General features: G+C 36.5%; 51 protein-coding genes and 6 pseudogenes (2 of these 57 cut by a window edge). 51 read left to right on the top strand and 6 right to left on the bottom strand.

What is annotated here, in order from left to right; genetic code table 11:
• From M3600_RS10250 to M3600_RS10365, 24 genes and pseudogenes are all read left to right on the top strand, one after another.
• A pseudogene (locus tag M3600_RS10250) lies at positions 1 to 12 on the top strand (class III lanthionine synthetase LanKC N-terminal domain-containing protein) (it extends 543 nt beyond the left edge of the window).
• Between the two features lie 166 nt (positions 13 to 178).
• A pseudogene (locus tag M3600_RS10255) lies at positions 179 to 745 on the top strand (protein kinase domain-containing protein); the annotation flags it as partial.
• A 79-nt stretch (positions 746 to 824) separates the two neighbouring features.
• Positions 825 to 1,256: a DUF5391 family protein gene (locus tag M3600_RS10260; protein ID WP_251645758.1), complete on the top strand. Its 432-nt coding sequence runs from the start codon at positions 825 to 827 to the stop codon at positions 1,254 to 1,256.
• 552 nt (positions 1,257 to 1,808) lie between these two features.
• A complete protein-coding gene (locus tag M3600_RS10265) occupies positions 1,809 to 3,275 on the top strand; it encodes a DHA2 family efflux MFS transporter permease subunit (RefSeq protein ID WP_251645768.1) in 1,467 nt (488 codons plus the stop codon).
• Positions 3,276 to 3,488: 213 nt separating this feature from the next.
• Positions 3,489 to 5,528 carry a penicillin-binding protein PBP4(5) gene (gene pbp4 / locus M3600_RS10270; RefSeq protein ID WP_251645771.1) on the top strand — a complete coding sequence of 680 codons (2,040 nt, stop codon included), beginning with the start codon at positions 3,489 to 3,491 and terminating at the stop codon, positions 5,526 to 5,528.
• 87 nt (positions 5,529 to 5,615) lie between these two features.
• A complete protein-coding gene (locus tag M3600_RS10275; RefSeq protein ID WP_237942804.1) occupies positions 5,616 to 6,008 on the top strand; it encodes a BlaI/MecI/CopY family transcriptional regulator in 393 nt (130 codons plus the stop codon).
• The gene (locus M3600_RS10280) at positions 6,008 to 7,804 is read left to right on the top strand and encodes a BlaR1 family beta-lactam sensor/signal transducer (RefSeq protein WP_251645772.1); all 1,797 of its coding nucleotides are present in this window, start codon (positions 6,008 to 6,010) and stop codon (positions 7,802 to 7,804) included. The genes M3600_RS10275 and M3600_RS10280 overlap by 1 nt, the downstream gene beginning before the upstream one ends.
• A gap of 106 nt (positions 7,805 to 7,910) precedes the next feature.
• Complete coding sequence (locus M3600_RS10285) at positions 7,911 to 9,953, top strand: peptidoglycan D,D-transpeptidase FtsI family protein (protein WP_251645774.1); 2,043 nt, start codon at positions 7,911 to 7,913, stop codon at positions 9,951 to 9,953.
• 463 nt (positions 9,954 to 10,416) lie between these two features.
• Complete coding sequence (locus M3600_RS10290; protein ID WP_251645776.1) at positions 10,417 to 10,764, top strand: T7SS effector LXG polymorphic toxin; 348 nt, start codon at positions 10,417 to 10,419, stop codon at positions 10,762 to 10,764.
• Positions 10,724 to 12,718, top strand: coding sequence for a pre-toxin TG domain-containing protein (locus M3600_RS10295; protein WP_251645778.1), 1,995 nt, complete (start codon positions 10,724 to 10,726; stop codon positions 12,716 to 12,718). Before M3600_RS10290 ends, M3600_RS10295 begins: the two co-directional genes overlap by 41 nt.
• A 12-nt stretch (positions 12,719 to 12,730) precedes the next feature.
• A complete protein-coding gene (locus tag M3600_RS10300; RefSeq protein ID WP_251645780.1) occupies positions 12,731 to 13,105 on the top strand; it encodes an immunity 22 family protein in 375 nt (124 codons plus the stop codon).
• A 158-nt stretch (positions 13,106 to 13,263) separates the two neighbouring features.
• Positions 13,264 to 13,417 (top strand): annotated as a pseudogene (locus M3600_RS10305) (recombinase family protein); the annotation flags it as partial.
• A gap of 61 nt (positions 13,418 to 13,478) precedes the next feature.
• Entirely contained in the window at positions 13,479 to 13,961 is a 483-nt protein-coding gene (locus tag M3600_RS10310; RefSeq protein WP_251645783.1) for a hypothetical protein, read from the top strand.
• 144 nt (positions 13,962 to 14,105) lie between these two features.
• Positions 14,106 to 14,336, top strand: a complete 231-nt coding sequence (locus M3600_RS10315; protein ID WP_251645785.1) for a hypothetical protein — start codon at positions 14,106 to 14,108, stop codon at positions 14,334 to 14,336.
• A gap of 9 nt (positions 14,337 to 14,345) precedes the next feature.
• Positions 14,346 to 14,894: a hypothetical protein gene (locus M3600_RS10320; RefSeq protein ID WP_251645786.1), complete on the top strand. Its 549-nt coding sequence runs from the start codon at positions 14,346 to 14,348 to the stop codon at positions 14,892 to 14,894.
• Positions 14,891 to 15,106: a hypothetical protein gene (locus tag M3600_RS10325; protein WP_251645788.1), complete on the top strand. Its 216-nt coding sequence runs from the start codon at positions 14,891 to 14,893 to the stop codon at positions 15,104 to 15,106. The genes M3600_RS10320 and M3600_RS10325 overlap by 4 nt, the downstream gene beginning before the upstream one ends.
• A gap of 588 nt (positions 15,107 to 15,694) precedes the next feature.
• Positions 15,695 to 15,847: pseudogene (locus tag M3600_RS10330) on the top strand (recombinase family protein); the annotation flags it as partial.
• 220 nt (positions 15,848 to 16,067) lie between these two features.
• On the top strand, positions 16,068 to 16,496 hold the full coding sequence (locus tag M3600_RS10335) for an SMI1/KNR4 family protein (RefSeq protein ID WP_251645790.1): 429 nt from the start codon (positions 16,068 to 16,070) through the stop codon (positions 16,494 to 16,496).
• 504 nt (positions 16,497 to 17,000) lie between these two features.
• The gene (locus M3600_RS10340; RefSeq protein WP_251645792.1) at positions 17,001 to 17,609 is read left to right on the top strand and encodes an immunity protein Imm33 domain-containing protein; all 609 of its coding nucleotides are present in this window, start codon (positions 17,001 to 17,003) and stop codon (positions 17,607 to 17,609) included.
• 140 nt (positions 17,610 to 17,749) lie between these two features.
• A complete protein-coding gene (locus tag M3600_RS10345; protein ID WP_251645794.1) occupies positions 17,750 to 18,133 on the top strand; it encodes an immunity 22 family protein in 384 nt (127 codons plus the stop codon).
• Between the two features lie 345 nt (positions 18,134 to 18,478).
• Positions 18,479 to 19,006: a restriction endonuclease gene (locus M3600_RS10350; RefSeq protein WP_233315177.1), complete on the top strand. Its 528-nt coding sequence runs from the start codon at positions 18,479 to 18,481 to the stop codon at positions 19,004 to 19,006.
• A 35-nt stretch (positions 19,007 to 19,041) separates the two neighbouring features.
• Positions 19,042 to 19,224: a hypothetical protein gene (locus M3600_RS10355; protein ID WP_251645795.1), complete on the top strand. Its 183-nt coding sequence runs from the start codon at positions 19,042 to 19,044 to the stop codon at positions 19,222 to 19,224.
• Positions 19,225 to 19,432: 208 nt separating this feature from the next.
• Positions 19,433 to 20,494, top strand: a complete 1,062-nt coding sequence (locus M3600_RS10360) for an NAD(P)/FAD-dependent oxidoreductase (protein WP_233315179.1) — start codon at positions 19,433 to 19,435, stop codon at positions 20,492 to 20,494.
• A 153-nt stretch (positions 20,495 to 20,647) separates the two neighbouring features.
• Complete coding sequence (locus M3600_RS10365) at positions 20,648 to 20,842, top strand: hypothetical protein (protein WP_251645797.1); 195 nt, start codon at positions 20,648 to 20,650, stop codon at positions 20,840 to 20,842.
• Between the two features lie 90 nt (positions 20,843 to 20,932).
• Here M3600_RS10365 and M3600_RS10370 read toward each other — a convergent pair whose 3' ends face one another.
• Positions 20,933 to 21,172 carry a DUF378 domain-containing protein gene (locus M3600_RS10370; RefSeq protein ID WP_233315181.1) on the bottom strand — a complete coding sequence of 80 codons (240 nt, stop codon included), beginning with the start codon at positions 21,170 to 21,172 and terminating at the stop codon, positions 20,933 to 20,935.
• 180 nt (positions 21,173 to 21,352) lie between these two features.
• Between M3600_RS10370 and M3600_RS10375 the strand changes: the two genes are divergently transcribed.
• The 6 genes from M3600_RS10375 to M3600_RS10400 all read left to right on the top strand — a co-directional run bounded on the left by M3600_RS10375 (position 21,353) and on the right by M3600_RS10400 (position 26,852).
• Entirely contained in the window at positions 21,353 to 21,643 is a 291-nt protein-coding gene (locus tag M3600_RS10375; protein ID WP_251645799.1) for a hypothetical protein, read from the top strand.
• A gap of 174 nt (positions 21,644 to 21,817) precedes the next feature.
• The gene (locus M3600_RS10380; protein WP_251645801.1) at positions 21,818 to 22,423 is read left to right on the top strand and encodes a hypothetical protein; all 606 of its coding nucleotides are present in this window, start codon (positions 21,818 to 21,820) and stop codon (positions 22,421 to 22,423) included.
• Positions 22,424 to 22,672: 249 nt separating this feature from the next.
• A complete protein-coding gene (locus tag M3600_RS10385; protein ID WP_251645803.1) occupies positions 22,673 to 22,939 on the top strand; it encodes a hypothetical protein in 267 nt (88 codons plus the stop codon).
• A 302-nt stretch (positions 22,940 to 23,241) separates the two neighbouring features.
• Positions 23,242 to 24,645: a glycoside hydrolase family 1 protein gene (locus tag M3600_RS10390; protein WP_251645805.1), complete on the top strand. Its 1,404-nt coding sequence runs from the start codon at positions 23,242 to 23,244 to the stop codon at positions 24,643 to 24,645.
• Positions 24,646 to 24,668: 23 nt separating this feature from the next.
• On the top strand, positions 24,669 to 25,994 hold the full coding sequence (locus M3600_RS10395; protein WP_237942782.1) for a PTS sugar transporter subunit IIC: 1,326 nt from the start codon (positions 24,669 to 24,671) through the stop codon (positions 25,992 to 25,994).
• A 135-nt stretch (positions 25,995 to 26,129) separates the two neighbouring features.
• A complete protein-coding gene (locus tag M3600_RS10400) occupies positions 26,130 to 26,852 on the top strand; it encodes a GntR family transcriptional regulator (protein ID WP_237942780.1) in 723 nt (240 codons plus the stop codon).
• 2,189 nt (positions 26,853 to 29,041) lie between these two features.
• Here M3600_RS10400 and M3600_RS29520 read toward each other — a convergent pair.
• Positions 29,042 to 29,218, bottom strand: a complete 177-nt coding sequence (locus M3600_RS29520; protein ID WP_481858874.1) for a hypothetical protein — start codon at positions 29,216 to 29,218, stop codon at positions 29,042 to 29,044.
• Positions 29,219 to 32,507: 3,289 nt separating this feature from the next.
• On the opposite strand from M3600_RS29520, the gene M3600_RS10405 reads away from it, so the two are divergent.
• The 3 genes from M3600_RS10405 (at position 32,508) to M3600_RS10415 (ending at position 33,993) form a co-directional block, all read left to right on the top strand.
• Positions 32,508 to 32,789, top strand: coding sequence for a hypothetical protein (locus M3600_RS10405; RefSeq protein ID WP_237942778.1), 282 nt, complete (start codon positions 32,508 to 32,510; stop codon positions 32,787 to 32,789).
• A 99-nt stretch (positions 32,790 to 32,888) separates the two neighbouring features.
• Positions 32,889 to 33,329, top strand: coding sequence for an Imm6 family immunity protein (locus tag M3600_RS10410; RefSeq protein ID WP_237942776.1), 441 nt, complete (start codon positions 32,889 to 32,891; stop codon positions 33,327 to 33,329).
• Between the two features lie 199 nt (positions 33,330 to 33,528).
• A complete protein-coding gene (locus M3600_RS10415) occupies positions 33,529 to 33,993 on the top strand; it encodes an Imm6 family immunity protein (protein WP_237942774.1) in 465 nt (154 codons plus the stop codon).
• A gap of 594 nt (positions 33,994 to 34,587) precedes the next feature.
• Here the strand turns inward: M3600_RS10415 and M3600_RS10420 are convergent.
• Positions 34,588 to 36,072 carry an aldehyde dehydrogenase family protein gene (locus tag M3600_RS10420; protein WP_237942768.1) on the bottom strand — a complete coding sequence of 495 codons (1,485 nt, stop codon included), beginning with the start codon at positions 36,070 to 36,072 and terminating at the stop codon, positions 34,588 to 34,590.
• Between the two features lie 185 nt (positions 36,073 to 36,257).
• On the bottom strand, positions 36,258 to 37,133 hold the full coding sequence (locus M3600_RS10425; RefSeq protein WP_237942766.1) for a LysR family transcriptional regulator: 876 nt from the start codon (positions 37,131 to 37,133) through the stop codon (positions 36,258 to 36,260).
• A 124-nt stretch (positions 37,134 to 37,257) separates the two neighbouring features.
• On the opposite strand from M3600_RS10425, the gene M3600_RS10430 reads away from it, so the two are divergent.
• The 12 genes and pseudogenes from M3600_RS10430 (at position 37,258) to M3600_RS10480 (ending at position 49,905) form a co-directional block, all read left to right on the top strand.
• Positions 37,258 to 38,169, top strand: a complete 912-nt coding sequence (locus M3600_RS10430; RefSeq protein ID WP_237942764.1) for an ACP S-malonyltransferase — start codon at positions 37,258 to 37,260, stop codon at positions 38,167 to 38,169.
• Positions 38,148 to 39,800, top strand: coding sequence for a malonate decarboxylase subunit alpha (gene mdcA, locus M3600_RS10435; RefSeq protein WP_251645807.1), 1,653 nt, complete (start codon positions 38,148 to 38,150; stop codon positions 39,798 to 39,800). The genes M3600_RS10430 and mdcA overlap by 22 nt, the downstream gene beginning before the upstream one ends.
• 1 nt (position 39,801) lies before the next feature.
• A complete protein-coding gene (locus M3600_RS10440; protein ID WP_251645809.1) occupies positions 39,802 to 40,626 on the top strand; it encodes a triphosphoribosyl-dephospho-CoA synthase in 825 nt (274 codons plus the stop codon).
• An 18-nt stretch (positions 40,627 to 40,644) separates the two neighbouring features.
• Positions 40,645 to 40,944, top strand: a complete 300-nt coding sequence (locus M3600_RS10445) for a malonate decarboxylase subunit delta (RefSeq protein ID WP_251645811.1) — start codon at positions 40,645 to 40,647, stop codon at positions 40,942 to 40,944.
• The gene (gene mdcD / locus M3600_RS10450; protein ID WP_251645813.1) at positions 40,934 to 42,607 is read left to right on the top strand and encodes a biotin-independent malonate decarboxylase subunit beta; all 1,674 of its coding nucleotides are present in this window, start codon (positions 40,934 to 40,936) and stop codon (positions 42,605 to 42,607) included. Before M3600_RS10445 ends, mdcD begins: the two co-directional genes overlap by 11 nt.
• Positions 42,601 to 43,215 (top strand): malonate decarboxylase holo-ACP synthase, encoded by a 615-nt coding sequence (locus M3600_RS10455; protein WP_237942754.1) that lies wholly within the window; start codon positions 42,601 to 42,603, stop codon positions 43,213 to 43,215. The genes mdcD and M3600_RS10455 overlap by 7 nt, the downstream gene beginning before the upstream one ends.
• A 352-nt stretch (positions 43,216 to 43,567) precedes the next feature.
• Positions 43,568 to 43,747: pseudogene (gene cdiI / locus M3600_RS29355) on the top strand (ribonuclease toxin immunity protein CdiI); the annotation flags it as partial.
• Positions 43,748 to 44,076: 329 nt separating this feature from the next.
• The gene (locus M3600_RS10460; protein WP_233315254.1) at positions 44,077 to 45,471 is read left to right on the top strand and encodes a M20/M25/M40 family metallo-hydrolase; all 1,395 of its coding nucleotides are present in this window, start codon (positions 44,077 to 44,079) and stop codon (positions 45,469 to 45,471) included.
• Positions 45,443 to 46,687, top strand: a complete 1,245-nt coding sequence (locus M3600_RS10465; protein WP_251645815.1) for an MFS transporter — start codon at positions 45,443 to 45,445, stop codon at positions 46,685 to 46,687. Before M3600_RS10460 ends, M3600_RS10465 begins: the two co-directional genes overlap by 29 nt.
• Entirely contained in the window at positions 46,656 to 47,303 is a 648-nt protein-coding gene (locus tag M3600_RS10470; RefSeq protein WP_251645816.1) for a GntR family transcriptional regulator, read from the top strand. The genes M3600_RS10465 and M3600_RS10470 overlap by 32 nt, the downstream gene beginning before the upstream one ends.
• 13 nt (positions 47,304 to 47,316) lie before the next feature.
• Entirely contained in the window at positions 47,317 to 48,441 is a 1,125-nt protein-coding gene (gene menC / locus M3600_RS10475) for an o-succinylbenzoate synthase (protein ID WP_251645818.1), read from the top strand.
• 541 nt (positions 48,442 to 48,982) lie between these two features.
• Positions 48,983 to 49,905 (top strand): annotated as a pseudogene (locus M3600_RS10480) (glycoside hydrolase family 1 protein).
• Between the two features lie 89 nt (positions 49,906 to 49,994).
• Here the strand turns inward: M3600_RS10480 and M3600_RS10485 are convergent.
• Positions 49,995 to 50,945 carry a site-specific integrase gene (locus tag M3600_RS10485; protein ID WP_251645820.1) on the bottom strand — a complete coding sequence of 317 codons (951 nt, stop codon included), beginning with the start codon at positions 50,943 to 50,945 and terminating at the stop codon, positions 49,995 to 49,997.
• A 387-nt stretch (positions 50,946 to 51,332) separates the two neighbouring features.
• Here M3600_RS10485 and M3600_RS10490 point away from each other — a divergent pair, with 387 nt between their 5' ends.
• The 6 genes from M3600_RS10490 to phoU all read left to right on the top strand — a co-directional run bounded on the left by M3600_RS10490 (position 51,333) and on the right by phoU (position 56,336).
• On the top strand, positions 51,333 to 52,223 hold the full coding sequence (locus tag M3600_RS10490; RefSeq protein WP_233315259.1) for a phosphate ABC transporter substrate-binding protein: 891 nt from the start codon (positions 51,333 to 51,335) through the stop codon (positions 52,221 to 52,223).
• A 68-nt stretch (positions 52,224 to 52,291) separates the two neighbouring features.
• Positions 52,292 to 53,215, top strand: a complete 924-nt coding sequence (gene pstC, locus M3600_RS10495) for a phosphate ABC transporter permease subunit PstC (RefSeq protein WP_233315260.1) — start codon at positions 52,292 to 52,294, stop codon at positions 53,213 to 53,215.
• On the top strand, positions 53,215 to 54,102 hold the full coding sequence (pstA, locus tag M3600_RS10500) for a phosphate ABC transporter permease PstA (protein ID WP_233315261.1): 888 nt from the start codon (positions 53,215 to 53,217) through the stop codon (positions 54,100 to 54,102). The genes pstC and pstA overlap by 1 nt, the downstream gene beginning before the upstream one ends.
• 16 nt (positions 54,103 to 54,118) lie before the next feature.
• A complete protein-coding gene (gene pstB, locus M3600_RS10505; protein WP_233315262.1) occupies positions 54,119 to 54,877 on the top strand; it encodes a phosphate ABC transporter ATP-binding protein PstB in 759 nt (252 codons plus the stop codon).
• A 12-nt stretch (positions 54,878 to 54,889) separates the two neighbouring features.
• A complete protein-coding gene (gene pstB / locus M3600_RS10510) occupies positions 54,890 to 55,663 on the top strand; it encodes a phosphate ABC transporter ATP-binding protein PstB (RefSeq protein WP_237942737.1) in 774 nt (257 codons plus the stop codon).
• Between the two features lie 13 nt (positions 55,664 to 55,676).
• On the top strand, positions 55,677 to 56,336 hold the full coding sequence (gene phoU, locus M3600_RS10515) for a phosphate signaling complex protein PhoU (protein ID WP_251645822.1): 660 nt from the start codon (positions 55,677 to 55,679) through the stop codon (positions 56,334 to 56,336).
• A 201-nt stretch (positions 56,337 to 56,537) separates the two neighbouring features.
• Here phoU and bglA read toward each other — a convergent pair whose 3' ends face one another.
• Positions 56,538 to 57,671 carry the 3' portion of a 6-phospho-beta-glucosidase BglA gene (gene bglA / locus M3600_RS10520; RefSeq protein WP_233315265.1) on the bottom strand. 306 nt of this gene lie beyond the right edge of the window, so 1,134 of the gene's 1,440 nt are visible here — the last part of the coding sequence; its start codon lies beyond the right edge, outside the window; its stop codon occupies positions 56,538 to 56,540.

Here is a 57,671-nt window from a genome sequence, read left to right on the forward strand (position 1 = left end):
TCTGGAAAATAATTCCTGATGTTCGTGGTGTTGCTTATGTAGTTCCTGATTTTATAGAAGAACCTAAAATAATACAAGAAATGGATAGAGAACAAGAACAAATAATTTCTGAAAACTCCAGGTTAAGTGAATTTAACATTAAATCTTCTCTACATTTTAGTAATGGGGAGGGGTTTATCTAGCTGTTTGGAAAACTAATAAAACTAAGGTGATTTTAAAGGAAGGTAGACCTGAAGCAGGGATAGATGGACAAAATAGGGACGCAGTAACTCGTTTAAATCATGAAGCTAATATCCTTAAACGATTAATAAAAGTAGAATCAGTAGTGAATTTTATTGATTATTTTCAAGAATGGGAACACACATTTCTTGTTGAGGAATATATAAAAGGTGTTACATTAGATACTTGGTTAGCAACATACTATCCATTTTTAAAGAATCAAGATCCAAAAGAGTACACAGACACATTAATACCAATATTAGAAAAGTTAAAGATGGCTCTTAAGCAAATCCATTCTTGCAATATTGGTATGGGTGATTTGCAACCTGCTAATATTTTAATAACGGAAACCAATAATGTGAAAATTATTGATTTTGAATCTGCTAGTGAACTAACAGATAATAAGCATTCAGGATTAATGACACCGGGTTTTACAGGTTCTTTTAATTCAACAAGAGAACAAGCAGATTGGTTTGCTCTTTCACGAATAGTTAGACATGCATTTTTGCCAATTATAAGCTTTTAGGAAGAATCTATGTAATGGTATTTACATAGATTCTTCCTAACTAGACAAAAACTATAAATTTAAAAAAATGAGGGGAAAAATGGATAAAAAACGTCAAATAAAAGTTATGGTTATTACTTTAGTGTCATGGCTGCTATTTTGTAGTTTGATAGTCGTAGTATCTCTCTCTCCTCTATCTGAACTAGGAGAAGGTGCTAATCATTTTAATTCAGTTGGTATGTGGACATCTTTTGGGATAAGCACACTTGGTTATTTAATCCCACTAGCTTTTTTCCTTTTAGGAGTAAAATACTTTAAAACTATTATGACAATATTTTGTTCTATGGGTTTATTGTCAGGTCTTACCATGATAGGAACCATAATTGTACTTTGTAGTTTTGTTAGCAATATTTCCTATGATTCAACAATAATTGGAAGTCTAATTAGTTCTGGTTTATTGTGTGTAGTCAATTTGGTATGGTTCATAGTAGTTTTTTTCCCTGGGTCTAAAAACGCAATTAAGGGAAGTTAAGGACATTTATAAAAAAGGTGTGACTAATGTTTATATATCCTAATAACATTAAGAAAAATGGATTATCTCAATATTATTAGGATAGAAGTGGTGAAAATTTATTTTATACTTTTATTAGTAATTAAACATTCTATAGTTAAAACTAAGAAGAAGCTTGTAATAGGACGACATTATGAACAAAATCACATTGAGAATCTAAGCTGAGCATTTTTAAAATCCCAGATAAGCTGGATTTATGTTCCTTTTTATAATTAAAAAAAATAAATGAAATAGTGCCGAAGTTGACGGCTTTTAACATAGTAGCTTCTATCACTCAAGATAGAGGCTTTTTACTATATCCTCAAATGAAGAAAGGTTTTAATACTTAAGAAAACAGGTAAACAAAATGGAAACATAGTGAATTTTAGCGGATTAATAAAAAACTTACTTTTTTTTAATCCAATTTTAATTCTACTAGTATAGTATTTCTCTTTATGAGCATATTAGAATTTGACTATCTAGTCGTTCTCTGTTGACTTATAAAGGAAAACTAAATAAAAGGAGAAAAGACAATTGAATACTATTGCTAAAGCTGCAACGAAACCTTCTAGTACAACACCAATATTTGCTGTTCTGCTGGCAGGGGCTTTTGTTGCGTTTTTAAATCAGACGGTTATAAATGTAGCGTTGCCTGATATTATGTCTCATTTTAAAATTGATGCAGTGCAAGCGAACTGGTTAAGTACGATATTTTTGTTAACGAATGGTATCGTTATTCCGGTTACTGCCTTTTTGATGGAGAGATTTACGACAAGGCAATTATTTTTATTTTCAATAGGAGTATTTGCTGTTGGTACATTAATCTGTGCAATGGCTGGCACGTTCCCAATCATGCTTGTTGGACGGGTAGTACAAGCAATCGGTGCGGGTATTTTATTCCCATTAATTACGAATGTGATTTTCACTATTTTCCCACTAAATAGACGCGGATTTGCCATGGGTATCTTCGGTGTGGCAATGAACTTCGCTCCTGCAATTGGTCCTACATGGGCTGGCTGGATTATTGAATCCTACAATTGGCGCGTTATCTTTTACATTATTGCTCCAATTGCTCTCATCGACTTTATTCTTGCGATCTTCTTCGTGAAAAACGTCACACAAACAAGCAGACCAAAGTTAGATTCCTTAGGAGTTATTCTTTCAACAATTGGATTTGGCGGAATTTTATACGCTTTTTCAACAGCTGGATCAAAGGGTTGGTCTTCAACAGAAGTAGTAACAATGTTTATCATTGGCGGCATCAGCCTTATCCTGTTCGTATGGCGTCAGCTTGTTGTTAAGCATCCAATCTTAGAGTTCAGGATTTTCAAGTACAAGCTGTTCACATTAACAACAATCATCAACGTTGCTGTTACAATGTCCATGTTCTCTGGAATGATTTTAATGCCGATTTACATGCAAAACATCCACGGTTTCAGCGCATTAGAAGCTGGCTTCATGCTGTTGCCTGGGGGAATTGTAATGGGAATCATGTCTCCTATCACAGGTAAACTGTTTGATAAATATGGCGCAAAATGGCTTGCTATTATCGGATTGGCAATTACAATGGTGACAACATTTGCGTTAACAAGATTAGAAGTAGACACAAGTTATTCCTATATTCTATGGGTTTATACAATTAGAATGTTCGGTATGTCTCTCATCATGATGCCAATCTTTACTGCAGGACTTAATGATTTAGGTCTAAGCTTGAATAAATATGGAACTGCTATGGTTAATACATTCCGAATGGTTGCTGGCGCAATTGGCATGGCCTTCTTCGTATCAATCATGACAGATCAAGGCACAAACCATGCTAAAGACTGGATGAAGCTGCATAACATACTGCCGACAGATAAGCTTGGCATGGCTCAAGCAGCGAAGGAAGGAACAGTCATGGGAATCAATGATGCCTTTATGATTGCAACTTACTTGACAATAGTTGCATTTTTGTTGGCTTTCTTTATTAAAGGATCTAAGCCTGGAGAGAAGAAAGCTTAATATAATACGTTAGAGCGTTGAGAATTCTCAACGCTCTTTAATTTTTTCGGAAAGTAGTACATGCCCATTGCATGCTACTTCCATCTATAAAATTACCTAAGTTGATTTGCCTTTGGAATAATCTATGCTATAATTTCATAAATACTACAAATGTAGTTTTGTATTAATTACTACATTTGTAGTATTATAAAAAAAGAAAAGAAGTGATTGAGCTTGAATAGTAGAGTCGAAAACAATCGTAAGAGATTTAAACCTTATTTACTATCGTTTTTAATCATTTTATTGAGTATCGGGGGGATTTATTTAGTTCTAACATTACTGAACAAAAATGATTATGCTTCATTCGAAGGAGCAGCAAAAAGTTATATTCAAATTTTAGAAAAAAAGGAGTATAAGAAGTTAAACAATGTACTCGATGAACAATCATATAAATCGTTAGATTATACATTGGCAGAAGTAACAGATAAATATAATCGTATATTCAATGGTTTAAATATAACGGATATACATGCTTCACAGATTTCATTAGAAAAGGTGAAAACCAATCTTTATGAATTGTCTTATCAATTAAGCTTCACAACTCCTTTAGGAAGTTTAGAGAATTTGAAATATAAAACAGAAATAATTAAGTCGGATGATAATTATGTAGTGAAGTGGGAACCTTCGTTAATTTTCCCTGGCATGGAAGGCAAAGATAAAATAGCATATCAATACTTTAAAGCAGAACGAGGAGAGATTCAAGATCATCTAGGGAATGGCTTGGCAATCAATGAAAACTTTAAGTCGATGGGAATTGTTCCGAAGGATTTAGGCGAAGGACAGGAAAAAGAGGATAATCTTCAAAATATAAGCGAACAATTTGATCTATCGCTAGAAGAAATAAATAAAAAACTAGATCAAAGCTGGGTCAAAGATTATTTATTTGTTCCGATGAAAACAATGGAAGCAAGTAAAGCGAAACCAGTGACAGGAGTGTCCTATCAAACTATTAAACTGCGGTATTATCCTTTGAAAGAAGCGGCCGCGAATTTAATTGGTTATATCGGAAAAGTAACGAAAGAAGATATCGATAAAAATCCCCGTTTAGCTGATGGAGATTTGATTGGAAAAGCAGGGTTGGAAATGGCCTTTGACAAGCAATTGCGTGGCAAGGACGGTGGAGAGATATCAATTGTTGCTGCAAATGGCGAAAAGAAGCAAGTCATTCAACAAGTAGAAAAAGCAGATGGAGAAGATATTCAGCTGACAATTGATTCTTACATACAATCAGAAGCATTTAAACAATTTGCTGGCAAAGCAGGCTCAACTGTTGTCATGAACCCGAAAGCAGGCGGGCTATATGCTTTAGTAAGTTCTCCGTCCTATGATCCTAATAAAATGGTTCAAGGCATTTCTCAACAGGACTATGATTTCTATGCGAAGGACGAGGATAAACCATTTATTTCCCGATTTGCGGTTGGCTATGCACCTGGCTCAACATTCAAAACAATAACCGCCAGTATTGGCCTTGATGCTAATGTCACTTATCCAGATAAGCTCCGACAAATAAATGGATTGAGCTGGCAAAAGGATGGAAGCTGGGGAGGCTATTCCGTTACCCGCGTTTCCGATGTGCAAAATGTAGATATGCACAAGGCGTTAATTTATTCTGATAATATTTATTTTGCGCAAGAGGGACTGGAAATGGGAGAAGACGTGTTTAGAAATGGGTTAAGTAAGTTTATTTTCGGCGAAGAGTTAGAATTGCCAATAGCCATGAATCCAGCACAGATTTCTAGTGAAAAAACATTTAAATCGGATATCCTTCTGGCAGATACGGCTTATGGTCAAGGAGAATTATTGATTAATCCTATTCAACAGGCTGTCATGTACACTGTTTTTCAGAATGAAGGGAAAATAGTTTATCCGACATTACTCGCAGATAATGGCAGTACCAAAACAAAAGAAGCTATTTTAAGTTCAACAGCGGCAGAAATGGTAAGAAGCTTAAAAGAAGTGGTAAGCAATCCAAATGGTACCGCACATTTGCTTTATAACCCACAATATCAGCTAGCTGCAAAAACCGGAACAGCAGAATTAAAATCGAAACAAGGCGAAAAAGGCAATGAAAACAGCTTTTTGCTCGCCTTTGATACAGAGCAAGATAATTTTCTGATGCTTTCCCTTGTAGAGAATTATACAAAAGGAAGCTCAGCCACCCAACTGAATAAATCATTAATCGAAAAGCTGTATGCCTATTTTGGGATGCAGTAAGGGGAAGTTAAATTAGAACGATGCTTTAAGCAACGAAGCCTTCATGCTATAATAAATACTACAGATGTAAAAGTAGGAGGTTTCGTTGTGAGTAAAAGTCCCCAAATATCAGAAGCAGAATATGAAGTGATGAATATAGTTTGGAAATATGAGCCAATCTCGACACCAGAGGTAGTGGAGAAGTTGTCCGCTAAAGATTTTGACTGGAAGCCGAACACAATCCATACGATGCTGGCTCGGCTTGTAAAGAAAAAGGCATTGCAGGCCAAAAAAAGCGGAAGAGTTTTTCTTTATACTTCACTCGTTGAAAAGCACGAATATATTGAGCAAAAAAGCGATAACTTTCTTAATCAGTTCTTCGGAGGTACCTTAAATTCGATGGTATTAAATTTTATCGAAAATGATAAATTGTCCAATGAAGACATTTCAGAATTAAAGCAAATCTTAGCAATGAGGGAGAAAAATGGAGGCGATAAATAATGGATGTCGTCATACAACAGCTATTGCTTAGTACGATTGCGGTATCCCTTCTTATTTGCACTATTCTCTTGCTAAAAAAATTATTAACCAAACATCTCTCAGTAAAAGCGCATTATCGTATTTGGCTATTTCTGTTTGTGCCGCTCCTAGCATCCGTCTTGCCATGGAAATTTTTCGGGTTAAGTGAAGGACTGCAATCACTTCAGAGCTTGCTGACGTTTTCGGACAAAACAATGTCTCATGGTGAAGCAATAAGTGGCGCAACCGCTTCTCAAGAAGCTGATACGGAAATAATGCGTGATTTTTCTATTTCAGTTAACAATACAACTCCAGCAATCGTCCATGACAGTTTATTTGCTGTCTGGATGATCGGCATGATAGTTTGCCTTGGATTCTTTTTTTATTCAAACTATCAAATTAGCAGGTTGAAAAAATCTGCTGTTACGATTAACAATACTAGAGTCAATGAGCTGTTGGAAGAGTGCAAACAGGCCGTAGGGATTAAAAGAAAAATAATCCTCAAAGAGACTGGTCTTATTACAACGCCAATTACGTTTGGAGTCATGCAGCCGTATATTCTTGTGCCAACAAACATGCAGGAAGCTTTCACCATCAAGGAAATGAAATATGTATTTCTGCATGAGCTGACACATCATCGCAACAAAGATATGCTGGTTAATTATCTAATGTGGATTTTACAAATCGTATATTGGTTTAATCCACTAGTATGGTATGCCCAAAAAAGGCTGCGAATGGACCGCGAATTAGCTTGTGATGATTCTGTTCTAAATCTATTGGATGAGGCGGGCTATCTAGAATACGGCCATACGATCATTCACTTTGCAGGTAACAAACAAGGGAAGTCTTTTGAATTGTTTGCTTCAGGTATCGGCGGAACAAAAAAACAAATCAAACAAAGAATCCTGCATATTGCCAGCTTTTCGAAAGAATCCAGCTTGTTAAAATGGAAAAGTAAAGCAGTTTATCTGTTTTTAAGTGTATTAGTGCTCTGCATAACGCCACTGACAACAGTATTGGCTACTTCAAATGATGTGTTTCATTTTAACGGAAAAAATACTACGTATGAAGATTTAAGTAGTTATTTCAAAGGCTATAAAGGCAGCTTTGTTTTATACGATGCAGCTAGTGAACAGTATCAAATATACAACCAAGAAAGAAGCAAAAAGAGAGTTTCACCTGATAGTACCTACAAGATTTATTCAGGGCTATTCGCTTTAGAAGCTAACGTTATATCTAATCTGGAGTCTGAACAGAAGTGGAATGGACAACAGAATCCGTATAAAGAATGGGATAAAGATCATAACTTATCCTCTGCCATGCGAAATTCAGTCAATTGGTATTTTCAAAACCTGGATAAAGAGGTAGGCAGACAGCAGCTGCATGCTTATTTTGATAAGCTGAATTATGGGAATAAGGATATGTCAGGTGATTTGGAAAACTATTGGATGGAATCTACCCTGAAAATATCACCAATTGAACAAGTGCAGTTATTACATGGACTATCAGAAAATAAGCTTGGCTTTAAAGCAGAAAATGTTCAAACAATTAAAGATACGTTGTTACTTGATGACGATCATAACAGCCAATTATATGGAAAAACAGGAACAGGCACGATAAACGAACAAGATGTTAATGGCTGGTTTGTTGGTTTCATAGAAAAAGGCAAGCATAGCTATTATTTTGCAGTCAATATCCAAAACAATAGAAAAGAAGCTAGCGGAAGCGAAGCGATGAAAATTGCCAAGCAAATCTTAAAGGATAAAAAACTATTCTAAAAAGTAACCCAAAAAGATTTTCTAGTCTTTTTGGGTCTATTCTTCATTAAATACTACATTTGTAGTATTTAATTGCTGAATTCCAATACGGAAAGGTAAGATTACTTTGAAGCAAAAAACTAAAAAAAGTAGAAAAGCAAATCATCAATTACGGCTAAGACTTACTGGTCTTTTTTTCGCCGTGTTTATATTGTTTTCCGTACTTATCGTGCGCCTTGGCATCATTCAAATTGTGAGTGGTGAGGAATATGCCGCTCAAGTGAAAGCAACGGAAGTTACGTCTGTTAGCTCCTCCGTACCACGCGGAAAAATATATGATACAAATCATAAACTAGTAGTATATAATATTCCGGAAAAGGCAATCACCTTTACACCGCCGCTAAATCCTCAACCGGAAGAGCTGCTTGAACGGTCCAAAAAAATAGCCGGATTTCTTGTAATGAATAATAAAGACATAAAAAAAGTAACATCACGTGACTTAAAAGATATATGGCTTCTAGAACATGACAATGGCGAAGAGCTGCTTACAGAGCCAGAAAAGAAATTATATGAAGAAGAGAAAGTAAAAGACAAGGATTTATACAAAATAAAATTAGAGCGTATTAAAGAAGAGGAGCTGCAAACGATTGATAAAAATTTAGCAGCCATATACCGTAAGCTGTCGACAGCGCCAGCATTCTCAAAAACTGTGCTAAAAAACGAAAAGGTAACAAATGAAGAATATGCAATAGCAGCTGAAACACTTGAAAAACTGCCGGGAATTGATGTAACAACAGATTGGAAGAGAGCGCACAACTTCGGAAACACCTTTATTAATATGCTTGGTGAGGTAACGAGTACAGATGAAGGTCTTCCCGCAGATAAACTAGACTACTATACAGCTAAAGGGTATCAACGGAATGATCGGGTCGGCAAAAGCTATATCGAAGAGCTTTACGATAGTGTGCTGCAAGGCCAAAAAAAAATCGTAAATACGATTACGAACAGAAACGGAGAAATCATAGACTCAGAGATTGTGTCTAAAGGAAAAAGCGGCAATGATCTCGTGCTGACGATAGATATGGAATTTCAGGCACAAGTGGAAAAAATTATGCAAGAAGAGTTAATCGCATCCATTCAAAAGCCGCATACCAATCTTCTCGACACAGCTTTCGTTGTGGCAATGGAGCCGAAAACTGGCCGGATTCTGGCAATGTCAGGACAAGTGTATGACCGAAAGACAAAGAAATTTACAGATTACACACCAGGAACCTTTACATATGCCTTTGAACAAGGGTCTGTCGTTAAAGGAGCAACAGTTTTAACCGGTTATCAGACAGGAGTTAGAGACATAGGCGAAACAGTGCTAGATGAAGTGATGAGATTTAAAGGCTCAGGGACCTTTTCTTCCTACCAATCCATGGGGGTACTCAATGATTTAAAAGCCCTTGAACGATCATCCAACGTATATATGTGGAAGACCGCGATTGAAATGATGGACGGCAAGTATATCCCTAATGGCACATTAAATATCAATCCAGACAAAATAGAACAAATTCGCTACTATTTTAACCAATTCGGCTTAGGCATTCCGACAGAAATTGGCTTTCCGAATGAAACAGCAGGAATTAAAGGCAAAAATATCAGCACCTATTTTCAAATCGCTATAGGCCAATTAGACACCTATACACCAATGCAAATTGCCCAATATATTACCACGATAGCCAACGGCGGTTACCGCATGAAACCACAGCTTGTCAAAGAAATCCGTGAAGCCGATAATACAGACAACGGGCTTGGAAAAGTAGTGGATGAAATAGAACCTGTGGTACTGAATAAAATAGATATGAATGATGAAATGTTAGAAAGGGTTCAACAAGGATTCAGGCAGGTAACTCATGGTTCACAAGGAACAGCCAGAAGCTATTTTGCCAATGAAGCCTATGATGCCGCAGGGAAAACAGGAACTTCTGAATCCTATAAAAAAGGTGTGAAGACGTGGAATCTCTCATTCGCAGGGTATGCACCTTACGATAATCCGCAGATTTCGATAGCGGTTATTGTACCTAATGCTTATCTTGATGGCTATGCCCAGCCGCATAGTGCAGCTAATGTGATTAGTCAGAGAGTTTTTCGAGCTTATTTTGAGGGACATTCAGGGGGAGAATGAGGATTATTTTTCAAGAGCATTGAAATCTTTCATGCTCTTTTTTTGTTGTATCAAGAAGCTATGCGTCAGCTATTTTTTTTGTAAATAATTTATTATAGAAAGAATACAGAGTATAAAATACAATATTAATGATATTGGTAGTAAAGCGCTAGATGGGTTTAAGTAAATATCAATACCAATGCAAATACCCATTATAGACATTAAATTATTAGTAGTTGTATTACTCGCATCTACAATCACCCGCTCCTTCCTGTTATTACACCTATCATAAAGGAAATTTTAAATAGATTAATCCCAATTTTGTATTCATGTGTTTTAGATTTGAGACTAATATTTAACTGTATTTTCCAACTAATTCCCTATTTAAACACCTATCCATCTTTTTTACAATAAAAGGATATGGGATATCCTGGCTATTTATTAAATAAAGGACCTATCATCCGTGTAAAAGAGAGGCGAAAAAATGAAAGTTTTAGATTCATCTAGTTTACGTGATACAATGAAAGGAAGGGCCAAGCACTATAAAGAACTGCGCACACAGTTTACACAGCTGCACAAAGCCTTCCAGGAAATTGTTGATTTAGATGACTTTGAAGGCAAAGGTGCTGAATCAATTAAAGGTTTTTATCAGGGCCAGCTGGAAGTGGTAGAAGCATGGCAGCGGCTGATTGACAGACAGATTGCCTTCTTTGAAGGCGTTAGCGCAAGGATAGAAGATAAAGAATTAGGCGGCCATTCTCGTGTGGAAACAGCTTTTTTAGAAGAAGAGCTTGCACATAGAGAAAGAACGTCGTGCAGACGAAATGATTAGTGAGCAACGAAAAGCGTTAGAGAAAATTTTTAGGGACATTGATGATCTAGTGTCTTTAACACCCTTTTCTCGCTCCCGGTTTGACGATCTGATGATGGATGCAAGCAAAAAACGTACCAAAACGGTGGATGCAGTCGAGGAAGTCGATCAAGAGTTAAAAGACGAATATCTCTCTTCACAAGGAGAAGAGTATTATGTTCAAGCCCTTTTCCAATCTTTAATGGAAGCAACAAGACAAGGAAGCAGTATTTCACCCATCCATTTTGATGCAGAAGCCTATCAATCTAGTGATGCCTATCAGTCCATGGTAGAAGCAAAGACACAAACTAACAGCTATCTCTCCTATAAAAAGGAAGAGAAAGAAGCAAGGGAAATAGCAAATCGCCCATGGTATGAAGACCTATGGGAGGGCACGAAAACCTTCGCCGGAGAACTAACTGGTTATTATGACTACATACGAGCTAAAGACGGAGTTGATCCCGTTACAGGTGCAAAGCTGACGGCAGGACAACGAGTAGCCGCTGGCGCAATGGCAGCCGCAGGCTTCATTCCAATTGTCGGCTGGGCAGGAAGAGCCCTTAAAGGCGGAAAAGGCATTTATTCAGCAACAAAAGCGATTCATACAGCCGATAATGCGCTTGACGCTTATAAAAATGTCCGCACCTTTACTAAACTAGAACAAACAGAAATGGGCATTTATGGCCTTATTTCAGCAAATGGACTATCGGAATATCTAACAGGAAAAGACATGTTCGGCAACAAACTCACAGATGAACAGCGCCAAGCAAGCATTACCCAAAGCATGATTGGTGCAATACCATTTGTCCCATATGCCCCTAGCATGATAAAAGAAGCCGTTCGAATTAGTGAACTACCAGTCCATAAAACATACCAGCTAGTGCAAACTGGATTAAGCAAAAGCCAATTAAAATATAAAGGCTTTCTAACAAATATTTATCAACCTAACAGCCAACTCTCTCCACTTGGTCCAAGTATGGCTATGTTTAAATCACACGATGTAAACAATAACGTAAAGAAAGTTTCCAATCATTCTGTTAAAAGCACCAGCAGAGTAAACACCACTAAGAAAACCGCTGGCGAAACAGAAGTGAAATATGACTTCAGTCAATACGAGAAAAAGCTCGTAGGCAATACATGGGTCCTCAGCAAAAACGGTCGCACAGATCAAGATGCAGCCAAAGCAAGCCTAGCATATAATGAGGCTATAAAAAAGGGAGAAGTCAAGTTAGACAACGAGCCTGATTCAGATATTTACCTCGAACAAATCCAAGCAGCCAAAGAAGGATATAATCTTTGGACTGGAGAAGGGTTATCGAAGCTAGAATCTAATTCCATTATCTTTAGCAGTTTAATTGGGAGTGTTTATGGTTTTAGAGGCGGGAAGATTTCTGGTAGGTCGATTAAGGTTTCTAAGGGTGATTTGGGGAAGATAAGGGAGAAGGTAAAGGGAAATAAGGCTAATACTGAAGTTACTAAGGGTATAGATAATGTTAAAGATATAACTAAATTAACTGTTGATGATATACCAACTGCAAAGAGTGGGAATTTTAATAAATTCTTCAATTCCCTTACAAGTAGTGAACTAGACGAACTTTGGAAAGATAAAAAGATTAGAAAGAAAATTGAACGTCAACTTAGAGAACCTGGAGGTTTACATGAGTGGCACTTAGTTTCAAGGGCTCCGCAATTTAAGTATTGGAATATTGGTGCTGAAGAGATTAAAGATTTAAGAACAGCTATATCCGATGTTAAATTTGTAAATCCAAACGGTGTTCATGGAGGATTAGGCTCAACTAAAGCACATAATGAATTGTTAGCAATAATAGATACTTCTAGCGACTATAATACATTTGTTAGACGACTTAATAATTGGGCTAATTATAGATTAGAGGGTGGCGTTTCGTCTTTACCACAAGGTCTAAGATTAAAGTAGGAGGATACTATAATGGAAAAACAAGGATGGGTTTCAATTTGGTTAGGGAATATTAACGATGAGGACTCAATAGGAGAGTATGTTGATTTAACGTATGATGAGGATGGCGAGTCTGTTCCTTCCCAATTCTTTATCGATTTTAATATTGATATGGATGAAACAGATGAGGATACTATAGAAAAAGCGGTCTATAAGAATAGTAGTAGTGATATTTCAGCTTTATTAGATGGGTGTTCGTATGAAGAAATTGTCATCCCAAAAATCCAGAAAAGTATAAACCTAAAGAAATCATATAATGCAGTAATTTTAATATATAATTTTGAATATAAAAATGAAATTAGTTCAACAGGTGCTTTTGATTTTATTGCTGCTACAAATTATGAGTAAGAGAAATCTTAAAGGTATGGAGAATTGATTTAGTTGATGGTTAACTTAGAAATTACTTATCTGGTAGGGTTGCTTTATTATACAGATAAAATTATTTAATCAGCCAGTTAAAAAAAGTAGATAATCCACTAATACTCCATTACTTTGCTGCCAATTAAGGAATTAGTGGCGCAAAACTAAATGAAGAAGCATTAGAAATTGACAGGGTGGGCTTACAGAAATTGTTGGCTCACCTTTCGTCAGTCCAAGTTGATTTTGTGGTGGTGCTCAACACAAGGATTATGGAGTTCAGATATTGTAAAAGTGTTCATATAAAGGCTCCCTGACAAATATTTATCAACCTAACAGCCAACTCTCTCCACTTGGTCCAAGTATGGCTATGTTTAAATCACACGATGTAAACAATAACGTAAAGAAAGTTTCCAATCATTTTGTTAAAAGCACCAGCAAAGAAAACACCACTAAGAAAACCGCTGGCAAAACAGAAGTGAAGTATGACTTCAGCCAATACGAGAAAAAGCTCGTCAAAGCCAGCCTAGCATATAATGAGGCTATAAAAAAGGGAGGAATCAAGTTAGACAACGAGCCTGATTCAGATATTTACCTCGAACAAATCCAAGCAGCCAAAGAAGGATATAATCTTTGGACTGGAGAAGGGTTATCGAAGCTAGAATCTAATTCCATTATCTTTAGCAGTTTAATTGGGAGTGTTTATGGTTTTAGAGGCGGGAAGATTTCTGGTAGGTCGGTTAAGGTTTCTAAGGGTGATTTGGGGAAGGTTAAAGAGAAGGTAAAGGGAGATAAGGCTAAGACTGAAGTTACTAAGGGTACGGGTGATGATGTAGTAACATATTGACGAGTTCAAGGTGGAGAGGGTACTAAGTCAAGCCAACAGCGTATACAAGTAAATGAAGATGGTACAGTAACAATACCCAAAAAAGATACTGATTTAAATATAAGTATAGATAATGGGGAGCATTCAAATTACTTTAAAAATGAAGTGAGAGGCGGAAATGCTGATATTGTTGAATTAGACGTTCCAAGGTGGTTTGACGATTTCTTAAAAGAAAATACAATACCTCAAGCTGGATACAAATCAAATCCTTTAAACCAAGGTGGAACAGCTCCAAAACTCGTAGACCCAACAAAACCAGGCTATTCATTTGAAGTTCCAGCACCTTGGGGTGAGTGGATAGAAGAGCATGCGAAAAATTCGCGAATAAAAAAATAATAAGGGGAGTTGAGTAATATTTTATTAGAACCTAAAGCGCTGGAAAATATTATAGTAGGTTTATTAGTTGATAATAGTTTCAAGTGGTATGTTTCGCCAAAAAATTTATGGTTTCTGGATAGGAAAAAGCAAGCAGACGCATATAATAAGAAATTTAAAGAAATTGGACTTAAAAATATTGGAAACTCCATAGAGGAAGATGATGAAAGGAAAGGTATAGAAGTTCTAGATGACCGTTCATTTATAGAGTTTATTCCAAGAATAGATAAGTATTCAGTTTCAACCGAAGAATTAAGAGAGTTACTTAAATTAAATATGCTTACTAAATTAAAAGAGGATACATTTTACAGTTTTTTACCTTCATTATATGTAAACCTTGATAAAAAAGAACTATACTCATTGTATCCAGAACCAGCCTCCTACGAGGATTTTGTACCAGGAAATTGGAGGGGGATCTATGAGGACTTTTTGTCGAGGATAGATAGGGAAGATAAATACTGGTATGATGAAAACGGAATTGATTTATTAAATTTTGAGAATAGTGGTGGAAAGATATGAGTGGAAATAAAATAAGTATACTATCTGAAAAGTTTGAGAATGAAAAAACTGGTGAACAAGTCGAAGGTATAACGATTATGATAGATGGTAAATTAAAAAGTATGTTAGACATCATCATTGAAAAAGAGGGTGGATATAATAACTATACAGAGCTAATTAAAGATTTAGTGTTTGATGGTATAAATCAATTTGTTGAAAAGCATAAGAGGTAGAAAACAGCTTTATTCAAAGCGATTGAACTGCGGCCATTTAAAGTTTCAAACCTATTGGCGATAACCCGTGTCTTAAAATTCATAGAAGAAAGAGATAGTAACAGCTAATTGGATTTTTTATTATAAAGGTCTTCATAAAGAGCACAGTTAAAATATATAAATAGTTTGAATGAATTCGATTACCTTGATTGGCTATATGCCTTTCAAGGTATTTTATTTTAATTTATATTAAATCAGCTGATATTTAAGTGAGAAAATAAGAGAATGATTTGCTTGAGAATCGAGAGCTCATGATGGTAGTACCATCATGGAGTTTGGTTTTAATACTTGGATAAAGTGACAAGTACGATAAATAGGCGAGATGACATTTTACATGGTAGGGGTACTTACGATATGTAATGGCTACAAACTAACGAGATCGTACATGCTCGTGGCGAAAAATAATGGGTAACGTATAAGAGTGTTTTTTATTTACTTTGGCTCATAAATATTGGGTTGTATTTTTACTAGAGACGGTCGTATAATACTCGCTATTCGTTTAAAAAGCGTTACATTAATTTTAATTTTCGTAACGGGAAGGGTGAAAAGTTGAACGTTGTTGGGTATATACGAGTCTCCACTCAAGGGCAAGCTAAAGAGGGATATAGCTTGAAATATCAAGAAGATGAAATTAATGCATACTGTGAAGAACAAGGCTGGAACTTGATCCATATTTTTAGAGATGAAGCAGGTAGTGTTGCAACATTGCATCATTCACAACAAAAAGGTGTTGGACCATTATATGAAGCTTCAACAAGGTACCATAATATCGCTAATGCTAAAAGAGCTCCACTACATCCTTATAAAGGAAAGTTAAACCCATTTTATCCAATGGATGAGACAACTAGAGGAGCGTTTCAAAAAGTAGATTCTATTAATTATTGGAAAATACGAGGAGAAGAAGCTTTAGGAGGAAGATAATATGAGCATATTGCCTGAGAGACTAGATGAAGTTCTAGGAGAAGAAATATATAAACGTGAAGATAGCAATCTAGTACAGGATGCTTTAATAAGGCTAGGTGTAAAAGCATCGGATACTTTCCAAGAATTTTATATCCAGTATGCAGGACCTTTTTGGGAAGAGCATGTACCCTTTGAATTACTAGATATAGCAGATGAAGAAAACAATATTGAATCATACACACTCATTTCTAGAAAAGAACATGGTTTTCCGAAGCAATATCTGGTTTTAAGTGAAATGTCAGCAAATGCTGTATTAGTACTGGATACTGTAACAGATAAAGTTTATATAGTTAATTTTGAGGGTGGAGATGAACTACTTATTAAAGGTGAATTAAAGGAAAGTTGGTCATCGTTTTTTGATTTCTTGAAGACATATTTTAATTGTTAATTATGGTCCAATAAAAGTTAATTCAGAGAGAAACTTAAAACCTTGATTGGCTTAATATGCCTTCAAGGTTTTTTGACTTTAAGAACTTTATGGTTAAAACAATATCACTTTTGAATCAAAAACTCATGATGTAGCAAACTTACGAGATTGGTTGCAGTGACATATAAAAAATACAACCACACTTACTACATGGTTTATATTTGCACACGAGAATGACAAAGCAAGTAAAGCTAAAGGTGGCAACATACAAACACATAAACTTAGTAACAAAAAGGAAAGATGTGTGAGAAATATAAACAATGCTTAAATAAAATTCAGAGCTCATGAAGGTAGTACCATCATGGAGTATTGATTTTATATTTGGATTTTGAGAGAAGTACGATAAATAGGCGAGAGGACATTCTAAGATGGGTGAGGTTCCTGTTAATGTTAGAATGGAAATGCTAGAAAAAGAGAAACATGCTAGAGAAGCTCTAAAGTAGCTATAGAAGAGAGGTTGAAGAAATGAAGAAATTTGAAAAGATTATTATGGGAAAAACCATTATTATGACTGCCCAAAAGGAATTAGAACCTCAAATAGAAATTTTGTTTGCTAAATTAGAACTGGTAGACCGTAATAAATTAATTCATGGATTCTCTTTACAAGTTGGTTGGTCCGTCTATTATTTACATGAGAGAGAAACCGGGAATTTTATACTGACTTCTCCAGATTACTCTAGAAATCCATTTGAAGATACAACAAAAGATTTAACTTTAGCACTGTGGGTACAATTAGATCAAGGTCATTTTTTGAGAAAGTTAAATGTTGATGGTTTATCAATAAAATTTAGTGATAAAATCATACTTTCTAAAGGTGTATTAGAACTCGAGAAAATATATTTACAAAGAAATGGAGATGTTGAAGTAGGAGATTCAGGTTGGTATATAGGTCCTGTAGAGGATGATAATACTATAGAGTTGTATGCTTTATATGCTTATCAACTACTAAAAATTAAACCAGAGATTATACAAGTTCTTGCTTTACCAAATGACTATATGGTTGTTTTTGAGAATAATGAAATACAAGCAGTATTAAACGAAAACGATGTAGATGTTTTTAAAGACTCTTTATAGATTTTATTTATGGGAATTTTAAAAATAATTAATTCAGTTCTTGACAATGATAGTTTTGTTAAAGGAGTAAACAAATAGACTAGTAACAGATTGAAGAATGTTGTTATGGATTACCAGATGGCTTTAGGAGGAAATAAGATATGAAAAATTATGTTTCTTTGTGGTTGGGAAACTTTACCGAATTTGATGAGGTAGAAAAGTATATAGAAGTGAAATATGATGAAGATGGAGATAGTATTCCTTCAACTTTTGAAAGGGAATTTAAAATAGGCTACTATGATAGAGATTTAATAGAGAAGGATTGGATACTAGATGCTAAAGATAATATAAAAGAGCTATTAATGGGTTTTTCATATGATGCTCAGCTGATAAAGCTGTTTATGGATGTTAAATTATGTTCTAACTACAATACCATTATTTTGATTTACAACTACAATTATATTAAAGATGGTAAATCTATAAATTCAGTAAACAATTATGAATACGAACTTAATTTTGTAGGTACAGCTGAATATGTAGATTAATACTCGGAGTAATTTATTTTCCAACTATTGAACTAACCCCACTAAATTGGCTAAATAAAATTAGTGGAGCAAGTGAAAGAAGCAGTAAAAGCAAAATAACATATCATTAATAAAAACCTTGATTATCCAAACTATCAAGGTTTTTATTAATAATTTTCAAGAGCCCATAAGTTATAAATCTAATGATAAGCTATCAGTTATTTACAGAAATGCAGTGTTAAAACCTAAAAAAAACTATTAGAAGTTTGAAACGGGTGAATACAAATACTAGAAACAATATTTTAGAAATTCAATGGTAAATATATGCTATTATATATAGGTAATTAGTATTGGGAGGAGATTGTTTTGCCAAGTTTTTCAGAATCTTTTGGTATGGGATTTGATTTGTTTTGGGGTATTTTAACTGCCGATCCAGCTTTGACTTTTGGATTAATAGTGTTTTTTGGAACAGGGCTATTGTTAGTTTTTATCATTAACCTTATACAGTACAACAAAATAAAAAGATCAGGTATTTTGGAAATAGATAAGATGAAAGGAAGCCTTTTTGAGGATTATCTATATACTTTACTAAAGTCAAAAGGGTATGTAGTTAAAAAGACACCTGTCACAGGGGATTATGGTGCTGATTTAGTTTTACATGGCAATAATAAAAAAATTATCGTTCAAGCAAAAAGGTATAAAAATAAGGTAGGGATTAAAGCTGTTCAAGAAATTGCAGCTGCAAAAAGCCATTATAAAGCAGATGAGTGCTGGGTAATAACGAATAATTATTATACGAAACCTGCAAAAGGGTTAGCGACATCAAATGATGTCAAACTTGTTGACCGTGATACTCTTATAAAGTGGATGAATGAGATGAGAAAAAGCGCTTAAATACTGAAGGACTTATAAATCAGAAGGAGTATTATATGAAAGTAAGAGAAGTTCTAGAAATATTAAAGGACTTTAATCAAAATACAGAAATTAATGTACTTCTTCCGCTAGCTAATCGTCCGTATGGTGGAGGAAACTTAGAACCGATACATAGTGTTAAACATGTAGTTGATCAAGATATAAATAAGATTAAATTTAGATCCAGGCATTGGAGATGAAGGTCGTTTTCAAGCCTATTTAAATGAAAGAGAAAAGCAACATCTAGATAAGCAATTAACAATAGAGGTGTTAGTTTTTTAGATTTACACTATTCCCAAAGTGTATTTGCGGAAAATATCAGAAACAGATACAATTAAGTAGATTGCTTGATTTACTTTTATGTTTTGATTTATGTATCTAAATTTGCTGACAAGGTAAGGTGTTTACATGAAGAAACTAGTAATATTAGGCGGAGGTTACGGCGGGTTCCAGATACTGCAGGACCTATTAAATAAACAATTACCAAAAGATGTTCAAATTACTGTAATTGACCGGAATCCCTACCATTGCTTGAAGACCGAATTCTATGCTTTAGCTGCTGGAACGGTGTCTGACAGACAAGTAAGAATGACTTTTCCTAAACATGACCAAGTGGACTATGTGTGGGGGGAAGTAATTAAAATTGACAGTGATAAAGATGAAATCGTGATGGCAGACAGAACAGAGCCAGTTCCTTATGATTATTTAGTCATTGGGTTAGGTTGTGAAGACAACTATCACAATGTGGAAGGCGCAGAGCAATATTCAGAAAGTGTGCAGACTATCTCTAAAGCAAGAAGAGCGGCACTGGCAGTGAATGAATTAAAATCCTACCAGCATGTTGCCGTCATTGGTGCAGGGTTGAGCGGAGTGGAAGTGGCTTCAGAAATACGCGAAAGCCGTCCAGATTTAAACATCAGCCTTTATGACCGAGGTAAGGCAGTACTTAGTCCGTTTGCACCAAAAGTTCAACAATATGTTGAAAAATGGTTCAAAGAAAACGATGTTAATATCATTCACCAAGCTAATATCGAATACTTGGAACAAGGCGCAATCTGCAATAATGGTGTCTGTACTTCAACAGATGTAACCCTATGGACTGCCGGTGTGAGACCAAATCGGTTAGTTCGTGAGCTTCCTTTTGAAAAGGACAGATACGAAAAGGTTATTGTTAATAATTTTCATCAAGTTCCAGAAAAACCTTCTGTATATGTAGTAGGTGATTGTGCATCCTCCACTTTCTCACCAAGCGGACAATTAGCACAGCATCAAGGAGAACAAATCGCCAATATCCTCCATGATATCTTTACAGGCAGAGAACCAAAAGCACCTGGAGAAATCAAACTAAGAGGAACATTAGGATCACTAGGCAAAAATGATGGTTTCGGCAACATGTTTGAAAAATCATTCACAGGACTTTTGCCAAGACTCGCAAAAAGCGGAGTGCTGTGGCTGCATAAGAGACATTAATAGTGAATATAAATTAGAGGGAAAGCATCTGCGCTTTGCCTCTTTTTTTAAGCTTTTGTAAAGCTTCTATGAAGAGAAAGGTATTTAAGAATCCTCCACCGAATTATTGGTATAAAGTAAGGGGTCAATATATTGAAAAAAGGAGATGCAATCATGCAAGATAGACAATTTTTATTTCAAGTTTGGCGTTGGATTGATCAGGCACAAAGAGTAAACGAGAATGCTAACGGGAAGAAAATTGTAGCACTGCCATTAAACGAATGGGAAGAGCTAAGAGCAGAAATGTTAGAAATCATTAATGAAATGAATGGACCAGTAACGAATGAAGAGGCTTTAGAAGTCCGTTAATACATATAAAAACTATCAGGCATCCAAGTGGATGCCTTTTTGCATGATTCAAAATAAAATGAGCTGGCCAATTGACCAACTCATAAGTAATTAATGGTTTGTCGTGTAATTACGCCCAGCTTCCAAGCTTGTTCTGCTATTATTAAGAATACTGATGCTGATTAGACCTGATATACCAACTAGAATAAAGATAAATCTGGACATCCCAGCATCCTCCCCACCAAAGATTGCTGCAACAAGATCAAATTGGAAGAAGCCGATTAAGCCCCAGTTGATGGCGCCGATGATGCTTAGAATTAGGGTGATTTTTTGGAGAATGGATAAAGACATTAATAGGACCTCCTATGAAAAGTTTTAAGTTCTTATACTATGTATATACACTTTTTTGAGAAGCTTGAAACAGCTAACAGGTCCAATAAACCTTCAAAACGCCTGATAATTTATTGTAATAACATACAGAAAGAGATATTCTATAAATACTTAATAGTTTTATACAAGGAAGGATCAAATATGGAAAAAACAATCGCAACACTACAAAAGGTACAACAATCAGCAGTGAAATTAGAAACAGTTCTTCATGAACTATGGAGCCTTGTCGGAGAACTGGAAGAAGATGCCCAATTCATTGAACTGATGGAAAAAGCGAAAAAGAAAGGTTCAGATAAAAGCTTAGCTGAATTAAGTGGACTGATAAATCAACTTGAAAACGGGCTTGGACAAATACCGGAAGACGGGACAGTGGCAATTGATTTGGAGGATCATTTAGAGGAGATTATTGAGTGGGTTAAGAATAATAAATAAAATAAACCGTATATACTTTCATTTTATATATCTTTCGTTTATTAAGGATATATAAATTATATACGACTTTCTATTGTTAGTGGTAATAATAGAAGTAGAGACCTCCTTTTTGGAGGTTTTTATTATATTTATATAGAACTTAGTAAAGAAATAAACTCATAGGAGTATGGGAAAATGGATTTAGGTGCTATCTACAAACTAGTCGAAACAGAATTTAAAGTGATTCAAAGTGAAAAAGATGTGGTTTGTGTTGCTCCGATAAGTGGAGAAAGCTATCCTGAAATTACTGTTAAATTAACATTCAATAAAGTAAGTAATCACTATGTGCTATATGAAGTTGTTAGAGGAAAAGAATACAAAGTAGATGTATTTTCAGATGAATATAACTCTGTATTGGCATTATATATCTTTTCGAAAAGTAAGTTAGAAGTTAGAAAATATGATGTAAACGTTGAAAATGAAATTGAGGGTGCAGACTCCTTAAATTATGTGCAAAAGACTCTCAAAACCCATTCAGATGAAAAGTGTTATTCTTTTTTAGAAGTAAAGCCAGATCGAATAATATTAGAAAACACAAATGATAGATATAATGTTTTATTTTTAGGGAAAAATGACTCTAAGATTTATATAGATAAATCTAGGGAATTGAATAGTGCCGCCATAGTTTTATATCATTTTTCTTGCAAATTAAGCCAATTTTATGAACTTATTAATAAGCTTGAAATAAAAACGGATTCTGATTTTATAGATAACCTAAAAGAATTATATCTTTTAGGTTAAGAAATGCAAATATATATGTTACAGAACAAATTTCTAAAACTGAGTGTTTATCCATCAGGCCTTTGTAAACACTATGCAAACTAGTAGAGTACAGAATTATATGAACCATAACAGGATTGTGTAGGCACAGTATACTATAAACTGGTGCATTACTAGAATGCGATGGAAGCCCCATATACTACTACAAGGATGACACCCCTGAATGGATAATAGAGACACGAGAGGTTCCGAGTAGATAGGAGAATAAAAATGGATAAGAAAAAGCAGTTAATTGACCAAATAAAAGTAGTGATAAATAAATTAGAAGAAGAGTATGCTAAAGATATAAATAGTGGTGTTTTGAAGCTTCTATATTCAAGATATAAGAAGGCGTTAGAAATATTAGAAAATAATGAGGATATTAAAAGAATAAATATTTTAGGTGGTGTACGAACATATATGGATAGCTATAATGACTATCAAAACACACTTTTAGGAGAATTGCATAAGGCTGAAAAGCTAATAAAAGAATTATGATGAAAGTATTTGTTGATATTTTGCTAAACCATTAATAGATTGATCGCATAGTAAAAGTTAGAAAGATTAATGCAATTAAAAAAGGGAAGGCTCATAAATTTCAAGAGCCTTCCCTTTTTTATTTTCAATGGATAGCTAGAGTTGTTAAAAATGGTCAGTCGATATGATTATCTTGATGCATGTAATTCAGTTAATTCGAAAAAATATATTTGTATTTTCAAATTATAAAAATTGTATTTACAAATTTTAATAAAGCGCTTACACTAATGGTGTAAATATTTGAAATAAATGGAGGGTGAAAAATGGCAGACAGGTTAAAAGACGGTTTTTTATGGGGCAATTCTGTTTCTAGTATGCAGACGGAAGGAGCTTGGAATGTAGGCGGTAAGGGATTATCGGTTTATGACACTCGTGAAGCTTCTGAGTTTGCATCAGATTGGAAAGTAGCAACAGACAGTTATAACCGCTATGAAGAGGATTTTGATTTTATGCAGCAGCTCGGCATGAATTGTTATCGCTTTCAAATTTCCTGGAGCAGGGTTAATCCATCTGGTGACGGTGCTTTCAACGAAGAAGGAATCGCATTCTATGACAAATTTATTGATGGATTAATTGCACGTGGAATTGAACCGATGATTTGTCTTTATCATTTTGATATGCCGCTTCATTTGGCTGAAAAGTATAATGGTTTTGTCAGCCGGGAAGTGATGGATGCCTTTGTCCGGTATGGAAAGGAAATGGTTGACCGCTTTGCTCATAAGGTAAAGTATTGGATCACTTTTAATGAACAAAACCTCTATCATATTCCTGAAGCATTCAGAATCAGCGGCTATTTAAGCGGCGAGAAAACATTGGATGAGCTTTATAAAATTCAGCATCATGTTATGATGTCACACGCTAAGGTTGCCAACTATATTCATGATAATCATGAAAATACATTAATCGGCGGCATGCTTGCTTATATGGAAGTCTATCCAGCCACCTGCAAACCAAAAGATATCCTCTATGCCAGAAAGGTTGACGAATTTTTCAACCATAACCTCCTAGAAGCATTTACATTCGGAAAATATTCAAGAGAAGTTTTGACCTATGTCGAGCGTGAGAACATTGATATGGGCATTCAAGCAGAAGATTTAGAAGAGCTGTCCAAACTTCGAAGCGACTTCTTATCCTTTAGCTATTATGCCAGCACTACGATCAACACTGACTTGGTTCCAGAGGGAACAGCAGTCAATTATTATATGCATCATGGCAAACAAGATAATCCGTATCTAGAGACAACGGAATGGAATTGGCAGATTGACCCGCTTGGATTCCGTGACGTCATAAATAAGATGTATGACCGCTACAAATTACCAGTTTTCCCGATTGAAAATGGCATCGGTGTGATTGAATCATGGGATGGTCAAAACGAAATCCAGGATGATTACCGCATCGCCTATCATAAGGAACATTTCCAAGCCATGAAAGACGCGATTTTTATTGATGGAGTCGATGTGATTGGATATTTGGGCTGGGGATTAATAGATATTCTAAGCTCGCAAGGTGATATGCGCAAACGCTATGGTGTAGTGTATGTCAATCGAGAAAACCATGATTTGAAAGATATGAAACGTGTACCGAAGAAAAGCTTTTGGTGGCTACAGAAAGTGATCAGCAGCAACGGGGAAGACCTCGAGCCATTGGAGAACAAAGTGAATCAATAAAAATAACGAGAAGGTGAAATGGTATGAGTAAAGGTCAAAGTGACACTGCTGAAAAACTGTCGTTTATTGATAAATTCACCATGTTTGCCGCCAAATTAGGCGGCCAGATTCATCTAAGATCCTTAAGAGATGCATTTGCAGTCATCATGCCGCTGTTTATTTTAGCAGGGGTAGCAGTGCTGGTTAATAACGTCATCTTTCCATGGTTTTTTGAAGGAAATACACTAGCAAATGCCCAATACTGGGGAACCACCATCACTAATGGTACTTTAAATATTGCCGGCCTTTTGCTTGCTCCAATGATTGCTTACAGCTTATCAAGAAATCGGAACTTTAAGGATCCCTTGGCATCTGCAGCAATTGCGTTAGCAACACTGGTCATAATGATGCCCAATACCGTTTCGCTGACTCCAGTCGGCGAAGATAAAGCAGTTGATATTACAGGCGTTCTGACATTCGGTAACCTTGGAACAACAGGGATGTTTGCTGGAATTATAATCGGCTTGGTAGCGACTGAAATCTTTATTAAAGTTTCTAGTATTAAGAAGCTGGCAATTAGTCTAGGGGACAATATTCCTCCAGCTGTGAGTAAATCGTTTAATGTCATGATTCCCGCCATCTTGGTATTATCCTTATTTGGTGTGATCTCATTAATTTTAGCAGTAGCATTTGACACTAACTTAATTTCGTTAATTTCCAATATGATTCAAGAGCCATTACGAAAAATTAATACGAGCTTGATAGGGACAGTAGTCATTTACAGTATTGGAAACTTCCTGTTTTCTATCGGCATTCATCAAACAGTTGTAAATGGCGCATTACTCGATCCGCTGCTACTGGCCAATATGAATGAAAATATGCTTGCTTATGCAAATAACGAGGCAATCCCACATATTATCAACAGCTCTTTTGTGCATACATTTGGCATGATTGGCGGTACTGGTAGTACAATTTCATTGATTCTCGCTATATTCCTATTTGGAAAAAGCAAGCCAGGAAAGGATATCGCCAAGCTAGCTACAGGACCAGGACTGTTCAATATTAATGAGCCAGTTATTTTTGGCTATCCAATTGTCTTCAATATTCCAATGATGATACCATTTGTACTCTTGCCAGCCATTGGCATCATCGTCACTTATTTTGCCACAGCTGTCGGGTTCATCAGCAAGACGGTCGTTTATATTCCATGGACAACACCGCCGCTGTTAAGCGCGTATCTGGCAACAGCAGGCGATTGGAAGGCTGTACTTCTGCAGGCTGTGATTATCATCGGTGGTGCTTTCCTATACCTGCCATTTATGAGAATAAGTGAACGGGTCAGCCAGATGAGCAACGACAAAGCAGCATAAAATACTTTAGGTATCTGTATTAATCATGTTATGATACTAATATAGGGAAATCGACCAATAATTGGCGATTTCCTTTTTTTAAAAAGCAAGCCAATGCCTTTCTAAATAATAAATTCATTCTTTGAGGTGTAAAAAATGGTCAAGTATAAAGATATTGCCGAACAAATTCGAAATAGAATCATCAACAATGAATATGATGCATCAAAACCCCTTCCAGATCAGGAAAGGTTGGCAAAAGAATTTGGCACGAGCAGAGTGACTATTATAAAAGCCTTAAATTTATTATCAATCGAAGGCTTAATATACAGTAAACAAGGATCTGGAACATTTATCAGAAAAAACGCCTTACAAATGTCCAAGCTCGATTCAAGGGCAGATGAATACGTAGGAGTAACAGAACAAATAAAAGGCAACGGTACGATTTCAAGCGTTATTATCACATTCAACGTTCGCTTTCCAAACGAAGACGAATGCGAAAAACTGATGATCTCCAAAAGCCAGCCTATATATGATATTATCCGCTTCAGACTGTTAAATAAAGAACCATTCTTAATCGAGCATACAATAATGCCAGTGCACGTAATCCCAAATATAACAGAAGAAATTCTCCAAAAATCCATCTATCATTACATAAAAAACGACCTAGGCTTAACAATGCTCGGAGCCAACAGGCGCATCCGCGCAGACCAGCCAGATGAATTGGATCAGCAATATTTAAAGTGTACAGAACGAGATCCTGTCCTTGAAGTGATACAAGTGGTTTATTTGGATAATGGAGTTCCGTTTGAATATTCAAGAACTCGGCATCGGTATGATATGGGGGATATTTTGGTGGTGGATATGAAGTATAAGAATTGATCATTAAAGTGATTCGAGTTTTTCGAAATTATTATAATAATGTAATTAAATTAACGTATAGTATACAGTTATACAAATTCTTGCCGAGTAATTATTTCAGAAAAGGAGTAAAGAACAAATACACCTATTTCTCCTAATTGTCACACCAAAAAAACATTTATGATTTATTAACAAAATTACCGAATATTCTTGAATACAATTTAAACGATGATGAAGGATTAGAGGGATTGAGAAATATACGGTAGGTAACTTAAATTATAGCTTTCTTGATTTTAGCCATATGTGGACAAAGTATAGTGGCATACAACCTTTGAATGGATTAAAGTAATTCACTTGGATATTAGAAAATATCCTGGTCCATTCTCCGATGTAGAGATAGATTTTGAAACCCTGACTATGAAAAATATTACGAGATGTATGGGTGAATCTGATAAAACAAAAGCTATTATTCCGTTGACAGAAGAGAAGTTAGATTGGTTTCACTCAGAATTTATTCATTGGGATTTTGTCAACTGGATCGAAGAATATTATTAATATGGTTTGGATCGAACTCAATGAAATGTTAGGATCCAATACGACACATATTGCGAAATAAATACAGGAAGTAATTACTTTCCTAAAGAGTGGACAAAATTCCGTAAAGCAGTTACTGATTTAAACAGTACTAATATTTATTAAATTACTTAGAAACATGAAGCGGATAGATTTTGGGAAGTTCGATTACTATTTCTAAGGATAGAAAAATATTATAGAAAAAAACTTATTGGAATGAGGACCATGCTTTCTCTAGAACAGGAGTGAGAGATATTAAATTCATATTCGTAATTTGGAAATAAAATTAGCGATGACAGATACAACTATAAGTATAGAAATAAAAATAAAAAAATGGCACGCAAATTGTCCATGTAGTTAATAGCTATATAAGTAGTAAGGAGAAATATAATTCTTAAAAAATATGAAATAGTCAATAGAAGTTGGTTTACCATTAAGGAGTTGAATGAAGAGGAAATCAGAACAAAATGTATTGGTTTTTGGTAACCCTTTTTTGGTACATCCATAATATGCTATTCAATTTTCCCATAGTATATATTTATTTTTCTAGTTTAAATGCTTTTACCAAATATATAACCCAATAGGTTTACCTTTCAATCACCTCTTGAATTGACTCCATAAATTTAGTCATTGTTATTTTATAAGGCAGTTTCCAGGGCATAAGTTCGATTTTTAATTGGACTTATGCCCTTTTATTTTAACTTAATTCGAGTGTGATTGTAGCAATAAAACTAGCCTTCCAAATCTTGTTTAAAATGGTCCATACTTTAAAATTATGCAGATAGTTTTTTTGAAACCTTCATTATATTTTTGGCTTTGTTATTAAGTTCCATACGGACACATCATTCCATGAAGTGCATTGTAAGGACTTAACTAAGTTGTGTACATAAAACTATACTAACACCAATTTGTTAAATCGAGAAAAGATATAATTCAGGGGACTTTATGTAATGGATTAAAAATTTCAAGCGTATTAGAAACAAATTTATTGGAGAATAAGCAAACCTTTGGCTGGTCCCCTTAATAAATTGCTTAAAAACGATCTGATATAAAAATAAAATTATTGAACTAAGTTCCCCAATAAATTTAATATTATATTGATTCGTTTCCTATATATTTCTTCCTCTAGCTTATATATAATTAATCTGCCAATAACTTTCCTACATCATCTTCCGAATCCAGAATATGAATCTTTCTAAGGCATGGTGGATCAAGTGCCACTGTAATATAAATATTATATTCGCCACCTCTATCTAACCATTTATTGTGATGACTTTCTAAGTAAAATCTCCCTTTTTTATCAAGAAAAGGTGCTGGGTTTTAACTGAGGTGGCAAACACCTTTAGCCCTACGTTTGAACATTTCAGAAACATACGGGTCATGATCAAAAGTATTTGTAAGTTGTATAGCGTTGACCTATCTGATCAGCATTTTTAGCTCGATTATAAAGTGTTTTGTCATTAAATTTTTGAGCCTCTTTCTCTTTAGCTGCTTCTTTAATCCTTTATAAATCCTCTGATATAATGAACTTATTTTCCTACAACACGTAGTATTTTTCGGCCTGCTTGAACCTCCGTAAAAGGATTCTGCACAAGTTCAACTTTTTCCTTTAAAACATGTTTGCCTGTTTTAAATGTTTAAAACAAATAAACGTAAATACCATTCGATCTGGATTCATTTAAGGTTTTATTTTGGACAATATAAATGTCTTGAGTTCCTTCTTGACCAATTCCGGTATATAAAAGTATTTCTTCCCCATCCTCATTTATTATCCACTTATCTTCATAAATGCCTTTAGTATGATCCGAAAAGATTAATGCGTGTTAGTTGGAAGAGGACGCCACATCCCTCCTTGTATTGAACATTTAAATGCTTTAGCATTTCATTAATATGATAAACCTTTCTAAAGATCAAGTCATAAATACCACGTTGTTGATCTTCTATCCAAACTTTTATTTCTTCAATATCATAACGTTTTGATTTTCCTATTTGATTAACGGGTAGGCCATCCTTTTCCGTTCGGTGTAATGTTGAACGAGATATTAAAAGTTCATCTTGTAGTTGTTATGAATCTATTAATAAATATAACTATCCTATTAAATGTTTCTTACTAATGTTTCTAAGATAACTTTATTGTTGTTTCAGTATAAGCTTTGAGATACTGATAAAGAGTAATTGAATTATTAATTTTTAATAATAGTATTCAATTGGTTTAATCTAAATAGTTATCATATTTTTCATGATTATACTAAAAAAAGTAATAATTAATTTTTAGTTTAAATACTTTTCCATACTCTGAAAAGATGCATCCTTTTTGGTTTAGTATTATTAATTAGTCCAACATACGTTTTGTTTCCCAATCTAAGGTATAAGGTAGTAATAAGGATAGTCTTTGGTAATGCTATCTTAATTTGTTGAAATACTTTACTATTATTTTAAACAAATTAGTGATTCTACAGTTAACAGCCACTTTTTAGTAATATACTGAGACACTATTATTTGTATATATTTTGGATTTATTGTGTATGATGCAATGTAGAATTAGATCATTCTATATAATAAATAATGAGATATAATAATCGATTATGAGTATATCTCTAAAGATATTTGGGTATATCTCCTGTATATCTATGCTATATCTACACTATATCTCAGTACAAAAATGTGATATCACTTAATTTAACAGGAAACGTAATAGGAATGGGTATTTGTAATACTTTTTTTGAAAGTGATATCATACTTCCTTATGCTCTTTAATAAAAAATGGATTTTTTATTAAAATTTTTCAAAAGACATAAATTATTAGTTAGGAAGTAAGTTATATAATTGTGTGCTTTTAAGAATCTACTCAGATCTTTTTCTGAAGTTTTTTTCGCTACTTTCTTTTGTACAATACTTACGGAAGCTATAAAAAGTATATGGCGGGATGACCATGGATGATAGGATTAAAGCACCTTATTAGGATAAGTTACTAATCTGAATGTTCTTGGGAAATATTTATTATTTAATGTTGTACCTTGACTTATAGAAACTGATATAAAAGATATTCCTATCATAATTAGTTATAGCCACTCAAACGCTAACTTGAAGTGAAGTAATATCCTAATAAACTGGTTAAGTATTTGGAACAGCAGCAAAAAAACAATGTTAAATATATTATACAAATTCTTAGTAAAAGACTAATAACAAAAAAGTACATTAAAAAATAAATAATAGTAATAAGAAAATGAATCGGATAACTACAGTAAATATAAGGCTAGTATAATAAACATATTAAACTAAAGGAGCTTGGGATTTTACCAGGTAAAGCAGAACTTTTTCAACCGAATTTAAACTTCCAATTAGTAAAGCAATGGTAAGTAATAAAGGTCCCGTAGTGATATTTTCGAAAATAAAAAATAAAATCTTACGCTTTAAATCATTGGATTAACACTATTGCCTCTCTAACACTACTCGCATTTGAATTGAATGATTTATTTGAATTCACGAGAAACTAGGTAACTTAACGCCATTGGAATTCAAAAAATTGGCCTTTATAAAGTTGTCCATTTTTTGGTGTTAATATTTTAAAATGGTAACTATTAAAAAAGAAAGGAAATGCTTTAAGTGGAAGGTTTTCTATAACTAATACCATATAATAAAGAATAGCGAATTAACATTGTTTTAATTTTGGGTATTTTTATTCTTATATTTCTAAGATGGTTAAATATGAGTAATTATTATAAAAATGAATAGCATCATGCTATTATAGAAATCATATTATGAATGATCTGCGATCTGCAAATTATAACTCAAAATGCTGAAAATGGATTTTAAATTCATTTTTGCCCATATTATTATCAATTAGAAGTGATTAAGCCAATATTCTACTTTGTTTTCCTATGGCTACTTCTTATAAATAAATAAGGAATATATTTTACGCTGAACTTGTGTAAACTACTCCTTAACAGCATTCTAGAAAATTAAAAATAAATATCTTACGAGGGTCCCTGAATAGTAATATAAGGGTAGGGTTCTATTAAGTTTTTAGTTTTAATGATATTAGGAAATGAGTACTACTTTGTTTTCTGCCTTTTGCTGATATGGAAGAAGGTTTAATAAAAACATTCCAATATAAACTATATTTCTCTGAGAATAGATGTAGACAATAACAGTAACATTTAATGAAGATATATATATTAAGTGAAGAAATTCATGTGGATTTTTCACTTGAATTACTTATTATTTTACTTTAATGATTTAATAATTGTATTTGTCATAATAGAAGATGAACGAATGAGATAAGAAATACAAATTTAGTACTTTGAAAAAACTCCTAACTCTATCATGTAGAATGCAACAACCTAGAAAAAATAATGTTAATTTAGTAATCAGTAAAGTTGCAAAGAGAAATTGAAAAATAAAGCAAATATCATTTAGTATTAATATTATGCCTCTATTCATAGTTTAATTTAGTCACCATCTGAAGATCAAGAGTTGAACTTGAAACACGTATAAGCTACAAAAAGTAATGTCATTAAATGACTGACAGCCTCCAAAATGAATCCCATTACCTCCGCTTAATAAACATATTTATGATAACCACTATGCTTTAGATATTTTTTATATTTTATCAGATACTACTTGAGAAAAAATGAATGGTAATATGTTTTTAAAAAGCAACTTACTATTATTTAAAAAAATTTTGCAAACATTTTATAACACTTCGTGAGATTAACTTATAGCTATAAACGATTATTCCAAACTAGAACACTATAGGAAACTCAAAGCTTAGTGTGAAAGTTAAACTTATTTAATCAATAAACCTTGAGGGATAGTGTGAATTTTAAAAATAGAAGAACTGTAATCCAGTACCTTCTAAATGTAAAGAGTTAGTCAATATACTATTCTAAAGAAACCTATACACTTTTTTTACCTGCGTATTATTTCCGACGTATAAGACATCAGCTCACGCCTAATACGAGACACATTCACAGGTTAAAAAGATAAGATACAATCACTACAAACAGATAATTTGAAGTGGACAACTAGAGAAAATGAATACCTAATTAGAGAAGAGGTACCAATTCATTTTAATCACGATAATGAAGGGGAAGGTACAGAATGAAGTTGTACTATAAAGAAGAGTACCTAGGTGACATTCATGATGCCAATAGAGAAGGTGCTTGGGTATATGGAACATTCAAACCTGCAGCAAACATCGAAAAAATTAAAACAATCTTAGAAACTTTTACGAAGGAAGACCATGAGTTTGCAGTAGACCAATTTAATGCAGAATGGTTAGATGAAAGTAACTGGTTTATTGCTGATGAACAGGGTGATAAAAAAGAAATTGAGATTCCTGCTGTTTATCCAGATGGTGAAATAAATTGGCGTTGGAGATAAGACTGAATAGTGAAGGAGTTGCTGTTGGCGGCTTTTAATACTTGAAAAATTACGAAAGACTATGCAGTAGTGAAGTTGAGTGATTGGTAGGGAATTACTATGGAAAAACACATATTTAGCCACTTATCAGATGAAGAAAAAGTACTCTTTTTTATTCTGTTATCAAAAGAAATTTTAAGCGACTTTTCACAAAATGCCCTTTTAAAAAGTTTGGAATGGGTAAAAACCAAACAAGAAATGGGTTATGAACTTTATAATCTATTGGATGATGAAGAGAATGGAATCACAATTATTCATGAGATGTCCGAAAATGGGAAAGAAAGTGCTGCGTGGAATTGTATTATTGACACAGTTGCTTATACAAGTCGAAAAGCAATGGAAAAGGAGGGTGTAGAATACTTTCCAGAACCAATTGCCCTAGTGGATGATACACTAGTGGAACATTTTATTAGCTCTATTAAACAAGTTAAAGGTGATTCGGGTGATTCTACTCTGCTTATAAAGAAAACGTTCGAGCAACTTTTATCAATTTTAGATTAAGCGTAATATTTATTAATTTATATGTTTATTAGGCTGCTGATAGCAATGGACTAAGACATTTTTTAGATAACACTCCTAAAAAGGTGCAGACGAGGTACGAAGTAGGTTATTAGGGCAACGACCTTCTAGAGCTATTATATTTTAATTGCATATTGTGATAATTTCAGCTGGAAAACAAATTAAATGAAAGGAGCGTACAATGGTAGATAATTTAAAATCATTAGATACAGCTAAACAGGTTGCGTTTTTATTAGGATTAAGTGAAACAGTAGTTGATATTTTAAAAACTTCTCCCAATTATGATTCTGTAACCAATGCTTTAAAAGTGGCATGGGAATGGTTAGAAGAGAAAAAGCACACAGGAGAGGATATCTATTACCTGTTAGACGATGGAACAGAAGAAAAAGGTCTTTTTATGCAAATGCAAGTTGAAGTAGATAAGAAAAATGAATTAGTATTTGGCTGTATTGTAGATGCTGTTTCTTTTGTGTGTTGGAAAGCATATCAAAATAAGGGTGTAGAATATTTGCCAACCCCAATTGAGAATGTTGATGAGGGAATTGTACAGCAATTTCTAGAGGGATATTTCCTAATAGATGAAAATAATAAAAAAAATGCAGAAAGTTTACTTGAAAGAGTTGAACTTCTTTGTAATGAGATATAGTTATGATGTTTATAGAAGTTGTGGATAATGAAGTAAATCCTATGAAGAAATAGAGCAGTATTCTATTTAATGTATAGGGGACAAAGGATTATTTTGTTGATTTATGTATTTTAAAAGCGCTACAAAACATTAAATTATGAGCAAATGACAGCATTTTTAATGTTGTGTACACAGTTAATTGAGTCTATAACTATTAAAAATGTAAATAACATTTGATGATGAATAAATTTGGTTTTGTTAAGTATTGAAATCTGGATATAAAGAAGGAGTGATTAGTAAGAACTTATGAAAAATAAATCTAAATTTATAATGAATTTTATCCTAATAATCCTATATGTCGTTGTTTCAATCTTTGTATTAGTAGTTTACGCAATTAAAGATGATTTGTCAGAGGTTTATAAAGCTTTCATTCCTCTAGCTATTACAGGCATAGCATGTTTCATATTGAATAATAGTAAAGAGAAAGATACTAAAGAAGAAATTTAGGGGAGTTCCTAACTAAAGGTACTTCTCTTTCTTATATATTGATTCACTTAATTATTCGAGAATGAAAGAAGGTACTGACCCCAGTACCTTCTAAACTAACAATTAACACTAATCTAAAGAAACCCAAACACTCTTAACCTCTGTATAATTCTCCAATGCATAAGACCCCATCTCACGTCCAATGCCAGACTGCTTATACCCTCCAAACGGAGAAGCAGCATCGAATGTATTATAACAATTCACCCAAACTGTTCCGGCTCTAAGCTTACTCGCAATATAATGTGCTTTCCCAACATTCTGCGTCCACACACCCGCTGCCAAGCCATACTCACTGCTATTAGCTCGGTTGATTAACTCATCCAAATCATCATATGGCATCGCTGAAATAACCGGCCCAAAGATCTCTTCCTTCGCAATCGTCATTTCATCTCGCACATCAGCAAATATTGTAGGTGAAACGAAGTAACCCTGCTCCTGTGGTTTATTACCGCCGACTACAAGCTGTGCACCTTCATTCAACCCTTTTTCAATATAACCAAGTACGCGATTCTGCTGCTCAACAGAAACAAGCGGACCGATTTCTGTATCTGCATGAATACCAGCGCCTTGTTGAATATTTTTAGCATGGGATGCCATATCAGCAACCACATTATCGAAGTGTTTCTTTTGGATAAACACGCGGGAACCTGCACAGCAAACTTGGCCTTGGTTAAACATAACCCCGTTTAGGGCACCAGGAATTGCCTTTGATAAATCAGCATCAGGCAAGATAATATTCGGTGATTTACCGCCTAGCTCCAATGTAACACGTTTTAATGTTTTAGAGGCATTTGCCATAATTAGTTTTCCGACTTCAGTCGAACCGGTAAAGGCAATTTTATCTACTAATGGATGATCTACTAGCGGCTGGCCAGCTGTTTCGCCGAAGCCTGGGACGATGTTGACGACTCCTTCTGGGAAGCCGGCTTGTTGGATTAATTCTGCGAGGTAAAGGGCTGACAGTGGTGTTTGTTCAGCTGGTTTTAGGACGACGGTACAGCCTGTTGCGAGTGCGGCGCCGAGCTTCCACATGGCCATTAGGAGCGGGAAGTTCCATGGAATGATTTGCCCGACAACTCCGACTGCTTCATGGCGTGTGTAGTTTAGGAATGGTCCGCTGACTGGGATTGTCTGGCCGACGATTTTTGTGGACCAGCCTGCGTAGTAGCGCATATGCTCGACTGCCAGCGGGATATCGGCATTGGTTGTTTCGCGGATTGGTTTGCCGTTATCTAATGTTTCGAGCTGGGCTAGCTCGGCGCTGTTTTCTTCCATTAAATCTGCGAGTTTGTACATGAGGCGGCTTCTCTCTGATGCACTGATTTTGGACCATGGGCCTTCATCGAATGCTTTGCGGGCTGCTTTGACGGCACGGTCGATGTCTTCTGGGCCTGCTTCGAAAACAGTTGCTAAAACCTCTCCAGTTGCCGGGTTGTATGTATCGAAGGTTTTTTGTGAGGTGCTTTCAACAAATTCACCGTTAATAAATAGTTTTTTCTGGCCGTTTAGGAATCTTTCCACCTTTTCTTTTAGCACTCCAGATAATTGAGTCATCTAACTCCTCCTTATTTTTTTGGAATCGCTTACAAAAGTAATGTTAACACTGTGAAAATAAGGAAACAACACTTATTTATATAAAAATTCTGATAATATTTGACAAAAACAAGCATTTCCTTGTAAGTTAACAGATAAATATCTACATATTTCAACATAATAAAAGTCATTGAAGGTTAAAAGCTTCAATGACCTTGTGATTCATCAATCTGTTCTTCAAAAAAACCAACGAGAAAATCGAATAGTGACTTCTCCACATTGGTAAACGAATGCCCGCTTGGAAAACATAAATAAATCGTCCGTTTACATTCAGGTTCCCTTATATGCAGCAGTTTAAGTGGATCCTGCCTGACATTTTTCCACAGGATTGAAGGGATGAAGGAGATGCCTAATCCTTCTTGAATTAGTCCTCTAACTGTAGCTGGATCATCACTTTCGAAAATAATATCTGGTTCGTAATGGACTTGTTCAAAAAATTTATTGGTTGTGTGCCGCAATGGTTTTCCACTCGTTAAGCTGATAAACTTTTCTTTTTCTAAGTCCTTTAAAGAAACAGAGTCTAAATGGCTTAGCGGATGGGAGATAGGAACACCCAGTAATATTTCTTCTTCCAGTAAGACGATATGCTCGTTACCTTCTAATGGCTCAGATGTGATGGCAAAATTATAGGAAATACTTTTATTTGTATGCTGTGTTAGATTAAAGCGTGTTTTTGGAAACTTAGTTCGAAACTGCTGAAGTAGCTTCGGCAGCAGCATCGAACCGACTGTTACATAAAGGGTAATCGTATCCATTTGCCCATTTTTTATGTCTTTCATTTCTGAAACGCCTTGTTCAAGGGCATAGAGTGATAGATTTACCCATTTTAGAAACTTTTCACCCGCTGAATTGAGAAAGATATTTTTTCCTTTTCGATCAAACAGCTGCATATCTAGTTCTGTCTCAAGCCTGCGAATCATTTTACTGAGGGCAGGCTGTGATATTAATAGTTCATTGGCAGCATGGGTGATATTCTCATGCTTTGCTGTTACTTGGAAATATCTTAACTGCAGTAAATCCATATGTAATAATCTCCTTATAACCATTTGGTTATTAATAGTGGCCGAAAATATATTTTTATTTTTTATTGAAACACATTAAAATAAAGATTGTAAAGAATTGTATAAACTTTTAGGAGCGAAAAGCATGAAAATTGTCTTTACCTTTCCAGGGCAAGGAGAACAAGTTCCTGGAATGCTGAGTGATGTGCCAGACTATGTGAATCAGGTGAAAGAGAGTATCGGAATTACTTTGTGTGATGATAAGGAGGCTTTTCAGTCGACTTTTTGGGTGCAGTTAGCTTTATTTGTGAAAGGAGTAGCTGCTGCGAGAGAGTTAATGGAGAAAGGGATTACTCCGCAGTTTGTTGCTGGACATTCGATTGGTGCATTTGCGGCAGCGGTTATTGCTGGTGTATTGACTTTTGACGATGCTATTAAACTAGTATATCAGCGGGCAAAACGAACGGAGGAAGCATATCCAGAAGGTTATGGAATGGGTGTAATCAGCGGACTTACGGAGCGTGAAGTGAAAAAGGCAGTTGAACTTTCACATACGCAAGCATCACCTGTGTTTCTTTCCAATCTTAACTCAGAACTGCAGATTGCCGTTTCTGGAACTCTGAAAGGAATACATACAGCATTCAAACATGCGCAAGATCTTGGTGCCAGAAAAACAACAATGCTTAAAGTAGCAATCCCATCACACTGTCCATTAATGGCTGATGTTTCACGAGAACTGCTGGAGTTAGTAGGTACATTTACTTTAAATAATCCGAAAATTCCTTATTTGGCAAATCACACTGGAAGAGTTATAAGACAAAAAGATAAAATCGCAGAAGACTTGGCTTTAAATGTAGCCTATCCTGTGCGCTGGCATGACATGGCTGAGATATGTGTTGAGTCTGGTGCGGATACTTTTGTTGAAATGCCGCCTGGTAATGTATTAACGAATCTTGTTAAGCAAGCACATGGAACAACACGGCAAATCGCTGTCGATAAAGTCGGTCTGGAAGCAACATGTTATTTAATTAATAAATGGAAGGAGCAAGCAGAGTGAATAAATGGACGCAAAAGCGTGATAAAAAACGAGCGAAATTAGATAAAGCAAGCCGCTTGCTGGACGGAAAATTTGTAGACACCTCTCGGATTGTAGAGCTGATGGAATTACTGATTGAACCAGGCTCAAGAGTAGTGTTAGAAGGAGATAATCAAAAGCAGGCGTCATTCCTGTCTAAAAAACTGTTAGAAGTAGACCCTGCCAAGGTAAATGAGCTGCATATGATCATGTCGAGCATCTCAATGCCTGAACATTTAGATATATTTGAATACGAAATCGCTTCAAAAATCGATTTTTCCTACTCTGGTTCGCAAAGCTTGCGTGTTGCACAAATGATTGAAGATGGAACGTTAAAGCTTGGCGATATACATACCTATTTAGAGTTATTTGGACGTCTGTTTATTGATTTAATCCCGGATGTTGTTTTAGTTGCGGCAGATAAAGCAGATAAGGACGGAAACTTGTATACAGGTAATAATACAGAAGAGACACCAACGATTGTAGAAGCAGCTGCCTTTAAAGATGGCATTGTTATTGTGCAGGTTAATGACATTGTGGATGAATTGCCTCGTGTTGATATACCAGGGTCATGGGTTGATGTGGTAGTAAAAGCTGATAAGCCATATGTCATTGAAGCGCTTTTCACACGAGATCCGCAAAACATTACCGAATTACAAGTGCTGATGGGCATGATGGCCATTAAGGGGGTATATGGAAAACATAATGTCCAGTCTTTAAATCATGGGATTGGCTTTAATACAGCTGCCATCGAGCTGTTGCTGCCTACATACGGGGAACAGCTCGGTTTAAAAGGAAAAATTGCTAGACATTGGGCGTTAAATCCTCATCCAACATTAATACCGGCAATTGAAAGCGGCTGGGTCGAAAGTGTGCACAGCTTTGGCAGTGAAGTCGGCATGGAGAACTATATTGCAGCTCGACCTGATATCTTTTTCGTCGGCCAAGATGGTTCGATGCGCTCTAACCGTGCATTATGCCAAGTTGCAGGACAATTTGCGGTTGATATGTTTATCGGTTCAACACTGCAAATGGACGCACAAGCTAATTCCTCAACAGTAACAGCAGGACGCTTAGCCGGGTTTGGAGGAGCACCGAATATGGGCCATGATCCGCGCGGACGCCGCCATGCAACACCAGCATGGCTTGAAATGATTGAAAAACCGCATGAGCTGGCAAAAGGCCGTAAGCTTGTCGTGCAAATGGTCGAAACATTCGGTGCCAATAAAAAGCCGGTGTTTGTTGATTCGTTAGATGCGATTCAAGTAAAAACACAGTCAGGACTTGCGGTTACACCAACGATGATTTACGGCGATGATGTGACCCATGTTATTACAGAGGAAGGCATCGCTTATCTTTATAAGTCTGACAGCTTAGAAGAACGGAAAAAAGCACTTGCTGCAATTGCTGGTGTGACGCCTTTAGGGATGGAAAGCAAAGAAAGAGATGTTAGGAGCCTGAGAGACCAAGGCATTGTCGCCTATCCAGAGGATCTTGGCATTGCCAGACAGCAAGCAAAACGCTCTCTTCTTGCTGCAAGGTCTGTTAGTGATTTAGTAGAGTGGTCAGAAGGTCTTTACGTGCCGCCTGCAAAATTCCGGAGCTGGTCTTAATATGCTGGCAGTTAAATCTGCAGCACTTGTAGAGGAATTAGCTTCCAAAGCAGTAAAAGCGTTAATCGATGAAGCAATGCTCACCCCTAAGCCAGGGTTAGTAGATGCAAACAATAACGGCTCCCATGCTGATATGTCCCTTGAACTCATGCTGAAATCAGCAAAAGCATTAGAAGGAACATTTAGAGAGATTGCCTTCGTTTCTTATCTTCATCCTTTGAATCAAAAGCTTCGTGAGAAAATAGCAGCCATAGGAAGACAAGGGGAGCAGGCGATGCTTTCTGCTACTAATGGCATCAATACACATAAAGGTGCGATTTGGGCATTGGGGTTATTGGTTAGTGCTAAGGCTTCGCTTCCAGAGGAAAAGAACCCTATTAAGATATTAGAAACGGCAGGAAAAATTGCTTCCTTTAAAGACAGGTTCACACCAAATAATCAAACCCATGGACAGGCAGTAAAAAAGAAGTATGCAGTTATGGGGGCACAAGAAGAAGCACAATTCGGTTTCCCTCATATCCGTGATGCATCTTTACTTGCCTTACTTAAAGCTCGGTCTGTAGGAAAGCCAGATGAGGAAGCACAAATAGAAGCATTGCTGGCTTTAATGGCAACCGTCGATGATACATGTATATTACACCGTGGAGATTGGGCGGATTTAGTTGCAATAAAAACGATGGCAGGAGAATTTTTACTTTGGGATGGGTTCGCAACCACTAAGGGAAGAGAGATTTTCCAATGCTTATCTGATTACTGTAAAACAAAGCGCCTATCGCCGGGAGGCAGCGCTGATCTATTAGCAGCAACACTATTTTTAGTCAGTTAATTACGGAGGTGTTCAACTATGGAAAAACTACAGTTTCACTTTGAAACTTCTAAACCGATTCAAACTGCAGCACATATAGGTGTTGTCGGTTCAGGAGATTTGGAAATCATTCTAGAGCCGGCAGAGGGAACAAAAACAGAAGTCAGCGTGCTCACCGGCAGTGATGGCTTTGGTGAAATATGGGACAATGTATTGGAACGTTTTTTCAATCGCTACCCTATTACCGCGAACATAACAATCCATGATTTCGGTGCAACACCAGGCGTTGTGCAGTTAAGGCTTACACAAGCATTGGAGGTGATCGGCTTTGCGGAATAGTTTAGTAGAATTAAATGGCCGTGAGCGGGCACAAGCATTAGTGGACAAAGGTACATTCCGCGAGCTGCTGGGACCGCTCGATAAAATGCAGTCACCCCATTTAGAGCCTCAAGGAATTGTTCCGCAAAGTGATGATGGCGTTATCGTTGCTCGTGGACAAATTAATCAAAAGGATGTTGTCGTTATTTCGTTAGAAGGTGCGTTTCAAGGCGGCGGCATTGGTGAAGTGAGCGGTGCGAAGATTGCTGGCGCACTGGAATTGGCCCTTGAAGAGAATAAACAAGGCAACCCTGTTTATCCAATTATCTTATTTGATACAGGCGGCGTCCGTCTGCAGGAAGCAAATTACGGATTATTGTCCATTTCCGAAATCTGCAATCAGATTGTAGCCTTACGTCAATACGTTCCTGTTGTTGGACTAATTCCAGGGAGAGTCGGCGCTTTCGGAGGCATGTCCATTGTCGCCGAACTATGTACAACATTGCTTGCAACAAATAAAGCACGGTTAGGTCTGAATGGTCCAGAGGTAATCGAACAAGAAGCTGGTGTCATGGAATTTGATTCAAGTGATAAAGCATTGATTTGGAATACGATTGGTGCTAGTCAGCGGGAGAGAACAGGATTGCTGGAGGAAGTAGTGGAGAACGATGTTGAGTCGATTGTCGCTGCTATTAAAGCGGCGTTTTCAGCTGGAAAAAAATCGGCCAAAACAGAACAAGTCGACTTTCATCTTTCTTTATTAAAAGAAATGGATACTGCAATAGAATGGAATCCAAAACGATATGCTGAGTATTACAACCAGCATAAGGCAGTGAAGCAGTCTGTGCCAATGGCAACAGCAGGTGTTAGCGCTATGTCACAATCAAGAGGCTATAAATGGTTTTCTGCATTAACAGGTATCACACATCCGACTAGTGCAACACCATCCATTCTAGCTGCTGATGTAACTAAGAATGACCAACTTGCTCGTTATATAGCAATTGTACCGGATGCTAATAATCATTTTCCTAGAGCTCGGAATGGGGAAGTAGGTCTGCTTGAGGGCTGGACTGCTGCGCAAATAGTACGCGATGTCATCCATCAAGATGCAGACAAGGAAACAAAACGCCCTATTATCGCTATTATTGATGTACCAAGTCAGGCGTATGGCTATAAGGAAGAGCTGATTGGTATCAGCTTAGCATTAGCAGCAAGCGCAGATGCTTATGCAACAGCACGGCAAAAGGGCCATCCTGTTATTGGATTAATTGTCGGCAATGCTATCTCTGGCGGGTTTTTAGCTCATGGCTTACAGTCTAACCGGTTAATTGCACTTGACGATGACAAAATCAACATTCAAGCAATGTCAAAAGCCTCTGCAGCAAGAATTACAAAACGCACAATTGAACAGCTGGAAGAAGCAACGAAATCCGTGCCCTCAATGGCATATGATGTTCGCAGTTATCAATCAATAGGACCGCTGTATAAATTACTTGCCAATATTGATGCGGATGCTCCAACGGAAAAAGATATGGAAATAGTAGAGCAAACTTTAACAGAAGCAATTAATAGCACAAAGAATGCAGCGACTGATTTAAGCTTCCGTTTACAAACAGATGAAGCAAGAAACGGCGGCCGTGCTGCAACGATTAAAGTCCGTGAAATGTTGAGACAGCAATGGTAATTCAACCACATGACTTAATAAAAGTCTCTGATTTATCACAGCTGCAATGGAAGGAAGACAACGAATGGGTCACTGCCTCGTTAAGGCGTGCCCCATTCGTTGTCGTGCGCCGAGCGGAACAAACTAGTGATTATATTCCTGTAGGAATTCGAGGGGAGCAACGTAACCAGCGGCAAGCAGCGCTGCTACATCGAAACGGAATAGAAGAAATTATCACTCCCTACAAACTAGCAGAACAAAAAAGCTGGAACTCATTAAACGCACAAAGACGAGAACTGCCGGTGTTAAGAAGCTTCAATAAAGTGGCAGAAATCATGGGCAACTGGCAGTGGGGTCCGACAGGCAGTGCCGGCTTTGAACTAGCGACTGGATATCAAGCTTTAAAGGAAACAAGCGACCTAGATATTGTAGTACAAGCACCGCAACCAATTGTGATCACAGAGGCAGAAGAGGTACTGCAGCAATTAGATCTTTTACCAATTCGCACAGATATCCAAATAGAAACAGGTAACGGTGCGTTTTTATTGCGAGAATGGATAAACAAACGAACAGATAAAATAATTTTACGTACCCAAAAGGGACCAGAATTGGTTTCTAACCCTTGGTAATAGAGGGATTCAAATGAAAATTTATCATAGAAAAAGAGGGGAAATAATATCCTCTTTCACTTTATTGTTGAAGAACAGGTATTATTAAGAACTTTTTCCCGTCTATTGTTAAAGAACTAGGTGATACAGATATGAAAGAATTATCAGAAGCAGAACAAAGACAGCTAATTAAATTTTATTATGGACATATGGGAATTGGGGAATTCTTAACTATATTAGAACAGTATTCCAAAGAATAGGGATATGGAGATGAATACGCGCGATATGTTTTTGCGAGTTATTGCGAAGAATGAGAAGAAGATTACTTCGGTGAAGAAGGTATTATTTATTACTTGATTATCCTGCTGTCGACGAAGATACAGAAATTATATTAGATTACCAAACGTTTTATCGATATCTAAAAGAAGACTGTGAAGAGTATTTACTAAAACGCCCAAAGGATAGAGAAAAGGTAAAGGAATGTCTTCTGAAATCAAAGGGAAATTTAATATTGAAGGATAGACTCGTAGGTATAGCCCTACGAGTCCTTTAATTATAGTTATTTCTCATATACTATGCAGTAATTTTTACGCATCCAAAATGACAAAAAATTAATAACAATTAGCAATAAAGTAAGACTATAGAAACTCTGTACTAGGTAAAAGAGGGACAAACTGTTTATCTCTCCATTTTCTGTAAAATCATGCAAACTTAGTTTCTATTTTAAAATAATAACCTCCCAGCCTTATCTTAAAATAGTATTGATAATAAATAAATCTAATATAAATAATTTTCTGATAATATATTGACTTCTCTTTCCCTAGGTAGTAACTTATTGATTAGAAATTGTCGACAATCGACAATGAAGAAGGAGGTTTTCGTGTGGCAACTACCAATATTCAAGAATTTGTTGATTCTAACAGAACGAAGAATATAGATGAGCTTATCGCATTAGTTAAACAAAAAAGTATTAGCTCTAGCGGTGAAGGGATGCAGGAGACGGTTCTGAAAGTGTCTGAGCTGCTAGAAAGTCTGCAAGCAAAGACACAGGTCATTCAAACGGCTGGACACCCGATCGTGTTTGGTGAAATTAAAGGGGAGCAGGATTTTACGGTCTTATTGTATGGTCATTATGATGTGATGGCACCAGACCCAATTGATGCATGGGTCAGCCCTCCATTTGAACCAAGTATTAGAGATGGCCGCTTGTATGGCCGTGGTGTTGGTGATAATAAAGGTCAGCTAATGGCGCAATTACTTGGGATTAAGGCTTATTTAGAAATACATAAACAGCTTCCTTTTCATGTGAAATTTGTGTTTGAAGGGGAAGAAGAGCAAGGCAGTGCTAACCTTGCAGCATTTGTGGAAGAGCATAAAGATGGAATCTTACAATCTGATCTTGCCATTTCAATCGACGGCTCTTGTCATGAAAGCGGCGCACCTGTGCTTCGTCTTGGTGTTCGCGGCATGTTATATGTGGAGCTTGAAGCTGTATCTGCGAGCCAGGATAATCATTCCGGCAACACAGGCAATATCATTAAAAATCCGGCGTGGAAGTTAGTTGAATTATTGTCACAGATGCAGGGCGATGACGGCAAGGTGGCAATTAAAGATTTCTATAAAGGCGTACAAGCACCGAATGAACAAGAAAAAGCAATTTTAAACCGCATTCCTTATGATAGTGAAACATTAGCAGCTAAGATCGGGTTACCAAACCTGACTCTCTCCCAAGAAGAATACTTCACGAAATTAATGTATGAACCAACCTTAAACATTTCCGGTATCCATAGTGGTTATGTAGATGCAGGCGCAAAAACGGTTATACCGTCAAAAGCTTTGCTGAAGTTAGACATGCGTCTAGTCGGGAAGCAAAATCCTGATGAAATTTATCAAAATATCGAAAAAATGATTGAACCGCTTGAAGGTGTTTCTGTTTTAAAAATGGTATCCACTCCTCCGTCCAATACAAATATTGATTCCATTTTTGTGAAACCTGTTTTAGCAGCACTTGAACAAGGCTTTGGCATTAAACCTATTTTAGAACCAGTTATGCCGGGAACGTTGCCAAACTATGTGTGGACAGATATTTTAAATGTTCCTGTTCTGATTGTGCCTTACGCTAACTTCGATCAAGCGAATCATGCACCGAATGAAAACTTGAAGCTCGTTAATTTTGAAAGTGGCATTAAATCTACTTATCATATAATCTCGGAGATTTCTAAAATAATAGAAGGCGGAGTGAAGGCGAATGAGTACGTTAAAGGGAACTCGATCTAAATATTTTGTATTTACACTTGTGTACATAGGCTATTGTATTTGTTATATCGACAGGGCCGCTATTTCACTTGCTTTAACGTATATTGGAGCAGAATTCAACCTTGATGCAACCCAGCTCGGTTTAGTTGTCAGTGTTTTCTTCTTCAGCTATGCGTTAATGCAAATTCCAGGCGGCTGGTTAGCCGATAAGTTTGGTTCGAATATCGTTGCACTTATCGCAATCCTGTTATGGTCGCTCTTCACTGCGATGACAGGTATGGCCTGGTCATTAGTTTCCTTATTGTTTATTCGTATCCTTTTCGGGATTGGTGAAGGTGCTTATCCAACAGCTAGTTTGAAGGCAGTGTCTGAAGTATTTCCACAGTCGCAGCGACCAAAAGCAGTAACTGGTATGCTGTCTTCCAATTATGTTGGAAGTGCCATCGCACCGCTAATTATTGCACCATTAATCTTAGCTGTCGGCTGGAGAAGCACGTTTTATATTATTGGAGTTGTCGGTATCGTATTTGCAGTCTTTTACTACTTCTGGCTTCGCCCAATCAAGCAAACTACTGCCGCAACGCAAGCTAAAGCTAAAAATTCAATAAGCTATAAAGAGCTATTAAAAAGCACCATCATTTGGCAGTTAGTAATCATTTGTTTCGGTGTCAGTATCGTCAACAAAGGGCTAGATTCTTGGATGCCAACTTACTTGCTTAATGTTCGCGGTGTTGACTTAAAGGCAATCTCGATTCTCGTACCGCTCCCATTTATTGCTGCAGGTCTAGGGGCAGCAATGAGCGGATGGCTTATGATGAAGTTCTTCCAGCAAAAAGAAAAGTACTTGCTTAGTATTGTGTCTGTTTTAACAGCTGTTCTTATTTATGGAATGTATTCTTCTAAAACATTAACATCTGTTATCATCTTTCAAATACTAGTGTATTTCTTTAAATCCATTGCTTTTGGCTCTATCTTTGCTTTACTTGCAAGCTTTATCTTACCCGATAAGTTTGGTTCCGCTTCTGGAATTGTTAATTTCGGCGGACAGATCGCTGGTTTTGTTGCACCGCTTGCAATTGGATTCTTAATAGATTTATTTAATGGTTCATACAATGCGGCGTTTATGTTCTTGATTGCTGCTGTTGCCCTCTCCTTTATCGTTTCATTAACATTACGTGCTGTACCTAAAAGAAAGGAAGAAGAGGATGTTACTGCAAACCCAACAATTGCCCAATGAGATTTTTAATTATATGGTCAATCAAATCATTAATGGTGAATTGCCCCAAGGAAGCCGCATTCGAGAAAGTGATTATGCGGAAAAATTCTCTGTCAGCCGTTCGCCTGTAAGAGAAGCATTATACCGGCTCGAGCAGGAAGGAATTGCTGTTAAAAAGCCGCGGAAAGGCAGCTTTGTCAAAGAATTCTCGACGCAAGATGTTTACGATATTTTTGAAATCAGAAACAATCTCGAACAAATGGCGATACGCCGCTTAAACCAAGTTGATATTTCTGATTATTCATTCAACTCTTTACAAGAAGAATTAAAGCAAATGAAAAATGTCAAAAATCAAGTGGACTATACGTTAATGAACTTTAACTTTCACTATCATATGATTTGTTTAAGCAATAGTGATGTTCTCCAAGAATTCTACTTGAAGCTGAAATATCCGTTGTTAATGTTCCAAAATCTTAACTTTACATTTGAAAATCGCATCAATCTCTCCATTTCGGAGCACGAAAAGATGCTTGATTTGATACAACAAGGCAAGTTTGACGAGCTGCAAGACATCTTGTTGACGCACAATAATCGCGTATTAACCAACTTAAAAGACTATTTAAAAAAACAATCTTAAGGAGTGTATGACCATGAAAATTGATAAAATTGTGTTAAGAAAAGTAGACATCCCGTTAAAAGCACCATTCGAAACAAGCTTTGCTGCAATGACTGCAAAAAAATGCATCATTGTTGAGATTCATGGCGAAGGGAAAATTGGTTATGGAGAATGCTCAGCATTTGAATTCCCTTTATACAACGAAGAGTTTGTAAATGGCTGTTGGGCAGCATTACAAGATTGCTTAATTCCATTATTGCTAAAAGAAGAAGATATTGCCCATCCTGACGAAACAAGCACTATCTTTGAACATATCCGTAAAAATAACTTAGCAAAATCATCTATTAACTGTGCGCTTTGGGATCTGTATGCAAAAATCGAAAACAAACCAGTTTACCAGCTCCTTGGCGGAACAAAATCACAAGTAGAAACAGGGGTCAGCATCGGTATTCAAAAGGATGCTGCTACGATGGTTAAAGTAGTGCAAGGCTATTTAGATGAAGGCTACAGACGAGTTAAAATTAAAATCAAACCAGGCAAAGATGTTGAAATTATGAAAGCTGTTCGAGAAGAATTCAGCGACATTATGCTGATGGCAGACGCTAACTCTGCTTACACACTAGATGATATCGAGGTATTCAAAGAGCTAGATAAACTCGATTTAATCATGATCGAACAACCGCTTGATCATGACGATATCGTGGACCATGCAACACTACAAGCACAAATCAATACAAAAATCTGTCTTGATGAAAGCATCAACACAGTTGAAGATGCACGAAAAGCTATCGAACTAGGAAGCTGCGGTATCATCAACATTAAAGTAGGCCGTGTTGGCGGGTTGACAGAAGCGAAAAAAATCCAAGCACTTTGTGAGTCCCACGGTATTCCAGTATGGTGCGGCGGCATGGTAGATTCAGGTATCGCTCGTGCCCATAACATTGCTGCGGCAACATTATCAGGCTTCACACTGCCGAATGACATCGCAGCATCATCTCGTTATTACAACCAAGATATCATTAACCCAGCGATTGAATTAAACGGCACCTATGTAGATGTCCCACAACAAGCAGGACTTGGTTATGATATTGATGATTACGCACTAGATCAGTTTACTGTTGAAAAGAAAGTGGTTGTGAATGAGAGTGTAGCTGTCTAATAAAAAAAGTTCAAACTGAACTGTTATCATCAATGTAGAATAATGACCTTAGCTCAAGCTAAGGTCATTTGGTTTTTTGGCAAGCGTTTTGAAAATAAAAAGACAGAATGTGAGCGTTATCATGTTCTTATCCAGTTAATTTGACACTTATCAGCACAAGAAAAAAGTCTCCTGAAATTTTGATTTAATATTGTGCACCAAACCAGGTTGTCTACATATGATGTTAGGGAATTGCATGGAGGACATGCTGTTCAAAAAATACAATTCGCCTTTTGTATGGCAAATCCACTTGGTTCGCTTCCTTTCATTAAGTAGCCGCTCTTTTTGAAGAGAAGAGAGGGGCTGCTTTCTATACATATTTTACTCCTATTCCGCATCACCTTGACATAGCCTTTGTACATCCTATACATGATATAAATACACAGTAATAATCTGATAAAGCACTGCATGTGTCTGAATATCTGTTTGGTGTGGGAAGTATATGCCATCAGCTGGTGCAAATATTGAGCTTCCAACAGCAGATGAAAAGGTGGAGATTTAAATGACAGAGAAAAGCTATTTTCAAAAGGGATTTTTATGGGGTGGAGCGATTGCAGCAAACCAAGCAGAAGGTGCTTGGGATAAGGACGGTAAGGGAATGTCTGTGGCAGATGTGGCAATATATAAGCCGAATATAGATAAAAGCGATTATGTCAGTCAGTGGCATGTTAGTCCAGAACAAATAGAAGAGGCCATGCAAACAGATGGTCCTGTTTATTATCCGAAAAGACACGGCATTGACTTTTATCAGCGCTATGAAGAGGATTTAGCATTAATGGAAGAAATAGGCATGAAATGTTTGCGAGTATCTATTGCTTGGACGAGGCTTTTTCCAACAGGTACAGAAGAAGAGCCGATTCAAGCGGCTATTGATTACTATGTACGTCTTTTTAAAGAAATGCGCTGAAGAAATATTGAACCACTTGTTACCCTGTCTCATTAAGAGATGCCACTCTATATAGTTAATCATTATGATGGCTGGGTTTCCCGTGAGGTAGTAGATATGTTTGTTACCTATTCGAAGGTATGCTTTAAACACTTTGGAGAGTATGTTAAGTACTGGCTAACCTTTAATGAAATTGACAGTGTTTTTAGACATCCATTTACAACAGTTGGTGTGGTAGAAGAAAAGTATGCGAGTAAAAAAGACGCAGAGGCAGCAATCTATCAAGCATTGCACCTTCTATTTGTCGAAAGCATTTTGAGCAAATGAACCTCGCCCGCAAGGAAGGAGTCGAAATGCTGGGCTATACACCATGGGGCTGTATTGATATCGTAAGTGCGTCTACCTCACAAATGTCAAAACGTTACGGCTTTATCTATGTTGATGCAGATGATTTAGGAAACGGTTCTTATGACAGAATTAAAAAGGACTCCTTTTATTGGTATAAGAAGGTTATAAAGACGAACGGTGCAGAATTGTAACACTAAAAGAGAAATTGAGCCCACTCAATTTCTCTTTTTTTATGAAAAATTCGCCGGAAAAATCCGAGTTTCTTCAATTATATATACCCTCACAAATTTCGCAGCACACTGCTCGCATTATTACGATATCTTTGCCCTGCCTGTACATACCGATCGACCATTTCTCTCGTCTTATGGCCAGTCTGTTTCATGATCGCAATATCGGTCATTCCCATCATCGCCGCACTTGTCGATAAGCCGCTTCGCAAGCTGTGTCCGCCAAACTGTCTTGGGTCCATACCGGCCAAGGCGACATACTTTTTAATGATTAAGGAAATCGACTTATCACTAAGTCTTCCATTTATATTGCCATGGCGATCAATGGAGCGGAACAACGCGCCGTTGAAAAGCTTTGCTGTTTCGATCCAATCCTCTGTTGCTTTGACAGGGCAATATTCATTATTGGAAAACACAACCCCTTTAATTAAATCATCATTTCTTGTTTTCGTGTCACGGACACTAACGTCCATGCCGAAATCATGAAATTCCAAATCATCGACATTAATCGCCACTAACTCTGACCGTCTGCTGGCAAGGGCAAAGCCTAATAAGATAATTGCTTTGTCGCGGACTCCTGCTAAGGTGGCAGTATCTATCTCACTTATTAAATCAGGCAGGTTTTTGAGCATCAATGCTTTCTTCGGTCTTTGCCGTGATCCTTTTTCTCTTCGTATCCCATCCATCAATGCAATCACTTCTAAGCTTTTCGTGGGACTGACATGCATGCTCATTTTATGTGCTTCACTGATAGATGCAATTCGTCTTCTTAATGTGGAGAATTTATGTGATTCCGCTAGCTCTGTTAAATAGAAGCAAATTGTTTCCACTTCGGCAGGGAGGGGGGAGACATTATGTAAGGCACACCAATCGGTGAAATGCTTCCAATCTGCATAATAGCTTTTTTTCGTATTATTACTTTTCGAGTGGGAGATATAATAGTTTATTTTGTCCATTTGCTGCTTTGTAAATGCAGGGGTATTTTTATGATCTGGAACGAGCATTTGTTCCTCTCCTAACTGCTTTTCTTGACTTCCGATAACTATATATTATCGGAAGTCAGCTTAAATGAGAAGTATTTAAGCCATTTTTAAGTAAAAATTTCTTATTTAGCCTTTGTTTTTCCATAAAAAAGAATGTTTCTAAGGAGCTCTACAAGGAAATTAGGTGAATGGTTATCCATTAAAGGAAAGTTAATTTCGTCAGAGAGCGAATCTCTGCATTCCTAATATTTGGTATAAAATGACTGCGATTGTATGCGATATTTTTAATCCTCGCATTAATAACTAATTATCTTGTAACACATACTAAGTTAGAAAAAATATTCCTTTCTACTAGAAGCAATCATGCCGGTAGTGAAAATATTTAAATATTTTATTGGAGGGCTATTAATGAAGAGCTTTAAAAGGTTTGGTTATGTATTAATGATTTTTGCATTAATGGTCATCGCTGCAGGATGCGGTGGCGGTAATGAAAATGCAGATAACGGTGACGAAAATTCTGGTTCCTTAGTTGTTTCTGGTTCCTCTGCTATGCAGCCGTTAATTGCTGCAGCGGCAGAAGAGTTCATGGCTGAAAATCCAAATGCAGATGTCCAAGTAAACGCAGGTGGCTCTGGTACGGGATTATCTCAAGTATCTGAAGGTTCTGTTGATATTGGTAACTCTGATGTGTATGCAGAAGAAAAAGAAGGCATTAAGGCTGATGAGCTAGTGGATCATAAAGTAGCAGTTGTCGGTATCACTGCTGCCGTTAATCCGAATGTAGGAATTACAGATATTTCGAAAGAGGATTTAATTAAGGTTTTCACAGGTAAAATTACAAACTGGAAGGATGTTGGCGGTAAAGACCAAAAAATCGTCCTCGTGAATCGTCCTGATTCTTCTGGAACTCGTGCAGTCTTTAATAAATTTGGTCTCGATGATGCAACACCTGCAGAAGGGATAACAGAGGACTCGTCTAATACAGTGAAGAAAATCTTAACGGAAACAGAAGGTGCAGTAGGTTATCTTGCTTTCTCCTATTTTACAGATGATTCTATAACAGCACTGTCTGTTGATGGAGTTGAGGCAAAAGAAGAAAATGTGCAAAATGGAACATTCCCAATCTGGGCTTATCAGCATTCCTACACGAAAGGGGAACCAAAAGGCTTAACAAAATCATTTCTTGATTATGTGATGTCAGAAGACATTCAAAGCACATTGCTGAAAGAGCAAGGATATTTACCTGTAACAGAAATGAAGGTAGAAAGAGATGCTGAGGGTAATCTGAAGGATCTTTAAAAAATTGAACAGGGTAGATGCTTTTATATGCATTTACCCTGTTAAGCCATAAGGGGAGGTTTTTTAGCATGAGAGAAAAAACGATTCCTGCAAAAGACAGATTATTGAAATCAGCAAAAACAGGAGTAGGCAATGAGTTCCGCGGGAAAATTCTCGTGACATTATGTGCAATCATTATGATTGCTGTGACGATTTCTATTACAATTTTCCTTGGAGTAAAAGGACTGCAATCATTTATTAAAAACGGAATTAGCCCGCTCGAGTTTTTGACAAGCACTGATTGGAATCCAACGAATAAAGCCAATCCAAAATTCGGGGCATTTCCATTTATTTTTGGCTCCTTTGCGGTCACTTTTCTGTCTGCACTTGTCGCAGCGCCACTCGGTATAGGAGCTGCTATTTTCATGACAGAGATTGCTCCTTCTTGGGGGAAAAAGATAATTCAGCCTGTCATTGAACTGCTTGTTGGGATTCCATCTGTTGTGTATGGATTTATTGGATTATCCGTATTAGTGCCGTTTATTAGAGATAATATCGGTGGTCTCGGTTTTAGTTTACTTGCGGGAACAATTGTACTCTCCATTATGATATTGCCTACAATTACAAGTATTGCTACAGATGCAATGAGTTCTTTACCTAATAATTTACGGGAAGGTTCATTTGCACTCGGAGCTACTCGGTGGCAGACAATATGGAAGGTTCTTATTCCAGCAGCACTGCCAACTTTGCTTACAGCAGTGATTTTAGGGATGGCACGTGCATTTGGTGAAGCATTAGCTGTGCAAATGGTAATTGGAAATGTAAAGGATTTGCCATCTAGCTTTCTTGATGCAGCTGCAACATTAACAACGATTATTACGTTGAATATGGGCCATACAACATACGGCAGTGTGGAAAATAATACACTTTGGTCGATGGGACTGATTTTGTTAATTATGTCATTTATCTTTATTATCCTCATTCGTTATGTGTCATCAAGGAGGAAAATGTAATGAACAGTAAAACAGCAGACCGTGTTGCAACAGTTGTATTAGTTGCTATTGCCACCATCATAGTATGTATATTAGTTGGATTGTTTGCTTATATTTTATTTAATGGTTTACGTTATGTTTCCCTTGATTTTCTAACATCGCCTTCCAGTAATGTTCGTGCTGGCGGCGGGGTTAGGGACCAGCTGTTTAATTCTTTATATATTCTTGTAATTACCATGATAATTTCTCTTCCTCTTGGAATTGGCGGCGGAATATTTATGGCAGAATACGCCCGACCTGGAAAAGTAACCGATATTATTCGCTCTTGTATTGAAGTATTATCATCTCTCCCATCCATTGTTATTGGAATGTTTGGTTTATTAATGTTTGTGAACTTGACTGGCTGGGGATACACAATATTAGGGGGAGCTTTGGCGCTTACCGTTTTTAATCTTCCTGTTCTAGTCAGGGTAAGTGAAGATGCTATTCGAACTGTTCCAAGAGAACTGAAGGAAGGAAGTCTTGCTCTTGGTATTACCCATTGGCATACGATTAAAACAGTTATTCTGCCTAGTGCGTTTCCTTCAATTCTGACTGGTGCGATTCTTGCATCAGGGCGTGTCTTTGGCGAAGCTGCCGCCTTGCTGTTTACAGCAGGACTTTCCACACCAAGGTTAAATTATCTTGATTGGAATCCGTTTTCTGACAGATCACCGCTGAATATCTTCCGGCCTGCCGAGACACTGGCTGTCCACATTTGGTCTGTTAATACACAAGGCTTAATTCCAGACATTGAACAAGTTTCTAATGGCGCATCTGCGGTTTTAATTTTGGCAGTCTTAATTTTCAACTTATTAGCAAGATGGATTGGAACACTTATTCATAAAAAAATCACGGCAACGAAATAGAAGGCTGGTGAAAAAAATGAGCACACCTATTTTAGATGTAAAAAATCTCGAATTTTTTTATGGAGATAAGCGGGCAGTTAACGGGATTTCTATGCAGATTGAAAAGAATTCCATCACAGCGCTAATTGGTCCTTCCGGCTGTGGAAAATCAACGTTTTTACGGACAGTTAACAGAATGAATGATCTTATTCCAGGTGCGAGGGCACAAGGAGAGATACTGTACGAGGACATTAATTTATTATCAGACGATATAAATGTCGTTGCATTACGAAAGGAAATCGGGATGGTTTTTCAAAAGCCTAATCCATTTCCGAAATCAATTTATGATAATATTACGCACGCTTTGAAATATAATGGAGTAAGGAAGAAAGCAGAGCTTGATCGCATTGTAGAAGAAAGCTTAACGAAAGCCGCCCTATGGGAGGAAGTAAAGGACAGGCTTCATAAATCAGCTTTATCTTTATCTGGTGGTCAGCAGCAGCGGCTTTGTATTGCGAGAACCATAGCCATGAAACCAACTGTGATGCTCCTTGATGAACCATCCTCTGCACTAGATCCGATTTCTAATGCGAAGGTAGAAGAATTAATATTAGAGCTGAAGAAGGATTATACCATTATCATTGTGACCCATAATATGTCACAGGCATCACGTATTTCGGATAAAACCGCCTTCTTTTTCTCTGGTGATTTAATTGAATACGATGTGACGGAAACGATATTCACGGCGCCTTCTAATCAGAAGACGGAAGAATATATTTCCGGCCGGTTCGGATAAGGAGGAAAAGAATTGTCTACAGATATTAGTACGAAGGCGATTTTCGATTGTGTCGATCTCAATTTATGGTATGGTGACCATCATGCATTAAAGGAAATCAACTTTCCTATTAATGAAAAGGAGGTTACCGCGATTATCGGTCCTTCCGGCTGCGGGAAGTCGACGTTCATCAAAACATTGAACTTAATGATCAAATATGTGCCGAATGTAAGGATGGCAGGAGAGATCAACTTTGACAAACAAAATATTTTAAGTGACAGACTGGATCTTGTTGAATTACGAAAGAAGGTAGGAATGGTATTCCAAAAGGGTAATCCATTTCCTCAATCGATCTTTGACAATGTTGCTTATGGACCTAGAATACACGGCATCAAGAAGAAAGAAGAACTCAATAACATTGTGGAAAGCTCCCTGAAGGATGTTGCTTTATGGGATGAGGTGAAGGATCGTTTGAACGGTCCAGCACTTGGATTGTCAGGAGGACAGCAGCAACGGTTATGTATCGCAAGAGCGCTTGCAACAAAGCCAGATGTACTGTTGATGGATGAACCGACGTCTGCATTAGACCCGATTTCAACCTTAAAGATTGAGGAATTAATTTTAAAATTAAAGGAAAAATACACAATTGTCATTGTTACCCATAATATGCAGCAGGCTTCAAGGGTATCAGATAAAACCGCCTTCTTTTTAATGGGTCAGCTTATTGAGCTGGATAATACGCAGAAGATATTCTCGAATCCTGCCGATGAACGGACAGAAGGCTATATCTCAGGAAGATTTGGATAATGGGAGTGAGCTCATGAATATAAGATCAAACTTCGATAGTAACTTGAATCAATTAAAGGATATGCTGATGGAAATGGCCCGCCTTTCGGAGGTTTCCATCCAGGACAGCATCCAAGTACTTATTAAGCAAGATTTGGAACAAGCGAAACAAATTATTGAACGAGACACAGCAATTGATGATTTAGAAAATGATATTAATGATAAAGCCATATCTTTAATTGCGATGGAAGCACCTGTTGCAAGAGACTTGCGCAAAATTATTGTTGCTCTGAAAATATCTTCTGAAGTGGAGCGCATTGCAGATAATGCAGTGAATATCGCAAAATCAACATTGCATATCGGCAACGAAAAACTGATTAAGGAAATAGTCGATATCCCAAAGATGATGGATATGGCATTGAAAATGCTTAGCGATTCCTTACAGTCCTTTTTGCAGGAGGATGTTGCTCTAGCAAGACAATGTGCACAAGAGGACGATAAAGTGGATGAAATGTATGGCATGCTTGTTAAAGAGTTAATGGGCTATCTCAAGCAAAATCCTGATAATACAAACCAGATAACACAGCTTGCCTTTGTGTGCAGATACATTGAAAGAGTAGCAGACCATTCAACCAATATTGCGGAGCATGTTATTTATTTAGTTACTGGAAAGCGCTATGATTTAAATGCATAAAAAAACAGGAGCAGGATAGAATCCGCTCCTGTTTTTGATTACCGCAGCATTGTTAGTGTGTGAGGTGGGGGATGCGGCAACTTAATCATATTGTAGAGCATAAATATGTCAAAAGTATGTCCGGATTTTGTTAAAACTTAAAATAAATGGCTGTAATAGAAAAAACCTTATCCTGTTAAAAGGACAAGGTTTTTTCTGTCATTAAAGAACTTCGCCGTTTGTTTCAATAACTTTTTTATACCAGTTAAAGGATTCTTTCTTAAAGCGTTTCATACTGCCGTTGCCTTCATTATCACGGTCAACATAAATCATTCCGTAGCGTTTCTTCATTTCTCCTGTAGTGAAGGAAACGATATCAATGATACCCCAAGGTGTGTATCCGATAAGATCAACGCCGTCGTATTCAACTGCTTTTTCTAATGCTTCAATATGAGATTTCAAGTATTGAATTCTTTCTGGGTCATGGATAGAGCCATCCTCACTGATTGTGTCGATAGCCCCAAAGCCGTTCTCTACAATAAACAACGGAATTTGATAGCGATCATAGAAGCGGTTTAATGTATAGCGCAATCCTGTCGGATCAATTGCCCAGCCCCAGTCACTTGACTTAATATAAGGATTTTCTACACCATTTCGTAATGCGCCGTTAACGATGTTGCCAGTGTTGTCATTTACTACATCGCTTTTTACAGTCGTTGACATATAGTAGCTGAAGCCTAAATAATCAACCGTACCATTGCGTAATATCTCGTCATCGCCTTCTTCGAATTTGATATTATAGCCTTCTCGTTCAAATTCTTTTAATGCGTATTTTGGATAAACGCCGCGTACATGCACATCAGGGAAGAAGTAGCGCTGTCTCATTTCTTCTTCTGCAAGCATGATGTCTTCTGGATTAGAAGAGAACGGGTAAATAGGAACATGTGATACCATTGCCCCAATTTGGAATTCTGGATTGATTTTCTTGCCGGCAGAAACAGCTAATGCACTAGCAATCAATTCATGATGACCTGTTTGGTACATAACTTCTTTTGGATTTTCGCCATCTTTAATCGTAACACCAGAATTTGTCCATAAGAATAATGGGTTGTCTACATCCATTTGGTTATTAATTTCATTGAATGTCATCCAGTATTTCACTTTATCTTTATAACGGTTGAAAACAACCTCTGCGAACTTCACAAAATAATCGACGACTTTACGATTGCGGAAACCGCCGTATTCTCTTGCTAAATGCAATGGCATTTCAAAGTGAGAAAGAGTGATAACAGGCTCAATGCCATTGCTTAACAATTCGTCAAACACATTATCATAGAATTGCAAGCCTTCTTCATT

Source organism: Niallia sp. MER 6 (genome assembly GCF_023714395.1).
Classification (GTDB): Bacteria; Bacillota; Bacilli; order Bacillales; family Cytobacillaceae; genus Niallia.

Bases quoted from the DNA above. Each gene is read 5' to 3' on its own strand.
- M3600_RS10360 (WP_233315179.1), top strand. From the start codon at position 19,433: ATGAAGAAACTAGTAATATTAGGCGGAGGTTACGGCGGGTTCCAGATA.
- pstC (WP_233315260.1), top strand. From the start codon at position 52,292: ATGAGAGAAAAAACGATTCCTGCAAAAGACAGATTATTGAAATCAGCA.
- M3600_RS10380 (WP_251645801.1), top strand. From the start codon at position 21,818: ATGGATTTAGGTGCTATCTACAAACTAGTCGAAACAGAATTTAAAGTG.
- M3600_RS10390 (WP_251645805.1), top strand. From the start codon at position 23,242: ATGGCAGACAGGTTAAAAGACGGTTTTTTATGGGGCAATTCTGTTTCT.
- phoU (WP_251645822.1), top strand. From the start codon at position 55,677: ATGAATATAAGATCAAACTTCGATAGTAACTTGAATCAATTAAAGGAT.
- M3600_RS10440 (WP_251645809.1), top strand. From the start codon at position 39,802: ATGCTGGCAGTTAAATCTGCAGCACTTGTAGAGGAATTAGCTTCCAAA.
- M3600_RS10395 (WP_237942782.1), top strand. From the start codon at position 24,669: ATGAGTAAAGGTCAAAGTGACACTGCTGAAAAACTGTCGTTTATTGAT.
- M3600_RS10465 (WP_251645815.1), top strand. From the start codon at position 45,443: ATGAGTACGTTAAAGGGAACTCGATCTAAATATTTTGTATTTACACTT.
- pstB (WP_233315262.1), top strand. From the start codon at position 54,119: ATGAGCACACCTATTTTAGATGTAAAAAATCTCGAATTTTTTTATGGA.
- M3600_RS10415 (WP_237942774.1), top strand. From the start codon at position 33,529: ATGGTAGATAATTTAAAATCATTAGATACAGCTAAACAGGTTGCGTTT.
- M3600_RS10385 (WP_251645803.1), top strand. From the start codon at position 22,673: ATGGATAAGAAAAAGCAGTTAATTGACCAAATAAAAGTAGTGATAAAT.
- M3600_RS10420 (WP_237942768.1), bottom strand. From the start codon at position 36,072: ATGACTCAATTATCTGGAGTGCTAAAAGAAAAGGTGGAAAGATTCCTA.
- M3600_RS10300 (WP_251645780.1), top strand. From the start codon at position 12,731: ATGGAAAAACAAGGATGGGTTTCAATTTGGTTAGGGAATATTAACGAT.
- menC (WP_251645818.1), top strand. From the start codon at position 47,317: ATGAAAATTGATAAAATTGTGTTAAGAAAAGTAGACATCCCGTTAAAA.
- M3600_RS10290 (WP_251645776.1), top strand. From the start codon at position 10,417: ATGAAAGTTTTAGATTCATCTAGTTTACGTGATACAATGAAAGGAAGG.
- M3600_RS10345 (WP_251645794.1), top strand. From the start codon at position 17,750: ATGAAAAATTATGTTTCTTTGTGGTTGGGAAACTTTACCGAATTTGAT.
- M3600_RS10430 (WP_237942764.1), top strand. From the start codon at position 37,258: ATGAAAATTGTCTTTACCTTTCCAGGGCAAGGAGAACAAGTTCCTGGA.
- M3600_RS10410 (WP_237942776.1), top strand. From the start codon at position 32,889: ATGGAAAAACACATATTTAGCCACTTATCAGATGAAGAAAAAGTACTC.
- M3600_RS10445 (WP_251645811.1), top strand. From the start codon at position 40,645: ATGGAAAAACTACAGTTTCACTTTGAAACTTCTAAACCGATTCAAACT.
- M3600_RS10490 (WP_233315259.1), top strand. From the start codon at position 51,333: ATGAAGAGCTTTAAAAGGTTTGGTTATGTATTAATGATTTTTGCATTA.
- M3600_RS10280 (WP_251645772.1), top strand. From the start codon at position 6,008: ATGGATGTCGTCATACAACAGCTATTGCTTAGTACGATTGCGGTATCC.
- M3600_RS10400 (WP_237942780.1), top strand. From the start codon at position 26,130: ATGGTCAAGTATAAAGATATTGCCGAACAAATTCGAAATAGAATCATC.
- M3600_RS10455 (WP_237942754.1), top strand. From the start codon at position 42,601: ATGGTAATTCAACCACATGACTTAATAAAAGTCTCTGATTTATCACAG.
- M3600_RS10485 (WP_251645820.1), bottom strand. From the start codon at position 50,945: ATGCTCGTTCCAGATCATAAAAATACCCCTGCATTTACAAAGCAGCAA.
- M3600_RS10470 (WP_251645816.1), top strand. From the start codon at position 46,656: ATGTTACTGCAAACCCAACAATTGCCCAATGAGATTTTTAATTATATG.
- M3600_RS10260 (WP_251645758.1), top strand. From the start codon at position 825: ATGGATAAAAAACGTCAAATAAAAGTTATGGTTATTACTTTAGTGTCA.
- M3600_RS10325 (WP_251645788.1), top strand. From the start codon at position 14,891: ATGAGTGGAAATAAAATAAGTATACTATCTGAAAAGTTTGAGAATGAA.
- M3600_RS10425 (WP_237942766.1), bottom strand. From the start codon at position 37,133: ATGGATTTACTGCAGTTAAGATATTTCCAAGTAACAGCAAAGCATGAG.
- M3600_RS10405 (WP_237942778.1), top strand. From the start codon at position 32,508: ATGAAGTTGTACTATAAAGAAGAGTACCTAGGTGACATTCATGATGCC.
- M3600_RS10355 (WP_251645795.1), top strand. From the start codon at position 19,042: ATGAAAGTAAGAGAAGTTCTAGAAATATTAAAGGACTTTAATCAAAAT.
- M3600_RS10335 (WP_251645790.1), top strand. From the start codon at position 16,068: ATGAGCATATTGCCTGAGAGACTAGATGAAGTTCTAGGAGAAGAAATA.
- M3600_RS10370 (WP_233315181.1), bottom strand. From the start codon at position 21,172: ATGTCTTTATCCATTCTCCAAAAAATCACCCTAATTCTAAGCATCATC.
- M3600_RS10310 (WP_251645783.1), top strand. From the start codon at position 13,479: ATGGCTATGTTTAAATCACACGATGTAAACAATAACGTAAAGAAAGTT.
- mdcA (WP_251645807.1), top strand. From the start codon at position 38,148: ATGGAAGGAGCAAGCAGAGTGAATAAATGGACGCAAAAGCGTGATAAA.
- M3600_RS10340 (WP_251645792.1), top strand. From the start codon at position 17,001: ATGAAGAAATTTGAAAAGATTATTATGGGAAAAACCATTATTATGACT.
- M3600_RS10375 (WP_251645799.1), top strand. From the start codon at position 21,353: ATGGAAAAAACAATCGCAACACTACAAAAGGTACAACAATCAGCAGTG.
- M3600_RS10365 (WP_251645797.1), top strand. From the start codon at position 20,648: ATGCAAGATAGACAATTTTTATTTCAAGTTTGGCGTTGGATTGATCAG.
- pstA (WP_233315261.1), top strand. From the start codon at position 53,215: ATGAACAGTAAAACAGCAGACCGTGTTGCAACAGTTGTATTAGTTGCT.